Source organism: Paenibacillus sp. E222 (assembly GCF_013401555.1).
Lineage (GTDB): Bacteria > Bacillota > Bacilli > Paenibacillales > Paenibacillaceae > Paenibacillus.
Window position 1 is genome coordinate 4,728,541 of the sequence record NZ_CP058552.1, and the last position, 57,671, is coordinate 4,786,211.

Sequence of the window (57,671 nt, forward strand, 5' to 3'; positions counted from 1 at the left end):
AATTGATGGAAGCGGATTCATCCCGGTTGATGCACCGAAATTCATTTAATGTCACCGCAATGAGCGTCGATCCGGAGGCGATCGCTGCAGCGATTCGGGATGAGTTTCCCGGCTTTATCCTCGATTATGACGTTGATCCGAAGAGACAGGCGATTGCCGATAGCTGGCCGCATTCCATTGATGCGACGGCAGCGAAAACAGAATGGGGATTTCTTCCCCGCTACGACCTGAAGGCCATGACGAAGGATATGCTTTCACAGCTAAGCGAGAGACAAATGCTTCGCAAGGCTTAAAGTGATTATGAATTCGCTGTGCAAAGCCAGTTGAAATACAAAAGAAGCTGCATCAAGAGGTTTGGCGTTACCCGGACCTTTTGTTGCAGCTTCTTTTTCACCCTCCAGCCCGGACATTTCGGTATCTGTGGCTTATAAGATAAAGAACACGGCATAAAGTTTGCAACAGGACGGACCGAGGCATGCAAAATTAAAACACAGAAGTGAAAGAAAGGGAGCTGTTTATGTCGCGGGACAAGAACATGTTCTCATTGCGATAGGCGTTTTTCTAATCGTTATTTTGCCTGTTAGTTCATTTATAGATATAATGCAGATGTACAATGACACAAAGTTACCAAACAAGAGAACCCTTTGAGCCACATTAATAAAAGAATAAAATGATAGTTTCATTAATCAAGCAAGGAGTGTGCATATAATGGGTTCATTTTCGAAAGAAACAAAAGATAATTCTTACGTAGTAATTCCGTCAGAAAATGTAACTAAGATACAATTTGGAGATCCGTGTTATAACGGTTATCAACTAGCTGGGCAAGAATTCTGGGAATTAACGGGTGTCTCTTATACCACTGAAGTATCTTCGTTAGAAGTTCGTAAATACCAATACCATATGGCAGGACATCTGCATCATGCCTTATTACCGCTTAGCAAGCTGCTATAAGTTAATTTTGTATTTTGAAGAAGGAAGGGAATAACCTTGCAGGAGTACTACTTGACGCCTATAGAAATAGTAGCGATCGGTTGGGTTGTAGCACATTTTTTAAGGTAGTTCCTTTGTTACATGACAGTCTAATTGAAATGGGTATTAAAGAAGGTGTGACTCATACTACTGATGATATAGTTTCAGATGATACGATTTCACACGTTGCTCTAATAGCCGTTTACAAAAAAATGGGATTTACGTTGATAATAGAAAGTTACATATGGACTATATAGAAACAATGAAAAGATAATTTCATTGAAGGAGGTTCGGGATGAGAAACGAAGAATGTTGTCCTGAATGTGGAGGAACAAAATTTGGGGAGGGCAAGTCGCACGGCGAAGCTAGGGTATATCCTATGAAAAAGATGCTAACATTAGGATCAGATGTTACTCATGTAATTTGTATAACGTGTGGATTTATTTTAAAAAGTTTTGTTAAAGAGCCACATAAATTTGAGGATAATAAATAAAATTGTACTGCAAGAAAGGGGACCAACAGATCAAGTTCTAACTCTGCTCAGTTAAATAAAGACTAAAGGGCATAATTGCATGAAAGTAGGGAACTTTAAAAAAATTCAGTCTTTGTTGTCGAGGGTCAAGAACATGATCCCATTCAAGTCGCTATTTTAGCGGCTTTTTTATTTTATCGGTACAAGTTCGTGTCCCAAGCCAAGGACAAGAACTTGTACCGATTACCGTATTGAACAAGAACATGTTCCTACTCCCGATTAGATGTATATCCCAAAAAAGCACATGTAGTTAAAACTTGAATAGGCAGCATTGGAGGGACGGTTTTACATTTTTTAGAATACCTAAATCTAAAAAAATAGGAAGGAACCTTTTTTAATTGTTACCACCTCGGAAAGTTACCAAGCCGTTGTACCCACAGATAAGACACAGGTTCAGAATAAGGACATTCTTATAAAAACAATAGTTTAATCTTTAATGACAACAAACAACTGTTCTTAAAACGGTTGTTTTGTTGTTAACACCCAATAGTTACATTCTGGTTCCTATCTAATAAAAAGGTGCCTACTTTTCAAGTAGCATGAGAAATTTTAAGATAAAAAGAAAGGCGGTTCATGCATAGTGTGATCGTTCAATTAACTGATTAAGTGGGAGATTAAACGAAAGTAATTGAGGGGATGGTAACATCATGCCGATTGAAATCAAAGACATTGTGTCTAAGAAAATATTAAGTGAAGTAAAGGGTTATCTTGATATTGGTTTTACTCATTCGCTAAATCCCTATACAGGTTGTGCATTTGCTTGCGAATACTGTTACGTCAGAGAAATGCCAATTCAAAAGTTTAAGGATATTCCTTGGGGATTGTGGGTGGATGTCAAGAAAAATGCAGCAGAAAACTATGTAAGGGAAGTCTCTCTTCTAAGACGCAAAAATAAACCCATAAGTATATTCATGTCATCAGCCACAGATCCTTATCAACCTGTAGAGCAGAGGGCAAACATTACAAGAAGCCTATTGGAAGAAATGGATAAAAACCCACCAGATTCACTTCAAATTCAAACTAGAAGCCCTCTGGTTGCCAGAGACCTTGATATACTACTTAAATTAAAGGAAAAATGTCGGATTCTGGTTTCAATGACAATCGAGACAGATCGCGAAGATGTGAAACGAATTTTTTCACCCTATGCTCCTGGAATAGATTTAAGAGTTAAAGCCTTGAAAAAGATAAATGACGCAGGGATATATACACAAGTATCTATTTCCCCAGTGCTACCTTTTTCACCTAATTTCGCTAACATGATACAAGGTATAACTGATCGAATTTGGATTGATACGCTACTGATAGGTGATGGTCAAATGGGGATGAGATCTGAGCGTTTAAAAATGCCAAAATTATTTGCTGCGAACGGCTGGGACAAATGGTACGAGAAAAGCATTCATCTGAAAGTGGAAAAATATTTTAAGGCAAGATTTCCATCTGAAATCATTCATGTATCTAAAAACAGCGCATATCCATTTTGATTTTATATAGCCATTCATTTTGTGAGGATCTTGCCCGTTTTTTCTTCATGCAATAGAAATATTGCAGAAACTGGTGTTCGAAGATCAACTTTCTCTTACGAGTCAATGGAGGACGCATGAGTCCTCCATTGACTTAACTTGAAGATGAAAATACAGGGTTTATGATTCCATGGGAATAATAGAGGAGCTTATTTTATTTTGAAATGACGTTGGATTAACACTTCGACTTCATTCACTCTGATGAATATCGTCTGGAAGTTCATCATTGAGTTTCTGGTATCCAAGGCCCCATGTCTCCATAGAGAATATAATTGGCTTCAGTGAATTTCCTAAATCACTTAAACTGTATTCGACTCTCGGAGGAACTTCTGCAAACACCGTACGAATGACAATTCCATCCTCTTCCATTGAACGTAAATTTTCAGTGAGAACCTTTTGACTGATCTCCGGGATACTTTTACGAAGTTCTCCGAATCGTTGAGTCCCCTTCAAAAGATCCCTCATAACCAATAACTTCCACTTGTTACCTATCAAGCCAACTGTCGTTGCCACAGGACACAACGGCAACTCTTTTTTTGAAATCACTACATTATCGCCTCCAATAGTTACTATTAGGTTCCTATATAACAAAAAGGTGCCTACTTTCAAAACGAATACATTGCTTATATTATAATTCTGTCGATGAGAAAAGCAAATGAAAATGAATGAAAGGAGGAGGGAGTTTGCAAGAAAGTTTATGGATGCAACTGAGTGACTATTTTTCGAATCATATGTTAACGTTCTTGAATTCTTGGAAAGAGCATTTAAAGATCAGTTTATTGGCATTGATGGGTTCTACACTTATCGGGATTGCATTAGGTACCTTATCAACTAAATACAATCGTTCCGAAAAATGGATCATCTCGTTATTCCAAACATTACGAATCGTTCCCAGCCTAGCGATCTTACTTCTGTTGCTTCCTATCATGGGTACTGGAATTAGGCCCGCCCTTGTTGCTCTCATTATTTTAGGAATCCCTCCTATCTTAATGAATACAGTATCCGGGTTACAAAGTGTGTCCTTGTCTTTACTTGAATCTGCACAAGGTGTAGGGATGTCTGAACGACAAATCCGATGGAAAATCCAATTTCCAGTGGCTGGACCATTGATATTGACAGGGATTAAAACCGCTGCGATTGAAATTATCGCCAGCGCCACTTTGGCTGCCAAAATTGGAGCTGGTGGATTAGGAGAAATTATTTTTACCGGTTTAGGACTCAATCGAACGGATTTACTTTTAATTGGTGGTATTTCAGTAGCGATTCTGGCTATTGGTATAGGATTTATTTTAGATCTGTCTGAACGTGTATTGTTTAGATATAAATTCTTGCAAAGGTAGGGTCCACACAAATGAAAAAGAACATAAAGAAAAAATTGGTTTTAACCATTTCAATCACACTTGTTTTGTCCATAATTTTGAGTGCATGTGGTAATAAAACGAATAATCATGGATCTACTATACGAATTGGTTCAAAAGACTTTACTGAGAATTTAATTGTCGGGGAGCTATATGCTTTGGCTTTGGAGAACGCGGGATACCAAGTAGAGCGTGTTCCTAATATTGCGGGTTCCATCATTCATTCATCGATTGTTAATAACGATATCGATATGTATCCAGAGTACACAGGTACGGGGTTGTTGGCCGTATTACAGATGGATTTGATGACAGATCCGGATGAAGTGTATACAAAAGTCAAGGAAGAGTACAAAAAGCAATTTAATATCTCATGGCTCGATTATTCAAAAGCAAATGATGGAGCGGGTCTCGTTATTCGAACGGAAGTATCACAAAAATTAGGGATCAAGACCATTACTGACTTGCAAAAACATGCCGGTGAGATTCGATTTGCTTCCCAAGGAGAGGTTGACCGGCGCGCTGACGGTATTCCAGCATTGGAGAAAGTGTATGGCAAGCTCAATTGGAAATCATCCAAAGTATATGATAACAGTTTGAAATATGAAGTGCTTAGAAACAATGAGGCTGATGTTGCGCCTGCATATACCACTGAAGGTCAGTTGGTGAACAAAGACGAGTTCACCCTATTGGAAGATGACAAACAAGTATGGCCACCTTATAACTTGGCGCCTGTTATCCGTGATAATGTGCTCTCAACGGATCCCGGCATCGCTGAAGTGATCAATAAGGTTAGTTCGGTATTGGATACAGACACCGTAACCGCACTAAACGCAAAAGTGGACGTAGACAAAGAAGAATATGAAGATGTGGCAAAAGAATTTTATGATTCCATTAAATAAGGATGGCGTTAACATGACTCCAACAGCAATCGAATTCCATGATGTGAGCAAAACATATTCAGATTCCAATGCATATGCAGTTGATCATGTGAACTTGTCGATAAGTGAAGGGGAGTTTATTACAATCCTCGGCTCCTCTGGATCAGGAAAGACAACTTTATTGAAGATGGTGAATCGGCTTAACGATCCTTCCCACGGGATTATTAAAATATTTGGCGAGGATATCGCTCGAGTTGATCCTGTAAAACTTAGAAGAAAAATTGGCTATGTTATTCAGCAAGTAGGCTTGTTCCCCCACATCAATATTGAACAAAATATTGCTACTGTTCCTCGTCTTTTGAAATGGGACAAAAAGAAAATCGAAGATCGGGTACAAGAATTGTTAGCTTTGGTTGGGTTAGATTCAGAGAACTTCAAACGACGTTATCCTTCACAATTGTCCGGAGGACAGCAACAGAGAATCGGTCTTGCGCGAGCATTAGCAACCGATCCCAAAATTATGCTGCTGGATGAACCCTTTGGGGCCTTGGACGCTATTACGCGCTTAAATCTCCAGGATGAACTCTTAAAGATTCATGGGGGAATGAAAAAAACCTTTTTGTTCGTGACTCACGATATTAATGAAGCATTCAAGCTGGGAACCAGGGTTATGATTATGAATCGGGGTAAGGTTTGTCAATTCGATACCCCGAGAGAAATTGTAACTCATCCTGCAGATGATTTTGTGTACTCACTCATTCAATCTTCGAAGGAGCAAGAACGTTTCTGGGGGAACTTAACATGATCGACTATGCCATTAAGCATCCGGATAAGTTGGGAAATGCATTGTTGGAGCATGTGGAGATTCTCATTTTGACCATGCTGCTCTCTGTGATCATTGCAATCGTCTTAACCATCTTAGCTCTGGCCTCTGATAAGGTATCTAGATCACTCATTTACATGTTTTCAATCTTGTATTCCATTCCGAGCTTGGCTTTGTTTGCAATCATGATCCCTGTGACCGGATTGGGGAAAACGACAGCCATTACCGTGCTCATTGCCTATAACCAATATATCCTTCTACGTCAGTTTATTGCAGCTTTGAAACATGTTGAACCATCTGTTATTGAAGCTGCTACTGGGGTAGGTATGAGCCGATTTCAGATCTTATTTCAAGTCCAGGTACCCTTGGCAATCAAGCCTCTGTTTACTGGCCTTCGACTTGCTTCGGTAACAACCATTAGCATGGCAACCATCGCTGCCTTCATTAATGCAGGAGGGCTAGGTACGATATTAAATGATGGATTACGGACCATGAATATCGATAAGATTTTGTGGGGGGGCTTATTGTCAGCAGGACTTGCCATTGTGACGAACGCAATATTCATGCTGTTTGAGAAACGAATATATTTGAGATCGGAGAGATAAATAATGAAGGCAGTTGTATTGGAAAGGGTCTGTACCCCAAAAGAACTACAGATCACTGAAGTACCTATTCCTATAGTCAAACCTGGGTGGGTACTTGTAAAAATCAGGGCGTTTGGAATAAATCGCTCCGAAATGTTCACTAGACAGGGGCATTCACCGTCCGTTCAATTCCCGCGTATTATTGGGATCGAATGCGTAGGGGAGATTGAAGATCCTTCAGATAGCACATTTATAAAGGGAACGACCGTCGCTTCATTAATGGGAGGGTTAGGCCGTGCATTTGACGGAAGTTATGCTGAATATGCACTTATACCTTCGGACCAAGTGTATCCTATTCCTAGCGATATGAAATGGACTGAACTTGCAGCGATACCAGAAATGTATTATACCGCGTATGCATCCTTATTTGAATGTCTTCAATTGACTTCAGGAGAGATGCTACTTATTCGTGGTGGGACAAGTTCCGTAGGCTTAGCAGCACTTCAGCTAGCTAAGAGTGTAGGAGCAAAAGTTATATCAACGACTCGAGACAAAGAGAAATTTGCACTTCTCCAACAAGCTGGAGCAGACTATGCACTGCTCGATAATGAACATTTGAGAGAACAGGTGTGTGCTATTGCTCCAAATGGGGTAAACAAGGTTCTAGAGTTGGTTGGTACAACGACGGTAAAGGAGTCCTTGCAATTCATCTCAGAACGAGGGATTTGTTGCATGTCAGGAATATTAGGAGATGAATGGACTCTTGATGCCTTTGAACCTTTAGTGGATATACCCTCAGGTATATATTTCACAGCGTTCACCAGTGAAGTTATCAAAGAAAGTACACTGATCTCTTTATTTGAGCATATTCAAAAACAAGGTATAGTCCCACCTATTGCCCGAGTCTTTACACTCGAGGAGATTGGAAAGGCACATCTTTTAATGGAAAGTAACACCGCAAACGGTAAGATTGTTATATCCAATGACATTTGCACATGAAAATAGAAAGGGGTTTAAATATGACGATTACAGAAAACAAACAATTGATGTATCGTTTCACGAACTTCATTAATACGGCAAGCAAAGAACTTGCTGAAGAATTGATTGCTCAAGATGCTGTTTTTTATGTACCTATGCAAAAAGAACCAATGAATGGTCCAAGTGGTTATCTCTCCATAATTCATATGATGAGATCTGGTTTTTCCGATATACAATGGACTGTTAAGGAGCTGGTAGCAGAAGGGGATCTAATAGCAGCTCATTTTGTCATGAAGGGCACACAAGACGGAGAGTTTCTCGGGTTTCCACCAACGAGAAAGAAAATTGAAGTAAATGCAATGAATTTTTATCGGATCTCTAATGATCAAATTATTGAAGAGTATGGTCAACCCGATATGCTTGGTTTGCTCCAACAAATAGGGGCAATTCCAAAAGCATAATTACATCTCCTCTTGTAAATAAATGAAGTGATCTCAGAAAATGTCGCTATAAAAGCGGCATTTTTTTGAGATCATGTGACTTGATTAAGAAATAATTGTCGAGGGACAAGAACATAGTCCGATTACCGATTAGGTGTCATGAGATTTTATCATTCGCTAATGAAATTTTTAAACATTTACCTTTTTGGTACTTTAGGTGTACTCATTTCTCTGGGATTAGATAGGTTAATTGCAGCACAAGGATATGCCAAAACAGCCATTCATATTTGTTGCTGCTGTTGTGAACAGTATCCTAGAGAGAGGGGCCAAAAGCTTTCTGCTTCAGAAAATAGACGGACGTCCAAATTATTTAATGGCTTAAATAATCCGTGTTTTTAGCAGACGAAGGTAACTCTGTTCATGGAACAACTATTAAACTCTAGACTAGAATGGATTACAAAGAATAGTGGACCAACTAAAATTAGGTAGTGATCTAAGTGTCAACAGATTAGATAAGTAACGCAAAGCAAAGCAAAGGTATGAGTGCCTTTGCTTTAACTTAGAAAGAAGGGTGTCGTAAAAATTAACAAGGTATCATTCCCGATGCGTGCTTGTTGTCGGACCTCTCATCTATTAAGTTCTTTTATGTGGATCTATGATTGAAGCGCTGCACAAGCGAGAATCTCGTCGGTAGTGCGTAATCGGCCAATACGTGGAAAGATGACTTTGCTTACGTGCTCATGTTCTGCCTCGCTGAATCCGGTCATTGCGTCTATTGCAAAAATCACTTGATACCCATGAGCAAATGCTTCTCGCGCAGTTGTATCAACCCCAATTCCTGAAGCAATTCCGCAGAGTATGATCGTAGTAATGCCTCTCCGGCGTAACTGCTGATCCAGATCCGTCCCGTAAAATGCACCCCACTGACGCTTAGTAATTAGATGGTCGTTAGTAGTGACTCCAATTTCAGGCACAATTTCATCCCATCCAGGTACCAGATTGATCGCTGGGGGTTCTTGATCCAGCAGCGGATGGGGCATATCTTTGAAATCTTTCGAAGAAACACGTACGAGTCCAACGAAGGCACCAACCTCACGGAAAGTTTGAACCATGGCAGCGGCACGTTCGACAACTTGTTCTGCTGAATGAGGGGCGTACTGGTTTCCGATCCATTTCTGCAGATCGATTACGATTAATGCCGTTTTAGAAAATTGATATAAATGCTCTTTCATGTTAATCACACTCCAATTTCAATTTGATCATCCTTAATAGTAAGTTCATAAAATTGAACTTTTATTCATTGACTTGGTGTTCATAATTTTGTACTATTAGTTCAAAGTTGTCAAGAGGGGATGCTTGAGCATGAGCGTAACGAAGCAAGATATCATTTATTCGGCTTCTAAAATGTTTAACGAAAAAGGTTACCTGGGAACATCCATTCAGGAAATCGCCCAGGACTGTTCCATAGCAAAGGGCTCCGTTTACAAATATTTTCCTTCTAAAGAGGATTTGTTGTGTGAGGTTTTCGACCATTGCCAAATGGCTTATTTTGATCGGGCTGAACGTTTGAAAGATATCGGAAAGGGGAGCCCTCAGGAGAGACTAGTGGATCAGATTGTATTTCGTTTTCAGTATTTCATGGAATATCGTCATATTATGGTGGATTTCATTGATCTACCAATTACGCAGTACGAAACATTCCGCAAATTGAGAAATCACGTTCGCGAGCGAATGATGGAGTGGCACAGATCATGGCTTTTAGAAGTCTACGGCCCTAAAATTCAGCCGTTTCTCTGGGATTTGATCTTTATTTACCGGTCTTTTATTAAAGATTATCTGCAGCGCGTCATCTCCGAAGAGAATCTATTGTCCGTTGAGGATACAGCTTGGTTTATCGTTGATAAGATGGATGCGTTAGTCAACCACATGTCCAAGTCAGGTTCGAATGGACTGCTCGGGCAAAGCGCATATGATACCTTTATTCATTCAGGCTCAAACGACTGGAACGGTGAAAAAGAACGGATTACCGAAGAGTTGCTCGGCAGAGTGATTGCTATTATTGAGGCTTGGAAGGGTGGGGCAGAACGCCGTAAGGAATTGCAAGAAATTGTTCAATTGTTGAATAGCGAGATTGCTCAGACTGAGCCAAAGAGATCGGTTATTCAAGCGTTATGTGCTTACTTGGAACAAGAGAAAGAACTAAGAAGTTCAGTTATTCAGTTAAAGCAAATCGTCCTAGCATAGGTAAGGAATATTGGTGTTAGTTAGAGAAATGTGAATATTCCAATGATGATAACTATAGCTGTATATTTAAAAAAGGTTGAACAATTGTTGCTAAATCACTTCAAAGGGTAGTTCTAATGAAAGCTATCCTGCTCTTAAATAGAGCAGGGGCTCGATCTACTCGATAGGAACGTTCTTGAACACAACCGATTTGTAAAGATGAACGGCATTCGGAAGCTGTAGCTTGATACTCCTGCCCAAAAAGAGCGATGTTGCGTGAAGCCCGCGTGCGGTTAATGGTGGCATGGATGATTTTCCGTTCGTATGCGAAAGTTGAGTCATTCATAAAATCCTTCAGTAGATTTTCTCAAACTGCTGAATTGATCCAGATCATGACCGAACCAGACTTGGGAATTCGTACGGGCAGCCAATGTACGAATTTTCTCTACTGTGTTTCGATAGCCGATCAAATCATAAATTATCCCAGGCGGCTTGACAGGAGGACCAAAACTTTCCGAAGTATAGATGGCATCGGAAGATAGAATGATTCCGCCGGTTTCTGGCATGTCGATCTGGAGACCCAACATTCCCCATGTATGACCGCTTCCGAAATTCAAGATTTTGATACCATCCACCAGATCCAAATTGTCTTCTCCCGGTTTGATCGTTTTCCATTGCAGCTGGTTTTTGATCCATGCGTCAATATCAGCCCACACATAGGCTCCTTCTTTTTCATTGCGGGCGTAGGTCTGCAGTGCTCCGTTAAACTCATCCTCATGGACGATAATGGTCGCGTTCGTGAACAATTCGAGGCATCCTGCATGGTCCAGATGCAAATGGGAGGCAACAACATACTTGATGTCTTCGGGTCTAACCTTAAGCTGCTCCAATCGGTTATGCAGGTAACATTCCTCGCTTGCCACCCATGGAGACGACAGTTGGGTCGATTGTGTCCAGCGCCCTTGAGCGCCCATTGAGTTTGGGTTGCAGGCTGTATCAAACAAGATTTTCCCCTCAGGATGATCGATCAATACCGTATAAATTGGAAACTCCACAAATTGTGTCTGGGCATTCGGATTATTAATTGTTGCTGGATTATGCATGGAGATGATCCAATTTTTATCCATGCTCATTCGACCGTTATCCAATACATATAGCTTGGGATGCATCTTAATAATATTTGTCATGTTTATTTACCTACCTATCGAAGTAATCCAGTACAAGGTAACCCCTTTCGGGAGCACATCTCCTTGGAACACCCGGTTTTGCCCTTGAGCGGTGTCTTTGCTATGGCAGATCTAGCTCAAGCTGTTCAGTACTGGTATAGACATACAGTAATACAAAAAATAAAATGATATAAGTAGGCACTTTAAAGTGTCCTGGGAATTTCATAGAGCACTAGGAGGGAAACTATTTGGTACATTCATCCATAACTAAACAATCTGATATTTCGTTATCCAATTGCGGCTATAGCAAGGTTCTTGACATTATCTCTAACAAGTGGACTGCACTTGTTATATATGCCATGGAAAACGGTAAAATCAGATATGGAGAAATGCTACGGAGAGTTGAAGGGATATCTAAAAAAATGCTTACCCAGACGGTACGCAAGCTGGAACGTGATGGATTGGTCCAACGACACATTACGCCTACAGTACCTCCAAGTGTGGAATATTCTCTAACAACATTAGGGGAAACATTGCTCAAACCGATGAAAGAGTTAAGGCAGTGGGGAAGAGAAAATTTCACTCGAGTTGTAGAGGCGAGGGTTAAGTTTGACGTTGCTTATACTACTGGTTCAAGTGAAGCCGACAGATAAATTGATGGACTTTACAGTACTTGAAGTATCACGTTGTAGTAGCGTAGTTTTGGATATCCGCTAGACCTTGGAAGACTCATTGAAGAGGCTGAAAACGGACTATTTCAATTTGCCTAACGAGCACCGCATTATCCGGCCATGCCGAGATTCTTGAAGGGGAGCTGCCATTTGGGCCGAAGATTACCCCGTAGATGATTACTGTCGAGGGACAAGAACATGATCCCATTGAAGTCGCTATTTTAGCGGCTTTTTATTTTATCGGTAGAAGTTCTTGTCCCAAGCCAAGGACAAGAACTTCTACCGATTGCCGATTAGATGAATATCTACACATTGAGTGAATACGCATAAACTTAGGAATTCTTGGAACAAATTTTATGGGTGGATTCTTGCTCGTAAGCTCGCCGCCGCAGTCCACCTCGTAAAGGTGGCGGACTCGCGGGGGGCCCGATGCATAATAAAAATCAAATATATTAATCTACACTGTCCAAAAGGATGCAAAGCAACAGAAGTGCCAATGCAGATGAAGAATAAACAAACGTATAACATATAAAAATGTGGGATTGATTTGACGAAGTAAGTTGAGTGTGATAGCATTTGGTTTAATTTAAAACGAAAAGGCTATGATGAGAAATAGTAAGTATTAGGGATTTCACAGAGAGAAGATGGTTGGTGCGAATCTTCATTGAACTAATAGTGAAGCAGTCTCGGAGCTGTGAACCGAACAGAGGAATCTCAGTAGGCTTCAACGGAGTTCCACCGTTATTCAGGAAACAATATCGGAGATATCCCGTATTGATTGAGTGCAGAGAAATCTGAATTTAGGTGGTACCACGGACATAATCGTTCGCCCTAAGTTGACATGTAATATGTCAGCTTAGGGCTTTTTTGTTTTATTCTTTTTCGTTTAAACATATGTAAAAACATTTTCCAAGAATAAATAATAATTAAAATGGAGGCATTGAGCATGGTTAAAATGACACCAGATGAGTTAAGAAAATCATACATTGACTTTATGAAAGGAATAGGGGCAAGCCAAGTACCCTCTTCTAGCTTGTTACCAGAAAATGATCCCTCAACGCTTTTTACGGGAAGTGGAATGCAACCTATGGTTCCATATTTATTGGGGGAAAAGCATCCAATAGGCAATGACATTGCTAATATTCAGAAGTGTTTAAGGACAGGCGATATTGATGAAGTAGGAGATACGTCGCATCTGACATTTTTTGAAATGGTAGGTCGATGGGAGTTTAAAGCAAATGAAGATCACTATAAGAAAAAGCAAATCGATGCCGTTTGGAATTGGCATATTAAAGAATTAGGAATTGATCCTGACAGACTATATATCAGTGTTTTTATAGGAAGTGATGATTTGAATATACAGAAAGATACGGAAACCATTCAAATCTGGTCAGAAAAATTTAAATCAGTAGGTATAGAACCTATCGTTGAAGATAATCCGTATCAATATGGGGTATCTAGAGGTGGGAAAATATTCTTATATGATGAAAAAGAAAATTGGTGGAGCCGATCCGGAAGTCCATTGAATATGCCTGTTGGTGAACCCGGTGGGCCTGATAGTGAAATGTTCTACGATCTTGAGCCAGACGGTGATTCACTGGATCATCCTGCTTCTGAAAGCGAGAGGTTTTTAGAAATTGGGAACAACGTATTTATGTGTTACAAAAAAGAAGACACAGGATTTGTAAAAATGAAAAATCCCAATATTGATTATGGAGGCGGATTAGAAAGGGTTGCAACAGCCCTTAATGGTGACAAGGATATTTATAATACGGCTTTCTTCCTTAATCCCAAGAAAAAATTGATGGAGTTAAGTGGTAAACAATATACTGACGATTTAAAGTCGTTTAGAATCATACTTGATCATGTGAGAGCGGCTACTTTTCTAATTAATGATGGTGCGGAGCCAGCTAATAGTGATGCAGGGTATATAACAAGAAGGTTATTAAGAAGGGCGATTCGTGCAGGTAAAAAAATAGGTATACACGGAAGTTTTGTGGGTGAGTTGTCTGAAGTTTATATCGATGAAGCAACAGCTTATGAAGATTTGATCGGTAATAAAAAGAAAGTTATCGAAATAGTAAATAAGGAAGAAAATCTTTTCTATAGAACTTTACAGCAAGGAGAATTTGAAATACAAAAACATCTTAAGAATAAGGGTAAAGTTACAGGTGCAGATGCCTTTTATTTTTACGAAACATATGGGTTTCCCTTGGAGTTGACGGAAGAGTTTCTAACTGAAAGTGGATATAGGATGGAGGACAAGGCGTCTTATATAGAGGCGGCAAACAAACATGCTGAAAAGAGCAGAACTGCTTCTGTGGGTAAATTTAAAGGTGGACTCGCTGAACATTCAACAGAAACGACAGCCCTGCACACGGTATCTCATTTATTACTTGCTGGTTTAAGGGAAGTTTTAGGTGATCATGTTCATCAACAAGGAAGTAATATTACTTCAGAACGATTACGGTTTGACTTCAACCATGATGAAAAACTTACGCCAGAGCAAATAGCTGAGGTGGAAAAGTATGTGAATGATGCGATTTCATCAAAAGCAGTTACCTATATTTCAGAGCTGTCTAAAATTGAAGCGAAAGAAAGTAATGTTGAAGGGAATTTTTGGGATAAATATCCGGATATCGTTAAGGTGTATACAATCAAAGATAACGAAGGGAAAGTTTGGAGTCGAGAAGTATGTGGAGGACCTCATGTAGAAGATACAACAAACTTAGGAAAGTTCAGTATTAAAAAAGAACAATCTTCTGCTGCTGGAGTTAGAAGGATTAAAGGAGTAATTAATAAAAACGCGGAACAATAGCTGATGTTTTAGGATTACCATTTGTAACAACGTTATGAGTTGCCGGGAATCCAGGATGAATGATAAAGCCGGCACTCGAAGAGGGTTTGACATCGCTTGGCCTTTCCGTTGGCGGTACCGGAGAACAGTATTCAAAGAAAAAGAGCTGGAGCAAGCCCCTGACTGAACTGGATTTATCCATTCCTAGTTAAGGTACCCGTCCAGCTCTTTTTTTCGCATTTGAATCTTGAATAAGGATAAACAACTCAGGCATTTTGAGCAATCATTTCCCGTTAGTTTAATCGTCTTGAAAATTATCTGATTTAAACAGACCATGTAATAGCATTGATAAAAACAGACAGAATATATGGCAAGGGAGGTGGATTTAATCAACACATATACTATAATAATGGAAATAAAATAAGGGATGGTGTTTCTCAATTGAAAACTTTTTATTGTGATCTGGAAATAACCTTAGATGTCATTGGCGGAAAGTGGAGACCTCTTATACTGTATTACTTAATAAAAGGTCCTAAACGGACCGGTGAATTGAAAAGGCTCATTCCATCAATTTCTCAGAAAATGTTAGTACAGTCATTGCGGGAGTTGGAGAGTCATAATTTGATTATAAGAAAAATGTACAATCAGGTACCACCAAAAGTGGAATATGCAATATCAGAAATGGGTATGTCACTTGAACCCACTTTGCGAGCTCTTTGTAATTGGGGTCAGGATTATGCAGAGAAGACATGGAACAAGGATGAATATCGGAGATTAAATGTAGAATAGAGTAATTTAAAAAATCAATTTATGCTGCATTTTATCACAATTATCACTTTTTGGTTACTATATAACCAAAAAGTACGTACTATTTTAAAAGTGATACATAGTACATAATGAGACTTGTGACCATGAAGAAAATAAAAAAATTAATAGGAGGAGTGTTCTAACAATGTCAACAAACAGCAGTCAAATAATTCTCAATATACGTTTTAAAATTAAGCCTGGTAAGAAAGAAGCTTTCCGTGAAAGTCTATTTGCAATGATTAGCAACTTCAAGAGTGAACCTACCTTTGTCAATGCGATCGTCTCCGATGATCTTGATCATTCTGATGATCTTGTCATCTATGAGATCTGGCAGGGTACAAGAGAAAGTTGGATTCGACACGAACTTAATAAACCTTATCGTGCTGAGTATGAAGGTGCACTTACCAACCTAATTGATGATAGAATCGTAAGCTGGCTTGAACCAGTCGGTGAATGGGGAAGTACACTGACGAATGTAAGACGGTAAGTTTCTTAAAGGTAAGGATTATCACTTGCAATCCATTCTGTAACCTCCAAATTAGAATTTTTACAAATAATCTCTGAATATTACAACGTGAAACAACAGTCGCTCGATGTACTGCCAAACTTAATCAATGGAAGAGTTCTTGCTAGCTTCACGATAAAAGATGATGTGGACGATATGATAACCTTTTTTTTGATCATAATGTAACTTATATAGTTACATTATGATCAACTTACCTTGCCGTGGTCCCGAAACGCTCTCAGAGCTGGTAAGCTCGCTCGGTACTGGCGCAAAATCTGGAACACCTTTAGAAGCAGCTGAGCAGGACTTTGTAATTTTGAGCGTAATGTGGCCGCAAATGCCTATTGCTTTGTCCATGGTTCCTGACTGGACAGGCCGTGTTCTTATTGATGCTACCAACCGTTTTGAAAATATGGAACCTTTCGTTGGTGAATTATCAGGAAAGAATTCGAGTGAAATCGTAGCGCAATATGCTCCGGGTGCTCGGGTAATCAAAGCTTTTAACAGTGTTCCGATGGAATGGATTAAGAATTACACGGAAGAGAAGCCGAAGACTAGGACTTTTAGTCAATCATATGGTCATAAAACAAGTGAATGATCCGGAAGTCGTGATTGGTTTCTAGTTATAAGATAAAAGCATTAATAAAAGTACAAAGGGGTTATTCATATGGGTAAAATACTTATTACTGGAGCAACAGGTAATCTCGGCAGCAGGACACTAGAGCTTCTTCTTAAAAAAGTTCCGTCAAATCAGGTCGCTGTATTGGTACGTGATCCGGAATCTGAAAAAATGAAAAAGTTTGTTAAAGAAGGTATAGAAGCTCACCAGGGCGACTATTTTGATTATAACTCACTTCTGCGAGCTTTTAATGGTGTTGAAAAAGTTATGCTTATTTCCGCGCAAGCATTTACCGACCGCAATACGCAACATTTCAATGTCATCGCAGCTGCAAAACAGGCTGGTGTCAAACAAGTGATTTTCACGTCGATCATACGAAGAAAAAATTCAAATCTTATTGTGCCCGAAGTATCGATGTCAGACTTATTTGCTGAACAAACGCTTAAAGCATCCGGATTAGATTATACCATTTTGCGGAATCCACCGTATCTTGAAGTCATGACTTCGTATTTCGGAGATGCGCTTAAAGTTGGCGTGCGAGTACCCGCGGGTTCCGGTAAAGTAGCCGCTGCATCTCTGGACGATTTGGCGGCAGCCAACGTAGCCGTTCTCACTCAAAACGGGCACGAAAATAAGTCATATACTTTAAGTGGTAGCGAGGGAGGCTCTTTTGCGGACATTGCTGAGGCCCTCTCGGAGATTAATGAGATAAATATTCCTTATGAGGCAATTAGCGAAAAAGAATATATAGATACCATGGTAGCGAATGGCTTGCCTGTTCTTATGACTGATTTCGTATTAGGTTGGGTGCGAGCAATCAACACTGGAGAATTCTCGGAGACGTCTGGAGATCTTGAACGTCTGATTGGCCGAAAACCAATAACGTATAAAGAATTCTTTAAAATCAAATCGCCTTTCTAAAATTGAAGATTGAAAGCTGGCATGTTACTAACTTAATTCTATGAAAAGTTTAGAGTTATTTGCAAGGAAGACATACTATGGGCCGCAAAGGCAAAGTACCATCAGAATCGCTTCTGTGATCCTCAAGAGGTTCTCGATGTGAAGTTCACGACTTTTGACTACAAGCTCGCCATAGGCGATGTATTGGTCAGAGTTACAAGGAGCACATTTCCAGCTAATCGCCGCAAAGTACTCCGAACCTTCAATTAACTCCTCAACGCGATGGTCCAAACTGTTGAATATAAGATACTTCAATAATCTGTTGAAGTTTTTATGATGAGAAAAATTTTTTAGCCGCTAATCCATAAATATGTGGATTAGCGGTTCTTTGCTATTCTTCAAGAGTAAAGGATATCTGTCGCGGGATAAGAACATTGTTCCATTGCCGAAATGGATAAGAACATTGTGTCATTTCGGATTAGGTAGTTATCTAAATAGCAGCATGATGGAGTTCACTTGGCTAGAAAAAAACACATGGATTTAAGAATTCGCGTGAATAACGATTTTTTTGTATCAGGAATTAGGTTTCTTTCGATCAAAGGTAAAGACTATACAAGTCATCAGGTGATGTTGTGAAAACGGGGATTAGTGGTCAACGGTTAAATAAAAATGGTACATTCCCACGAGCAAATAGCCAAGTGAATAAATGGAATAAAGATGCAGGAAGTATAACATTCGAAGCAAAAGTGGTGAAAACTAACATGCGTAACAGACAGGAAGCCCTCGATTGGGAGAAAGCGAATGCTATGAGTCTATTGAAAAAAGGCAATTCAATGAGTAGACATCTACAACCACGTCCATGGGAAAAATAGAGGGAGATGAGTGTATTGTATCTAAAAGCAATTGATCTAGATTTCCCTTATATAATTGATGATGAAAATGTCGAATCAACTGCGACAAAAAAGGATTAAAAGTTAAATTGGAAATGGAAACGGAAACGGCGTTTATTAAGTTTGCAGACGCGTTGTATAACTGCTATGTTTGAACGTTTAATCGGAAAACAAAAAACGAAAGATTGTTGGAAAATTCTTGTGGATTGCGTTGAAAACATTTCGGATGAGAGGATTATTAATTCAGGAGTCTGTGTAGTTTAAATTAAATTTAATTTAGATGACTTCAGCGTAAAAAATGAGACAGAGAAAAAAACGACGCTCCAACTGCTTATGAAGTATCAAGAGTCCTAAAAAGAACTATAGTGCTAAGGTTATTTGTCAACACAATGTAGAAAGCATGGATATATACCTTTCTATTATGCACCGAGACGGAACACAAATACTGTTAGAAAAAGTGATTTCAGAAAATCCGAATGAATTCGCCTATGCTAGGCATCTAGGTGAGCTTAAATGGATATCTGATTCTGAAGTTGCTTTAATTGATGAAGATAATGATGGGATGGTTTCAATAAATCTAGAGAATAAAATAAATTATTAAAAAATCGACAACACGACGGGGGCCTGGGAGGCGGCATTGCTGATTGGAATCGCCTTACCGGCCATCGACGAAGTTTCAAAATTAAGGAAGGGGAAATCTTATTGATGAATGAGCACGGTTGAGTAATCTACACGTTTCTATTTTAGCGGCTTTTTTATTTTATCGATACAAGTTCTTGTCCCAAGCCAAGGACAAGAACTTGTATCGATTGCCGGAATGGACAAGAACATGCTCCGAGTACCGAATAGATGTATATCTAAATAATAAAATTGAAATTTTGGTAAGGACGGTAATAAACTTCGGGATGGCAGTCTTACACATGGTTCTAAGGCGGTAGAGAGTGGCCTATGAGGATCGAATTCAATGGTCAAAGCAAGAATTACACTTGAGTCGCATCATGCGGATATGGAAAGTCTCGAGAATGTTTGGGGAATAGTAATTCATTATGAACAGAAATGGAGCGTAGAGGAATGAAAGTATTATCTATGATTCAACCATGGGCGACTCTGCTTGTCCAAGGCGAGACTCTCTATGAAACCAGATCCTGGAAGACCCGGTATCGCGGTCCGTTGGCCATTCATGCAAGCCAGAAAGTCGATAAGTTAGCCTGCAAACATGAACCGATACGTTCTTTACTCGCCAAGAATGGCTATACGGAACAAAACCTCCCTACGGGGGTTATCCTTGCAACTTGCGAGCTTTCAAATTGTTACCAAGTCATTGACGCTAATCATACGTCAGCCATTCTGGATTGCGGGAAGGTTGTGTCAGGTAAGGACATCCTGTTAGGTGATTACAGTCCAGGTTATTTTGCGTGGGAAATAGTGGGTTTCCGTCTGCTGAAGACCTATATTCCAGTGAAGGGAAAACTGGGACTATGGGAATATCCGATAGACGAAGAGTTGATGATATAACCTATGTAAAAAATTAATTAATGGGGGTTCTGACATTATTACTCATTCGCCTTAACCCTAGGTAATCTGGATTATCGCCAGGAACAGGATGGCTCCGTTTCCTTGGTTAACCCATCTACAGGCGATACTGAATATATCATATACAAACCGTTAATGTATGATTCCTTTATACCTGAAGGCTATCAACAAGTAGAGGGGGTTAATGCTTACCCTGAAGAATCTCTTTCCTTCGATATTCACTATGAATTGAAAGAAAAAAAAGGGACAGTTATACATTGATGTAATCCCCAGTCTGGCGTAGCTTAATGACGCGTCACGTGTATACCCAGTCACCATAGACCCGACCATTATCAAATTTCAACCGACATACCCAATATACGTAGTGCTTTTCCGAAACAAACTGGAGCAACAGACACAACACTAGGAGTAGGTCTATATAAAGACGCTACTAGCTCAAATATCATTCGTTCACTCATTCAATTTGATACATCGACGATCCCACAAGGAGCAAAGGTTCTAACGGCTGACTTGAACCTCTGGTTAGCGTCCGTTTCGAATAATACCAATGTGGACATCACACTGAATAGTGTCAATAAAGCATGGACGGAATACTCGGCATCTTGGATGTATGCAGATGCTACAAACTTGTGGAGTAAACAGGGAGGAGACTTCAATTCTTCGCAAGTGGCTACAACTACAGTTGGTCCTTGTGTCAATGTCGAGGGACAAGAACATAGTCCGATTTCCGATTAGATGGATATATAAACAAAATGTTAAACATCATTAAGCGGCATAATTTAGGATAGTTTTTACATTCTTACGAACAAAAAACTTGATAAGAGATAAAAAAGGGGCTAGGTATTTCAGAATCGAAATTTTGGTACTGGAACTAGTCGATGCTGAGGAGAATAACTTGCACCGATTGCTGAATTGGAAAATTCCGATTAGAAAGGTGAAGTTATAAAAAAGAAACCGACCTTATTTCGATTTCAGTAGAATTTAAGGTCGGTTTGTTTTAGTGAAGGGACACTACCAATAACGAAGTAAGATAACTCAATATTTCATGGAGACATTAATTTCAACAAATTTCTTTACTAAACCTAACTGTTAATTATGCTTTTGATATTTTTAATTATTCCAAAGTGCATTGCTTCATGGTAAATCAGAAAACCTAGTAATTGTTCTACATTTGTAAAGATAAGTCCTGTAGAAGACTTGTAATGAGGATTGATTTCTTCTTTCAATTTGTTTGAAAGTATCGATTCAACCCTTTCAATTTGTTCAGTTAACAAGTTAATTAATTGAGACAACGTTGGAGGCTCTATATTCCAATCAGTCGGTTTAGTTCCTGGATCAAACAAATTACTAAAATTAGCAGGATATTTGGTTTCTTCCCCAGTAAGTTGGAAAGCGAACTTCTCATGTATGACATACATGTGGCCTAGATTCCATTTTATATTGTTTTTCAAACCTGTTGGAATTATTTCCGAGACAGAGTCATTTATATTCCTCACATAATCAACTGCCTGACGGCGAACAAAACCTAATTGATCTGTGACAAAATTGCTCATGACATTTACCTCCCATAAAGCTGCTAAAAATCCTTAAGAAAAAATCACTTGTATTTTGGTGAGAAGAAATTCCGTCAGTATACTAAAAAACACTTTTGTGTCAGTAACCAGAGTTGCTTTCAGAAACATAAGTTGAGACTCGTTGTGACAGATTTGCCAACGTACGTTCGAAATAGGATTCATCATGAAGTGCTCTACTCAAAATTAATCCCCCTTGGATACTAGCAATTGTTTCCTCTGAAATTTGGTCTGCAGTCTCTTTAGAGATACCTGTTTGAACTAGTGCCGCGCTTAAGGCTTCAATCCATCTTATAAAATATTGCCGAATTACAGCAGCGAATCGATCTCTTGTTTCGTCCAAAGCGAATGCACCAATAAGGCATATACGCTGACCAGATTGAAAATAAGTATCGACCTCTTGCCACATATGGTCAATGGCTGCCCGGGGTTCATTCTTTTCGAGCGGTTCAAAAATGTTCTTGATAAACCATTGATCAATATGAGCAAGAATTTCAGCAGCCATCTCATCTTTTCCACCCGGAAAGAAATAATATAAGCTTCCTTTAGATAGACCTGTACGGGCTGTAATTTTACTTAAAGATGCACCCTCATAACCTAATTCACGAAATACCTCAGTAACGAGAGGGATAACATCAGATTTTTCAAAAACAGTGCGCGTCATAGGTTTAACTCACTTAGGCTTGGGTGTTCAGCGGGGCGCGTGCCGAGAGGCCAATGAAATTTTCGTTCCTCTTCCTTAATCGGCATGTCATTAATCGAAGCAAATCTACGCTTCATCAAGCCGTCGTCAGCGAATTCCCAATTCTCGTTTCCATACGATCTGAACCAATTGCCACTATCATCATGCCATTCATATGCGAATCTAACTGCAATACGGTTATACGTAAATGACCAAAGCTCCTTGATAAGGCGATAGTCCAGTTCTTTGGCCCATTTTCGAGTTAATAAAGAGACAATTTCTTGGCGGCCTGTTATAAATTCGCTCCGATTTCTCCAATAACAATCCTCAGTATATACAAGTGAGACGCGCTGAGGGTCTCGGCTATTCCAGCTGTCTTCTGCCATACGGGTTTTTTGGATTGCTGTCTCACGAGTGAATGGGGGAGTTAAATTATTCATTAAATTTTCCTCACTTTCTATACCGTTTGTATTAATATAAACCGATCGGTTTATAAATGCAAGTTTACATCCGAAATTTAATACAAATTTCGAATCGGTTCAGATTCATAATGTACCAAGTAGCCATCAATCATATGCATAATGGCTCTTTTTGTGCATTACCAATGATCAAGAGGGTGTTCATTCTTCATATGCATATCCTATGAAATAATGAAAAAGCAGGACGTCTCCCCTATAGGAGGCGTTCTACTTTTTCTCTCATTTTGTTTTTTTAGCTAAAGTCATCCGTAGAATTTAAATTAACCTTGCAAAAATTCGATCAATGCTGCATTAAATTGTTCAGAATGGGTCGCATTGAATCCGTGTGGTCCACCTTCGACAACGACCAGTTGGCTGCCAGGGATGGATTCATGAGTACGTTGTCCGCTCACCTCCAAAGGCACAATGGCATCTGAATCGCCATGGATAACCAGTGTTGGAATGTTGAACTTCTCCAGATCCTGACGGAAATCAGTAAGGGCAAAGGCAGCAATACAATCCAATGTGCCTTTAGGTGAAGCCAGAGCTGCAATATCACGGTTATAGATACGGAATGGCTCGCTCACAAGGTTTGTACGGTCTCCAGCAGCGAAAAAGTTGCTTGTAAAACCATCCAGGAATGCTAGCCGATCCGCTTTTACCCCGTTTTGGAATTCTGCAATCGTATCATCATCCAATCCTCCTTGAGGATTATCTTCGGTTATATAGAGATAAGGGGGAACCGCTCCCGCAAATACGGCTTTAGAAACACGTTCTGTTCCGTAGGTTCCCACATAACGTGCAACTTCGCCGCCACCCATGGAGAATCCGACTAATGTGGCATCACGCAGATCAAGGTGCAGTATCAATTTATGCAAATCCGAAGCAAATGAATCATAGTCATAACCATCCCAAGGTTGAGAAGACTGACCGAATCCACGACGGTCATATGTGATAACACGGTAGCCCGCTTCAATTAGGGCAGGAACTTGTTTCTCCCAGGATCGCCCACTCAAAGGCCATCCATGAATCAGAATAATTGGTTTTCCCGCACCATGATCTTCATAATACAGTTCAATTGGTTGTTCATTCTCAAAACCTACATTTACTTTAGACATGAAAAATACCTCCATTAGTTATTATATTTTTGTTTATACAGAAGCTATAAGCTCAGAAACATGAAGGGGGCTTGTTCATGGATCGCCTCACTCTATGTACTGCTTGTATTAGTATAAACCGATTGGTTTACACTTGCAAGTTCATATCTTTTGTGGTCTTCGTTTCATTCCGTTCGGGCTGCATGAGGGAACTCCTTTTATTCTAAATTGGTATGATCAATATGTATAAAAAATGGATCTAATGGAGACCAATACATCATGTTATTATAAATCATGCTAAATCCAATTCCGATAGAAAGAATTCAACTGCATGAGAAACCCTAGAACCAAAAACTTGGGACTGTCTGCAGGATCGTATGGGCAATTTTAATGCAGGAGGATTGGCCATGGTATTTATCTCTATAGCGCTGGGCATCCTTTTCCATAATATGTCGAAAGAAGATTCATTGCTTGTATTCAAAAGATAATCAGAAATGTCTAAACAAAATTAAAATGCCTAGGAGATTTATATCTATGAAAATTTTCGTTGCTGGTGCAAGTGGAGTAATTGGGAAATTGTTGCTTCCGCAACTTGTGCAGGCTGGACACGAAGTCATTACTTGATTAGCAGCTTATTTCTAAATGGTAAAGAGATATTAATCTTTCTAAATGCAAAATAAATTGAATTCTCAAGTCCGTTATTCGGTAAAACTTGTATCAAGAGATAAACCCAGGAAGCGCCAAAAGGTGTCGAGGTGCCCAGATCGCGTCAGTGCTGGCAGCTGACCGACATGGGCCGAAAAGCTCTACTCAAATGAGTTCCGTCTGCAGATGCACGATGAGCATCTTGTCAAATTATATTTACTAACCAAGAGAAACCAGAGCCGCTTTTGCATTTGATTCGAAAAAGACAGGAAAGATTCATCTGATTTCTAAACGCAATTAAAGAGACACAGACGGGCAGCTGATGGGAGGTTCGAATGAAGACTTTTCCTTCGCGTGACCACTGTTTTTTCAGCGCTACAGTATCGGATTCGTGGAAATAGTTCGGGATTGGTGCGACCAAGCGGAGGCATCCCTGTCTCCCCAGAAAATAAGAAAACTTCTAACCACAAGGAGGAATCCGTATGCTAAACGGAACACAGGCTACTGCCAAAAAACCGGCAACAGTAACGTTTGTCCAGGTTTTGATGTACTTGGCGGCGGCCGTAAATATTGTGAATGGCATGTACTCGCTAGGCAGTGAGGGGACTGTTAAGAAATTGCTATGCTTGGCCATGATCGTCGTTGGCTCCGCCTCCATATGGGTCGGAGCCCGTCTTAACGATCGTCATCCGTCCCGGCGCAGTTATGCGATCTCACTGTCTATCGTGATAATCATGCTGAGACTTATCGAATTTGCCATCTTGCAAAATATCGGTTTTTTGATAGGTGTTATTTTGCCGGTGGTCATTATTTGGAGGTTAAGTAGTCTTGAAGCAAAAAAATGGTTTGGCTTAACATGACATTTGACAATCGCCAAGCTCAGAGCCAAGCCACATAGGAGGGTTACTAAAACCATGGAACTGATCAAGCGTTTACTGTTATTCATCCTTGCTATTATCGTTATCGTTCCGTAGCCACAGTTACTCGGCTACCCCTCTCTCTTCCTGTACGTTTCCCAAAAATGTAGTTTCTGACGTGTCAACAACTGGTATCGGGCAAACGAAAGTCGGTAAGTGGTCCATCACGGATCATGTGCAATATACGGAAGCGAATGATCATATTCGTCTAGCTTATCGGACATACGTTCCCACTAGACTGAAGGCCATGGTCATTTTTTATCACGGTTCTGGTGCAAATAGCGCAGCGGGCTATCAGCCGATAGGGGAGGAGATGAGTCAAAATTTCAGAATAGTGACATATTTACCGGACATTAGAGGCCATGGCTTATCTGAAGGACCCCGGGGGGATGCCCCAAGCGTTCAACAGGTGTATAACGATGTCACAAGCATCATTGACGCTGCGCATCGCCAATTTCCTTCCGTGCCAGTTTTTTTAGGTGGACATTCCGCGGGAGCGGGATTAGTGGTCAATTATATCAATTCGCCGCATCCGGAAGTTGTGAATGCCTATTTGTTCATCTCACCGGATTTTGGTCCAAATAGTCCAATTAAAGGAAGCTGATCAATGTGATCGGTTGTTTTTTTCAACTGTCGAGCTGTCGAGGGACAAGAACATGGTCCCTTTGAAGTCGCTATTTTAGCGGCTTTTTTTATTTTATCGGTAGAAGTTCTTGTCCCGAGCGAAGGACAAGAACTTCTACCGATTGCCGATTAGATGTAAGTTAAAGTAACAAAACACAAATGATTCTCGACTAGCTTCTTGTGCTGATTTACTCTACCTGAGCATTATGTTTTTTGTGCATCAAAGTTGACAGGAGTTTCACAATAAAATATAATTAATATAGTAACTAACTAAAATATATTAACAATATTTTATTAATAGAACATAGATTTCACAAAGGCGAGAAAAGAGGATGAACATGGAACAATACCGGATCGATGCAAACAATGGTTTAGAGTTTGGACTATATACATTGGGGGATCATTTAGCAAATCCTGAGACTGGGAATCGGATATCAGCCAAACAGCGTATTCAGGAAATTATTGAATTGGCGAAGCTTGCCGAGGAAGCAGGCATTGAATTTTTTAGTGTTGGAGAGAGTCATCAAGAATATTTTGCAACTCAGGCCCACACCGTTGTGCTGGCAGCAATAGCACAGGCTACAACAAAAATGAAAATAGGCAGCTCATCTACAATTATAAGCACTTCTGATCCAGTAAGGGTGTACGAAGACTTTGCAACGATTGATCTTATATCCAATGGTCGGGTTGAGATTATTGCAGGTCGTGCCTCTCGAGTAGGGTTATATCAGTTATTAGGATATGATCTCAACGATTATGAGGAGTTATTCGAAGAAAAGTTTGATTTGTTATTGAAGATAAACGAAAATGAAGTGCTGAATTGGAAAGGCGAATATCGTGCTCCTCTTAACCAAGCAAGAATTCTCCCACGACCTGAAGAAGGGTATCTACCTATATGGAGAGCCGTAGGGGGAACTCCTGCCAGTGCAATTAAAGCAGGCGTTGCAGGAGTTCCTATGTTTTTGGCTCATCTAGGAGGACCTGCAGTGTTATTTAAAAGATCAATCGATGCTTATCGAGAAGCTGCACGTCAAAATGGACATGATCCGTTGAAATTACCTGTAGCAACCGCCGGATTCTTTTACGTGGATGAAACGACACAAAAGGCTCAAAAAGCTTATTATCCTTATATCAATGAGGGAATGAAACTTACCAATGGACGTGGGTTTCCAAAACAGGCATTTGCACAAGGAGCTGACTCCCGTGATGTTATGAATATTGGCAGCCCACAAGAAATCATTGAGAAGATACTATACCAGCACGAACTCTTTGGGCATCAGAGATATATTGCACAAATGGATTTTGGTGGAGTTCCTTTTAAGAACTTAATGAAGAACATCGATATCATTGGCAAAGAAATTTTACCCGCTATAAAGAAGCATACTGCAAAAAAATAAGACATTGGAGGTCAAAAGTATGAAAGTTGTCGTATTGTCCGGTTCGAGGATCGGCTCCAAAACCAGAATTGCTATGAATTACACCGTAAGCTCTATCCACAAAAAGTACCCGGATTCAGATGTCACACTGTTAGATCTGGCACTCTTCAATGTCCAATTCAGTGATGGACGGAATTATATGGAGTATGAAGGAGACACGAAATTCGTCATCCAAATGATTATGGAGGCAGATGTAATTGTGATCGGAACCCCTATTTTTCAAGCCTCCATTCCAGCAACACTCAAGAATATTTTTGATCTGGCACCTGAAAAAGCATTCCAAGGGAAGGTTGTAAGCATGATCATTACGGCAGGCTCTCAGCGACACTTCCTGGTTGCAGAACAACAATTAAAACCTATTCTGACCTTCATGAAAGCCCAAATTGTACAAACCTATGTATTCATAGAAGAAAAAGATTTCCTTCGTAAAGAGCTCGTGAATGATGATGTCTTATTTCGTATAGACCGCTTAGTGGAAGACACCTTCATATTAGCAGAGACTTACACCAAAATCCGAGAAGCTGAAGAAGCGAAATATGGATTTTAAAGGAGCAAATGATGATGACTTATAAGGATATTACGGCTGAGTCGTTGTCTCCTGACAACAGATCCGTTGGTGAGTTAGTGATACAGGGAGATATGGAGAGAATTACACAACTGTATGGGCACCCATATACTATTAAGGGGACCGTGGTGCATGGTCAAGCACTGGGAAGAACGCTAGGCTATCCAACCATAAATCTTGGAGGGGAAGCTGACCTCTATGTATCTCCAAAACCCGGAATCTATTTCGGGACTTCAGTAATATTGGAAGGAGATCGGGAGAATGAGCAATATAACGCCATAATAAGCGCTGGTTACCGTCCTACTGTGGGTGGAGAATCTTATTTTATTGAAGCCTTTTTATTAGACTATTCAGGCGATTTGTACGGGCGGAACGTATCACTTCAATTTTTAAAATATGTGAGGGAAGAAATTACGTTTGCCAGTCTTGACGAGTTAATCATACAAATGAAATTAGATGAACAGCGCGCCAGAGATTACTTTAGCCATAGAAACCCACTGAATAAACAGTGATACAGGTTAGTTTAACTACTTACCGGGAAGAAAAAGAGACATTTAAAAGTGTCGCGGGACAAGAACATTGTTCCATACAAGTCGCTATTATAGCGGCTTTTTTTGTTTTAGGAACCGAATTCTTGTCCCAAACTGAGGACAAGAACATTGTGTCAAATCCGATAAGATGGTGACCTAGACAAATTTACACTTGTTACTTAGACTTTAGAAACCGTCCTCATTACCGATTTTATGAGTATCTAATATTTAAAAATGCTCTGGCCAACATACAGATGAAGTTCGAGAAGGTGAGGTTGTACAGCGTTTCATCCGTGAGGGAGATAAATAATTTGTTAAGTTCATCACGGTTGGGGGGAATAAAAAGTAGAAAAGAGAGGCAATGGCTGATCATTGCAAAAATTCATATTGTGGTGATCGACATTAGGATTGTCGGTACGAGAAAGTACTAGGAGTTTCAGGGATAGGTCGGCTTATTATGGATCTTGTGAGATGCTTAGCTGGCTTGCAGAAGAGGAACGTAATGGCATTAAGCAAGCACAGGCTGAGGGCATTGCTGAAGCCAAGAAAAAAGGTAAACACTTGGGGCGGTCACAAATGAATTTGAGTACACTTACACCAGGTCAGTCCTGAATGCCGAGTATCTCAACTGGAAGAATAATGAGCTGTCAGCTGTAAAATTTATGAGGAGCAGGCAGTCAAGTTATAGTCCTTATCTGAGTAGCTAGCAGAGGCGCTGGAATAAGACGTAGGGTAAACGAGCGTACCCAGTAAGAAAAGGATAAGAGCTAATGATATGATTCTATAAGTTGGAATCTGTCTAATCAAATTTATTACCTCCCAAAATTTAGTATGAACTGAGTATACCATTGTAAAAATTTAGTGCTAGTTAGGAGGTTAGCAAATATGTACCTTTTTATCCTTTTATCACGACTTTAATCTCTGGATTTCTGGGTTTTATGGTCTACAAATTTTCTAATATAAAGATCGGGATCGTTGTGACATTAATAATTTCTATTTTAATAGCGTATATGTTTATGGATTTATATGCTTTTTTGGGGGTTATAGGAGGATTATTGTTTTATTTCTTATTAATGCAACGTCAATTAGTTTTTCTCTGATCGAAGGTAAGGACTAGGTTATCGTTGAAAGTGTAAAGGAAGTGGTACCAATGGTTGATAAGAATCTTTATCTGTTTCATAAAACTAATGGGCAGGTTAGCGTGAAGGTATGATAAGATAAATTTGAATATATTTACAATAATAAGGGGGTATAAGACATTTTTAATTCTACGGGGCAATGATTGAGTGAATGACCCTAATCATTAAATGAGAGGTGAAAAAATGAAGAAAATGTATATTGGTGCAATTGTTTTATTGCTCTTAAGTGTCCCAGTCGCAACATTTGCAGCGAATAGTGTATCGGAGAAAATTAGTATTAAAATCAACAATACAGAAATAAAAACAAAAACTGATGTGGAGCCCACAATAATCAACAACCGATTGTATGTCCCGGTTAATATATTTAGGGACGCCGGCTTTTCAGTATCCTTTAAGAATTCAACGCTCACCATGGTCAATAGAAATCTCTACTATGCTAAAAACCTAGAGGAACTAAATGCTTTTCATTATACCTTCATCAATCATTTTCAGAAAATAGATCAGGAGATAACGAATATCCTTGGGAATCTGTTATTGCAAAATGAAATTGATACCACAAAATTAATGGAGTTAATCCGTTATGTTGAAATAGAATCTAAGGGCTTTAATACTGAAAATTTCACTCCTATCATGGATTATTCTTCTTCGTTTGCTTTTGCCAGTGCAAATGAAAGTATAAATGCTTACAAAGAAGCTGTTAACTCACTTATCACGTACACTGAAGATGAGAAAAAGGAAGATTTAGAACGTTTTTATGCTCAGCGTGAAATTGCTCTCAAATATTATGCTGACTTCTCATACGATTTTGATCTTGTTTTCAAACGAAGTTATTTTAATGTGATAAAATATTGAAATAACCTTCAATGTTAAAAGATTACAACTATAATAACCTACTGTTAAGGGGAATAGCCTTTACAGTAGGTTTGTTTGATTAAAGCTATTAGCGTAATGAGGCATGATTTAACAAAGCGATCGGTGGAGCAGTGGATTGTCTTATAAGGGGGATTGAAAGCATATTACGCTCTGCTTTATGACGCTGTTGAGCTACCGGGAAACGATAACTCAATGTTACCAAGAAAGCAGCTGATCCATATGATCGGCTGCTTTTGTTCAACTAAAGAATTATGGAAACGTTCAGAGGAAATGACGGGAAATAAATTCTAATGGTAATAACTAAAGGATGATATGATGAACGAAATGATCAGAATTGATTCGATCTCTTCCTTACATGAGCATTTGGGGTATGATGACAAACCCAAACATGTTTTCATCCGGATTTGATGTCGAGGTATAGGAACATGGTCCCGTTAAAGTCGCTATTTTAGCGGCTTTTTTGTTTTATCGGTACAAGTTCTTGTCCCGAGTCAAGGACAAGAACTTGTACCGATTGCCGAAATGGACAAGAACATGTTCCGATTACCGATTAGATGTTTATCTAATCGAGATTTCTAGCTTTTTTATTAAGCTAACGGTCAGGTTAGCTCAACAACTTTTGGAGACATGGATTTATTATTATACGTAGCTGGTTAGTATGGTGATTTGAGGGTCTTCTTTCAGTCAGTTGATTCCTTATGGAAGGATGGCTAAGTTAGAAATTAAGAAGGGTGCTCGCAAATGACTGAGCTGTTAGCACCGTTGTCCGAAAGCTAGGGATTGCTCACTTCTTGGACCAACTTGCTATCACGCTTGATAATCGCTATTGGGTGTATCGTGTCCGAAATGGCCATTGCGAGATCGTAATCGAAGATTTTCTGGAAAAAGCTGTTGAATGATTGGTGATATTCAAGAATTACTTCATCATCTTCCGTTCCTTGAGGATAATTCGATGAGTGCGGCGCACTGCTCCTTGTTTTATATAGATATCATATCAAACACCCTGTTTGATTAAACTCCAGATGCGTTCAAACCGCTCTTGGTAGTCTGGTGAATTCCAGGATTCTTTAAAAGAGGGAAGACTAAACACTGCAAAAGCAGATAGGATTGCCTCTGCCCGTTCAAAGTGAGGATCGTTATAATCCATAAACCTATCAATAATTTGATATGAATCCCAGAGCACATCACGTAATACCATTGGATTACTGTCCACATATTGTGTATTCAAAGCGAACATTTTGGGATTCTCGTTATAAGCGCGTTTTTTGGCATTCACAAATGCCCAAAGCCAATCGTGGAGCACTTCCTGAGGTGAGGCCGAGTTAGCCATGTTTATACTGATTTGTTCTGAAATCATGAGATTGAACCAGTCTTTAGCTACAGCTGCCCAGAGTTCTTGTTTATTTTTAAAATGCTTATAGAGTGCTGCATGAGTGATATTCAATTCATCCGCTATTTGTGAGAGCGTCACTTCGGATTTCTCCGTGCGCTCAATTAATGCCTCGGCGGTTTCAATAATAAGCTGCTGCGTGATTTTAGCCATTTGTATTGGCAGGTGAATATGAGGCTTTTTGAAGCGAGCAGTTACTGCCATACCCCAGTCTCACACCGTGCTGCCTACCCTTCTTTCGTTCATTAGTCTTTACCAACCGGTAATCATACCTTCAATTTATTTTAGCATATAAAATATATAGTAACAAATGTTGACTTTTGTAACCAATAATATTATGCTTGCTTCGCAAGTTACAAAACCAAACAAATGTTACTTGGTAAATTGCGTATAGGAGGATATTTTTATGAAAGCAGCACAAATTACTAAATATTCAAAACAGTTTAAAGTTGAAGTGCGCGATATCCCAGTCCCGGAAATAACGGATTACGAAGTTTTGGTTAAGGTGAAAGCTGCGGCGGTTAACCACTTGGAACTGCTTATCGCGACTGGAAGCGTGAAGTTAATCCAGGACTATGAGTTCCCACTGACACTCGGTAATGAGCTCACAGGTATTGTTGAGAAGATTGGCAAGAACGTCACGGGTTTCCAAGTTGGTGATGCTGTTTATTCACGCCTGCCGCTGCAAAAAATCGGGGCGTTTGCCGAATACGCGGCGATTCATGCGGATGCCATCGCATCCCTACCGGGTAATCTGGATTTTGTAACCGGTGCGGCTGCACCTCTAACAGGATTGACTGCCTATCAAAGTTTGCATGAAGAGCTAACACCAAAAGCTGGCGAAAGCTTGTTCATTCCGGGCGGCTCTGGTTCATTTGGCCAAATGGCTATTCCTATCGCCAAAAGCATGGGGCTTAAGGTCATCGTTAGCGGAAGTCCAACAGCACGCGAACGTACAATGGCCGCTGGAGCTGATCAATACATTAATTACACGACTGAGAACTATTGGGAACGACTTCGCGATCTTGATTATGTGATCGATACCTTGGGACCCAGTGAATTTGATCATGAACTCTCCATTATTAAACCAGGCGGTCATCTTCTGTCTCTAAGGACAGGCCCTAATAAACGTTTCGCCAAAACAATGGGCTTGCCGGGCTGGAAACAAAAGCTATTCCATATTGCCGGGGCCAAGTATGATCACAAAGCAAAGAAAAAGAAGATCGAATATCATTTTGTCTTTGTACGCAGCGATGGAGAGCAATTACGGAAAATTACTAAGATTATTGAAGAGAACCGGATTGTTCCCGCGGTGGACCCCACAGAGTTCCACATTGAAGATATCAATGAAGCTCTAAATCTTGTTGCAACAGGTCATCCTAAAGGGAAAGTTATTATCCGATTTTAAAGAAAGGGGGTGATGATCATGAAATTGAAAGGCAGAACCATTCTGGTGACCGGCGGTACGTCTGGAATCGGCTTTGCTTTTGCGAAGCGTTTGCTCGATATGGGGAATACGGTAATCATAACTGGGCGCTCGCAACAACGAATCGACCAGGTTGTAAAAAACAATCCGGGCCTTATCGGCATAGTGGCTGATGTTAGTGATCCCAATAGTGTAGAGTATCTTGCGAAAGAACTAACCATTCACTATCCCAAACTGGATATTATTATGAATAATGCAGGTATTATACACGAATTCGACTTGTTTGATGAAACAGTCACTTACGAGCACCTTACTGCAGAAATTGCCACAAATTTGAACGGGACAATCTACACGACCAAGGCATTGTTACCCCTGTTAGCTAAACAACAGGAGGCAATGATTGTTAACATGAGTTCTCTACTTGCCAATATCACTATTGCCAACGCACCTACGTATTCTGCTACAAAAGCTGGCATTCACATGTTTAGTGATGCGTTACGTGAGCAAATTCGGGCTAAGGGTAAAAACATCCATGTAGTGGAACTTTGTCCACCGGTTATTTCCGAAACCAATCTCACAGACACTTTTGACGAAGGCTTCTTGAATAAGATCATTTCTTTGCCATTAGAGAATCTTGTACATGTGGGTATTAAAGGGATGGAAAAAAATAAACTTCGAGTGAATGCAGGGTTTACGAAAGTTATGCGCTTTTCCATGAAGTTCGCTCCAGATTTCATCACACATACTTGGGGGCGAATGCTCCTTAAATCAAAGCAGTAAGCATTAATAAGTGATGACATCTTTAAAATTATTTACCGATCGTTCTCAATATGTTATATTGAATAACAGGGAGGGAACCGAATGGCAAGGAGTAAGGAATTCGAAGAGAATGTAGTATTAGATAAGGCGATGAAGCTTTTCTGGGAACAGGGTTACGAGAAGACATCGATAACGGACTTAGTGGAGCATATGGGGATTCACCGAAGAAGTTTATATGACACTTTTAGCGACAAGCACACGCTGTTTCTGAAAGCGATGGACCGATTTCACGATAAATTAAGTGCTGGGCTTGCAGGAGAGGTTAAACGCTCAAAGACTGCTGCGGAGGCATTACAGCTTATTTTCAGTTCCGTAATCTGGAGTGAAGATGACTCACCTTCCGGTTGTTTGATGGTAAATTCAGCTGTGGAATTGGCAATGCGGGATACCGAAGTAGATACAAAGACCAGAGATTTGTTTGCTTTATCAGAACAGTTGTTTAAAGATATTATTTGGTGGGGACAGCAGAATGGAGAGTTTAGCGTTGATTTTAGTGCTGAAGACCAAGCGGAACATCTGCATGCTGTTTATGTAGGGATAAGAGTAATGACAAGAACCTCCATACCCACGGAAAAATTGCAGCATATAGCCGATGCATCGATTCAACTGCTAATTAAATAATGATTAAAGATCCGACTAAGATAGTATGATTGTATCATTCCCTATGCCTTTTCTAGTATGATCGTTCTTAAATCGTTTATCTATCCTTCATCAAAATAAACTTTCATAAACGGTGCTTTATTCTCCTATTATTAGAATGATCATTCTTGAATGATTCAGCCTTTGGACGCCCGATTTTATAATGAATGATTACCATCAAAAAACAAAAAAAGGAGCTAATACAATGAACATTTCTGAACAAGTCGCATTTGTTACTGGAGCAAACAGGGGGCTTGGCCGCCAGCTTACGCTTGAACTTCTATCTAGAGGGGCTAAGGTTTACGCAGGGGCAAGAAATCCCGAGACGATCGATATTCCAGGGGTTACACCTGTAAAGCTTGATGTAACCAATCCTCAAGAGGTAGCAGCAGCTGCCAGTCTTGCTAAGGACGTTACCCTTTTAATCAACAATGCAGGATCATCTACAGGCGCTTCTCTGCTGGAAGGGGATGTGGAAAAAATCCAGCTGGAATTGGATACGCATTTCTTCGGTACGTTATCCATGGTTCGCGCTTTTGCCCCGGTTATCGAAAACAACGGTGGAGGTACGGTGCTGAATATTCTTTCCGCATTATCTTGGTTCAGTGGCGGAACTGCGGGTGCTTATACTGCTGCGAAGGCTGCAGCTTGGGCATTGACGAACGATCTGCGTTTGAATTTGTACCCTCGTCAGATTAGAGTTGCAGGCTTACATGTAGGATTTATGGAGACAGACATGACAGCCGGTGTAGATGCTCCCAAATCGAACCCTTCGGATGTTGCGAGAATGGCTATTGATGGCATCGAAAGCGACAGCTTTGAGATTCTTGCCGATGATAACAGTCGAATGATTCAAGCTGGACTTTCCGGTGGAGTTGCTACTCTATACCCGCATCTTTCTTAATTACAAGTACTGTTTTGAACTAAACATTGAAGAGGAGTGTACAGAATGAACAAATTGTGGAGTGAAACCAAAGTCGGTAACCTGAAATTGCCGCATCGTTTAGCTATGGCACCGATGACACGCAGCAGAGCAGAAGAAGACGGTACGCCGGGTGAATTAACCTCCCTTTATTATGCACAAAGAGCATCGATGGGGCTTCTAATTACGGAAGGTGCACAACCATCCGATGATGGTCAAGGATACCTGTGGTCACCAGGGATCTATACGGAACATCATATTGAAGGGTGGAAAAAAGTCACGGATGCCGTTCATGCAGCAGGCGGATTTATGTTCATCCAGTTAATGCATGCTGGCCGGATGTCACATCCCGACAATACCCCCCATCATCGTCAGCCCGTTGCGCCGTCAGCGATTGCTCCCGGTGTACAGATGTTTACTGCTAAAGGAATGCAGGACATCCCAGTTCCGCGCGAGTTAAGCAAAGAGGATATTCAGACGACTATTGCCGATTTCCGTAAGGCAGCAGCAGCAGCTATTGAAGCCGGTGCAGACGGCGTTGAAATTCACGGAGCAAATGGATATCTCATTAATCAATTTATTGGTGAAAATTCGAATACACGGACGGATGAGTATGGAGGATCGATCGAAAACCGGGCCCGTTTCGCGATTGAAGTGACGAAAGCCGTTGTAGAAGAAATTGGCGCAGAAAGAACAGGCTTCCGTATTTCACCGGGAACACCTCTTGGAGGAATTCAGGATGGGAAACAAGGACCTGAACTGTATCTCTACCTGGTCCAACAATTAGCGAAGCTGGATTTGGCTTACCTTCATGTGATGCATCTTGGAAATGAAAAGCTGCTCCAGAGCGTCCGCTCCATTTGGACCAATCCACTATTAGTCAACCGGGCAGGACGTGCTCTGGAGGATCTGAGTGTCGATCTTGACAACGGCATAGCTGATATCATACCAGTTGGTGCATGGTCATTAGCTAATCCGGATTTAGTAGAGCGCCTTAAAACAGGGGCTCCACTAAATGAGGCAGATCCTACAACCTTCTTCGCGGGGGGAAGCAAAGGTTACACGGACTATCCTACCTTGAAAGAATTAGAAGCACACAAGAGCTAAGGAGTAGTTACATCAAAAAAAGCAAAGAATGCAGTATTTTACAGAAATCTATGGCGTACAGACTTCACACAGGGGGATGGAGCAATGAGCCCAAGTCCCATATTTGGAAATTCAGGTATTGGTATGCTCTGAACGAGAACAGAGCGGAGGCAGAGGAGCATTCCCCAAGGGGATCATAAGCTGAGGGGATTTATTTTTTTCTTCATTAAGCTACTCGTAGATATTCGTTAGGAGATAAACCCTGATTGTTCTTCATTTCTCCAAACAAAGTGCGCGCTTACGACTAGAACGTAAATAAAACGAATACGAGGAAGTCTCATATTGGGAGATCTCTCGTATTCGTCTTTTTAGTCAGCATACTTGTTTATAATCGTATGAGCAGCCTCATCCGCTATTTGAAAAGCCTGCTCTCGTGAAATACTGAAATCAAGCAGCAACATTTTGGGCCATAGCACTTGCCCAGCAATTAGACTCATAAATTCATTGGCCGTTTTTGACGCATCCGGCAGATTTATATTACCCAATTGAACTTCATCTACTAAATATTGCGTCAATTTCTGATGCACGGCGCCTTCGCCCAGTTCATAATGAAAAAGACTGAGCTCGGGGAACTGCTTGGCTTCTGCAATGACGACACGGAATAAAGGAGCCATTCCATCACGAGTCAGCACGCATGCGTAGTCTCGTCCGAACTTTATTAATCCTTGCAGGGGAGAGCCGAGCACCGGTAGAAAGTCCCATTCGGGATCAAGCTCCCAAAAATGCTTGACGATGGTTTCAAAAATCAATTCCTTCGTCGGGAAATGATTGAAAAGTGTACCTGTAGAGAGACCAGCAAGTTTTGCAATCTGAGCTAAAGTAGTACGCGCATACCCTTTTTCAAAAAAAAGTTCTTGTGCAGCGGCAATCGCGCACGCCCTTTTTTCTTCCTTTATACGTTCATGGTAAGTTGATTTTGTTCCCATAATTCCACTCCAAAGTTGGATTTAAGTCTTATCAGAGGGATAGCACCCTTTTCTCTACTATACAACAGTTGATCGTGTTCTAAAAGAAAAAGCTGCCTAAGCACCCTCGGAGGGCTTAAGCAGCAATAGGGCTAACATATTAGAGAATCGTTTGAGCGCCATCCAGAACCAAGTCAACGCCAATGGTGAAGCGGGACTCATCCGAAGCCAGATAAACAACAGCTTTGGCAATCTCTTCGGCAGTACCCATGCGTCCAGCCGGAATCCCGTCACGAATGCGGTTAATAACCATCTCACGAATTTCGTCAGACACGCCAAGCTTGTTCTTATCGTAAAGCGGGGTATCAATCGGTCCAGGACTCACCGTATTGAAGCGAATTCCGTGAGACGATAATAAGTCGGAATTCCAGGCTTTGGTCAGGGTGGAAATGGCACCTTTAGTAGCCGCATAAGCGTTGGAATGTGCATATCCGGCATGAGAACTGCTCGATCCCATTAAAACGACAGAGGATGGGTTCGCCATCACTGGAGTCAATGCCTGCATTAAGAAAAATGGAGCTTTTACGTTGATGGCAAACAAGCGGTCAAAGGCTTCTTCATCGATTTGCTCGAATGGACGCCAGTCAGATACGCCTGCGTTTAAAAAGGCAATATCCAGTTTGCCAAAATGTTGTTCAACGCGTTCAGCCAGTTGAAGTTGAGCGTTGAGGTCTCGGGAATCTGCCTGAAGCACAAGGACTTGATTTCCGAGTTCCTTTTGTGTTTTTTCTACATTTGCCGGGGTTACTCCGGTGACAATCAATTCAGCGCCTTCAGCCAGAAATTGTTTGGCTGTCTCCAAGCCAATTCCGCTGGTGCCACCCGTAATAAGTGCTCGTTTACCATTAAGTCTAGTCATGTTAAAACCTCCATCGCAAGATACTTACAAGGACAAATATAAGCGAATAATAATGTTAAGTCAAGTAACTCAACTTTATTTATTTTTTCTTATGTGCTAAGATCACTTTGAGAACAGCATACTCTGAATACAGAGATAAAGAAGTTTTTTTATTCGTTTAGAGAAAGTGAGAGATGGACACGAACAAATGAGGGAATAGTCCTGATGGGACATCAGCTAAATAGGTTAGGTTCAACGTCTGAAGATCGTTATCAAGTAGGAGAATCCGGGAGGTCTGCCAGTGTCTAAATTAGATACAAATACTCGTACAGAAGAGTATTTGTATCTATAGGAAATCGGCTCCCGTTTGCGATTGAAGTCACGAAAACCAATCGCTGAATAATTTGGTTCAGAGAATAGAAGAAGGTTGATAAGATTTTGAACTCTTATGCAACTCTTTTTGACAATGTTGGGTTATATCATGACTATTAATGTCTCTATGGAAGGTGAGTATACATTGAAAACAATGGTAATTATCGGTGCAGGACCAGGTCTGGGATTCTCGCTGGCCAAGACTTTTGGAAAAAACGGTTTCCGTATCGCCTTAGTTTCAAGAACACAGGAGAAATTGGACAAATATGCAGAGCAGCTTGGTGAGATGGGAATTGAAGCTCAGGGTTTTGCTGCCGATATCACTAACAAAATGCAACTTATGAGAGCTTTTCAAGAAATTAAGAATACGTTCGGTACATATCGATGTCTTGGAGTTTAGCCCGCATAGTGGAAATGTTACTACAACATCTGTTCTGGAAACGACTGATGAGAGCGCACTTCAATTTTTTAACACTGTTGTCATCGGAGCTATTAATACAGCTAGACAAGTCTTTCCAGAAATGATTGAACGGGGTGAAGGAGCTCTTCTTTTCACAAGCGATCTTTCCGCAATGAGTCCAAGCTCTATGTTTGGAAATTCAGGTATTGCCATGTCAGGACTCCGAAACTATATTCTTAGTTTACACGAGCGTTTGCTTCCTCTTGGAGTATTTGTGGGTCATTTATCCATTAGTCCTTTAATCAAACAGGGTACAAGTTTTGATCCCGATCAAGTGGCTGAGGCTTGGTACAATCTGTATGATAAAAGAACAGAGGTAGAGGATACTTTTCCTAAGGGAATCATGCAATTTATCAACAAATAAATAAATGCTAGGACTTATATAAATCCTGACTATATTAGACGTTTTTTAGTAACCATAACACGCGTGTTGAATATCTAATTTATGTAAATCGAAATCAACGGGCAATTGTTCCGTAAGAAACAAACGAAAAAAACGAATAAATGAAAGCTCTACATGTTTGGGTACGTTCATTTTTGCCGACTCATAGAGACTTTTGAGGATAACATAAGCGATTAAAGCGCCATATAACTGACCATAAACGGCATTTTCGTTGTTCCAAATAAGGTGGGCACATTCAGATTTTGCTTAATCCAACGGAAAAAGAGTTCGACTTCCCAGCGAGCTTTATACATTTGAGCAATTTGCTCACCGCTAACCTCCATTAAATCGGTAGCCACTCGAATTTCTCGACCCTCGTAATCCTTAAAAAACCATCACCCGGTGACGTTCCTGACTACGATTTTGGGGCGTACCTAGCTGGCATGAAATGTCCCGGATCACACCAGAATCCTTCGATGGATGTCTACGCAGGGAGCGAGGCTGGTGCAAATAAACGTTATCTCGGAGCCTGACCACATAAGACTGGTTGCTGGTTTTGAAGCGATCCAGTCGCTCGATTTTTCCATAGGCTCGATCCATGATCATAATGAAGTCGGGGTGGACAAGCTGCTCTGAAAACTTTCCATTCCCGAAGGAGGAGAAAAAGTACCTTGTCAACGTACCGAGGAATTCAGGTCATTTATGACCTTGGGTTTCTTTTCTACATTCTGCTAATCGGGCGAATCCAGGTGAATCGCCATCTTGTTCATGTTCAGTACGGATGCCGTCATCAGCGCTGCTTCCAAACGTTAGACAGCCCTTGGACGATTGTCGATCCGGGTACTGGCGGCGGTACAACACCAACCAACCCAGGTACTGGTAATGAAGGTGGCACCGCGCCGACTACTCCAGCAACACCAGGAACTGGTGGGGCGGTTACAAACCCATCATCTGGGGGAGTACGACAAGTGGAACCAACGCCAATGGAGGAACAGAAGTTAATGGAACAGTAACAATTCCAGGACCCAAAGGTGACAATGAAGTTGAAGTTATTCCTGAAGAAGAAACAGAGCCTAAAACCTATTCTGATATAGATGGTAGTTATGCAAAGGAAGCAATTCTTTCTCTAGCTTCAAAAGGAATTGTTAAAGGTTACGCCGACGGGACTTTTGGGATCAAGAAGGAAGTAACCAGAGCTGAATTTGCAATCATTCTAAATCGTGCCTTGAGGTACACATCGTCATCACAGTATGCTGGAACGTTTAAAGATATCGATCCAGAAGCTTGGTATGTGTCAGAGCTTAACTCGGCCATTGAAAATAATTATACCTGGTCATATTCCCCCGTTCAGTAGGAAAAGTAATAGAAGAGAGCGCTTCAAAGAAATATATTGAAACGTTTCCAACTTGGTGTTATGATGGATTTCATCAGAGAGATAGGCGGGGGGGTTAGATGTCAAGTATTAAAGATGTAGCCAGCTTAGCTGGTGTAGCTGTGGGAACCGTGTCCCGTGTTATTAACAATTCGGGCGCCGTTAAACCCGCAACACGCAGAAAAGTCGAGAAGGCCATACAAGAGTTAAATTATATCCCTAATGAGATTGCCCGAAACTTCAAAATGCGGAAGTCCAAGATGGTAGCCCTGCTGCTCCCGAGTATCTGGCATCCTTTTTTTTCCGAACTGGCTTATTACATTGAAGATGAGCTGGATCGGGAAGGTTTCAAGCTCATGCTGTGCAATAGCGGTGGCAAACCTGAAAAGGAATTATATTATCTTGATATGCTGCAGCAAAACAAAGTGGCGGGTATTGTCGGCATTACGTACAACGATATCGAAAATTATGTCAGCAATGACATTCCGATTGTCAGTATCGATAGACACTTCAACAAGAAAATTACATGTGTTACGTCGGACAATTATGAAGGAGGGCGCCTGGCGTTAAGGGAACTTGTCAAAGCAGGAGCCAAAAAACCGGCTTTTATGGGGAGTGTCACTTCTGTTTTCAGTGAAACCATGAATCGGAGAGAAGGTTTCATTCAGGAAGCCAGAACCATGGGGGTTGACTACGTTGTATACGAGAAGCCAGACCCGGTTTTGGACGATGATGCCTATTATGATGAGTTTCTAAAAGAGCATGGGGATGTGGATGGTATTTTTGCCATTACGGATATGTTCGCCGCCAAATATATAGAAAGAGCCGGCAGGCTGGGCATTAGCGTTCCGGAGGATGTAAAGGTCATCGGATATGATGGCATTCAGGATCATCCTTATTTCCATCCAATATTGTCAACGATCAGACAACCTGTAGAGGAGATGGCACGTACGGCGATCAGGCTGCTCTACCAAAAGATCGATGGGGAAACATTGGACCGGGAAGTTTATCGTCTTCCAGTCATATTTAGACAAGGTGAAACGACTTGATGGTTCCTGAGAACAAAAAGCTTCACCCTTTTAAGTAGTTTAGAAAAACATCAGCAGCCACGGCCGCTTCACCGGGTGGATTAGCCGGGTGACGTTTTTCTCATGTTAAATTGGAAACGTTTCAATTAATGTGGAAGCGCTTCATATAAATTGGAAACGTTTCAATAACAAATAGTAATTTTATGATGAAAGGGAGTATGACGGTGATTTCACGAGATTCCGGAGGAGAACAAACCCTGATCAAAGAAAATCGCAAAACTTGGAGTCGAATTAAACGCAACTATGAACTGTACCTGTTCCTGCTGCCGATCATTCTGGTTTATCTCCTGTTCAAGTACTACCCGATGTACGGAGTACAAATTGCATTTAAGGATTTTTCACCAAGCCAGGGCATTTGGGGCAGTGAATGGGTGGGGTTCCGGCATTTTATTGATTTTTTCAATTCTTATAACTTCTGGACGATCATGAAAAATACGCTAACACTCAGTTTTCTATCGCTTGTGTTCAGCTTCCCGGCTCCTATTATTATCGCAATTATGCTGAATCAGATGCTGGGTAAGGGATACAAGAAATTTATCCAGACCGTCATTTATGCGCCACACTTTATTTCTACCGTTGTACTCGTCGGTATGCTCCATGTTTTCTTATCGCCAAACAGCGGAATCGTGAACCTCATCATTTCCTGGTTCGGTGGAGAACCGATTCTATTCATGGCTGACGAAGGCTGGTTTCGTCCTTTATACATTTTGTCCGGGGTATGGCAAGAGACCGGTTTCGCCACCATTATTTACCTGGCTGCGCTTGCCGGGGTTAATCCCGAATTGCATGAAGCCGCGATTATGGATGGAGCCAGCAAATGGAAGCGTGTATGGTATGTGGACATTCCGTCGATCTTGCCGACAATTGTCATCCTGCTCATTCTCGCACTCGGGAACGTCATGAGCATCGGTTTTGAGAAAGCATTTCTAATGCAAAGTGACCTGAATTATGCAACCTCCAATATTATTCCGACCTATGTATATGAATTGGGGATTCAGAAGGCGCAGTACAGCTTTTCTACAGCGGTCGGACTGTTCAACTCCGTCATCAATATCATCCTGATTGTCACCGTTAACCGAATTGCCAAAAAATTAACCGAAACCAGTTTGTGGTAGGGGGGATTGACTTTGAACCAATTTTTGAAGAGAAAAAGCAGAGGAGACGCATGGTTTGACGCTATCAACTATTTCTTCTTGACCGTCGTTATGCTGCTTGTATTATTTCCGCTGTATTTTGTGCTGATTGCTTCATTTAGTGATCCCAATCTAATTTATTCAGGGGAAGTATGGTTATTACCAAAGGGATTCACGCTCGACGGCTATGAACGAATATTCAATGACTCCTCCATATGGATCGGGTATGCGAACTCCATATTATACGCTGGCGTAGGAACCTTGATCGGAGTAGCGGTTACCGTATTTGCAGCTTATCCGTTAGCACGGAAGGATCTGGTTGGAAGGTCGGTCATCATGTGGTTTTTACTGATCACCATGTTTTTTAGCGGCGGGTTGATTCCGACATATTTGTTAATCAAGGATCTTCACATGCTGAATACGATCTGGGCGCTTGTGATCCCGGGTGCCGGTGGCATAATGAACGTCATTATCGTAAGGACCTTCTTTCAGTCCTCCATCCCGGATGAAATGAGGGAAGCAGCGTCGATCGACGGATGTTCAAACACCAGATTTTTCTGGAGTATTGTGTTGCCTTTATCCAAGTCCATTTTAGCTGTCATGGTGCTGTATCACGTCGTCGGCTTCTGGAATGGTTTCTTTGACGCTTTGATCTATTTGAACGACGAAAGCAAATATCCGCTACAACTGGTGCTTCGCAATATTCTCGTCCAGAACCAAGTAAACTCCGGCATGATGGTGGATGTCGAATCCTACGCAGCGAAGATGCGCGTAACGGAACTGATTAAATATGGAGTCATCATGGTATCCAGTCTGCCGCTGCTGATATTGTATCCTTTCCTGCAAAAGTACTTTGTCAAAGGCGTAATGATCGGCTCGATCAAGGGATGATGTTGTCATGGTACTTGAAAGGGGGGATGTGCAGCAGAATCGATATATCTGCATCCAGACCACTATAGAGTAAGACCAGGTAAGATATTCAACTTGTGGAATGATCTTGAGGGAGGTTATGCACGATGAAATCTGTATTCAAAAGAGCAGGAATTCTTATGATGGCTGGTGCTTTTGCGCTGAGTGGATGTTCAGGAGACTCCAAGAATCAGTCGGAAAATTCCGCTGCGAGTTTTAACAAAACGGGTCTTCCGATTGTGAATGAACCGGTATCGTTAAGGATGGTATCCCCGAAAGCTGCTTTGGCACCAGAGTATTCTCAAATGGAAATCTTCAAGAAGCTGGAAGAGCAAACCAACGTTAAGATCGAGTGGGAGAACATTCCGGATACCGACTTTACCGAGAAGAAAAATTTGTTGCTGGCCAGCGGAGATTTGCCTGACGCTTTTTACGGAGCAGGATTCTCGGATTACGAACTGGTCAAATACGGTGATGACGGGACCATTCTTCCATTGGAGGATTTAATCGATCAATATGCGCCTAACCTGAAAGCGCTTTTAGAACGCAGACCTGACATCAAATCCTCGATCACGGCACCGGATGGGCATATTTACGGACTGCCTTCTTGGGAAGAGAACAATCTTGGAACAAACCCCTTCTTTCACGTTATCAATAAAAATTGGCTCGACAAGCTGGGGCTGAAAATGCCGCAGACACTGGATGAATATACGGAAGCATTAGTTGCCTTTAAAACACAGGATCCAAACGGTAACGGCAAGGCCGACGAAATTCCGCTGAGCTTTATGCATATGCAGTGGTGTATGGACATTGCTGGGATATTCGGAGCATTCGGACTTCCGGATAACATGGAACATCGGGTCGTCCGGGACGGAAAAGTGATCTTTACTGCTACGCAGCCTGAATATAAGGAAGCGTTGAAATATTTTAATGAAAAATGGTATAAGCAGGGCTTGATTGATCCTGAATCGTTCACCCAGGACGCTGCTCAGTATCTGGCCAAAGGGAAAACAACAGTCGAAACGCTCGGCTCCTATATCTGGTGGGAAGTCGATGAGGTGGTCGGAACGGAGCGAAGCGAAGATTATGCTCTGCTGTCCCCGCTCAAAGGACCGGACGGGGATCAATCGATCGGTCGGGGCAACGGTGGCGGCCCAGGACGCGGTGCTTTCGTGATTACTAAAGAGAACCAGAATCCGGAAATCACAATGCGTTGGATCGACCAGCAGTATGAACCGTACATGGCTGCTCAAATCCACTGGGGTCCGCTGGATGTCGTATTCAAGAAGGACGAAAATGGGAAATTGGTGAACCTGCCGATTCCTGAGGGCACTTCCGCGGGCGAATTCCGTCAAAAAGTGGCTCCAGGCGCAGGCGGCCCTGGCGTCATAACCATCGAAGATTTGGGAAAAGTAGTTGATCTGGAGCCTAGAGCCCAGCAGCGCGTTAAAGACTTGGAGAAATATTACGATCCCTATATGGAAGAGGAAAACTACCCAAGTATCTTCTTTGAGCCAGAGGAGCTGGACAAAATCAATCGAATCGAGCCCGAATTGATTAAATATGTAAATACCCAGCGAGGAAAATTCATTGTTGATGGCGGCGTGGATGAGCAGTGGGACAGCTATGTGAAGAACCTGGATAAGATGGGATTGAACGAATTGATGGAGATCTATCAAAAGGGGCTGGATCGTTATAACGCAAGTTTAAACAAATAATTAATCAAATCGATGATCATGGAATTAACAAGACGGGAAGGGGCTCTTCAATCTATGTCGAAGACTGAGGAAATGAATAAGGTAATGGAGTCAAATAAACAGCTTATGGATGAGAGATATAGACCGGGATATCATTTTTCGCCTCCATCCCATTGGATGAACGATCCGAACGGATTAGTCTATTATGAGGGAGAATATCATCTGTTTTATCAACATCATCCCTATAGTAATAAATGGGGGCCGATGCACTGGGGCCATGCCTTAAGCCATGATTTGATTCATTGGCAACATGAACCTATCGCTCTGTTCCCTGACGAGCATGGAGCCATTTTTTCTGGTTGCTGTGTGGTTGACTTTAATAACAGCAGCGGACTGTTCGCGGGCTCTCATGGATTGATTGCGATCTTTACCCAAGCGGATACTTGTCCAAAGACAGGGCAGCCGCGCCAGCGGCAAAGCTTGGCTTACAGCAGCGATAAAGGCAGAACCTGGCATAAATATGAGGGGAATCCGATTCTTGCCGATATGGATCTGGTAGACTTCCGGGACCCGAAAGTGTTCTGGCATGCACAAAGTGAGCGGTGGGTTATGACCATTGTAGCGGGAGATCATGCTCGGTTTTATGGGTCGGAAAATTTGCGTGAATGGACATTAACAGGGGAATTCGGGCAAAAGGAAGGCTCGCATGACGGCGTTTGGGAATGCCCGGATCTCTTTGAATTGCCAATCGATGACAGTGGACGTTCCAAATGGGTACTTATCATTAGCATTGGGGATAACCCTGCCTTTCCGGAAGGATCACGCACGCAATATTTTATCGGAGAGTTCGACGGCAATACATTCATCAACGACAATTCGGCTGATCATATCATGTGGTTGGATCACGGTCGGGACAACTATGCAGGGGTCACCTGGTCGGATATGCATGAACAAGACGGACGACGTGTGATCATCGGTTGGATGAGCAACTGGAAATATGCAAACGAGACGCCAACCGGAGACTGGAGAGGCGCAATGACTCTGCCTCGCGCCCTGTCACTGACCAGTCGGGACGAGGGCATTGAGTTAACCCAAATGCCTGTCCGGGAAATAGAACAGCTGCGGAAAGAGTCGAAAAGCTGGTCTGATGTCACGGTTACGCAGGATGTCCCGTTTATGATAAAGACAAAGGATGATCTACTGGAGATTGAAGCGGACATCGATATTCGGACTGCGGGCGAGGTTCATATCAAAATGCAATCGTCCGGGCAGAGTGAAACAATCATCGGCTATGACCCTGTGCGTCAATGGCTATTCATCGATCGTTTCAAATCGGGCATAACAGACTTCCATCCTTCGTTTGCATGTCAGCATGGAGTTAGGCTGGCTCCGGAAAACGGGAAAATTAAGCTGCATATCTGGCTGGATCGCAATTCGCTTGAAGTGTATGCGAATGAAGGCCTGGTTGTGCTGACGGATCAAATTTTTCCGGTTGCCCAGGTAGATCATATTTCAATAAGTACGGAATCAGGGCAGTTTGTACTGAATTCGCTGTATGTCCATACACTTCAGTCTATTCATATTTCCAATAACAACACAGGAAATACATCGAGGAGGGATGAATCGTGAACCAAATACCCAACAATCAGGGTTTGATTATGTCTTGGGCCTTCGATGAAGGAACCGGAGCCAGCACGATGGAGAGCGTCTCCCAAGATCGGGATGATATTCAGTACGTATTTACACAAGCGGAGTTTACCGAACCGTGCGATCCGCAGTGGAGAAAGGGAGTTTTGGGAAACGGACTCCTCTTCGACGGCTACTCTACTTATATTGCCCATCCGCTCAATGAGGGAGATGCGAATGGCGGGCCGCAATATCTTTCTGCGCTAAGCATCGGAGTATGGGTAGCACCGCGCTCGTATGAATGGGGAGATGAGGGCAAGTTGTCCGCCATTGTGAATCGCTACAACACGGATCGCAAGCAGGGTTATCTGTTTGGCATGTTTCGTCATGGCACCTGGTCCTTCCAAGTCGGTCTTGAAGGGGGCAGATGGAAGGAAGTTTGGTCGTCGGATGGCCATGAACTGCCTAAGAATGAGTGGTCTTACGTGAGTGCCGTGTTCGATGGGGACCAAGGGGAAATGAAGCTGTATTTGAATGGCAATGAAATTGCTTCGGCCGTCTTGCCTCGTGGTTCCCGCTTGGCCGAGGCTGTGGGCGAGGATCTGCTCATCGGCAAAAATAATCACGGCAACCTGCTGGCGGGAGTATTCAGCCTGCACATGTTTAGCGGTATCATCGATGAGCTCAAGATTTATAATCGGCCTCTGAGCGCGGACGAGGTGGCCACTTCCTATCGGCATGTGCTGGACACCGCCCATGGAGGAAGCCATCCACAATTAACGTATGATGAGATCAAGCTGGATCGGACGCCACTGCTGCCGGATCGGCATAGACCGCAGTATCATGTCAGCCCGCCGGCTCATTGGATGAACGAGCCCCATGCGCCGATCTATTTTGACGGGCATTATCATTTATTCTATCAGCATAACCCCCTTGGGCCGTTTTTTCATCAGATCCATTGGGGACATTGGGTAAGTAAGGATCTGGTGCATTGGCTTGATCTTCCTGTGGCATTAGCCCCTGAAAATGATCAGCTCGCACCGGACGGGATATGGTCGGGAAGCGCGACATATGATGCAGACGGCCTGCCTGTCTTATTCTTTACGGCGGGCAATGACAGTGCTTCGCCCAATCAGAGCGTGGCGCTTGCCCGAAGCACCTATTCCCGGGATGGAGATCCGGATTTGGTTCACTGGGTCAAACACGGGGAGCCGTTGATCGTGCAGAAGAAGGGTATGGGCGTATTCGGAGATTTCCGGGATCCGTTCGTGTGGAAGGACGATGACGAATGGTTTGCCTTGGTCGGCTCTGGGATCGAAGGCGAAGGTGGAGCAGCGCTCGCATTTGCATCACAGGATATGCTGAATTGGACGTACAAAGGGCCATTATTTAAAGCGGATATTCAGAAATTCCCTTATCTCGGACCCATCTGGGAGCTTCCTGTGCTTCTTCCCCTTGGAAGCGACAAGCAGGGAGTGAACAAGCATCTTCTATTGGTGAGTCCAGTGGGACAGGGAGCTGATGTCGAGGTATTCTATTGGATAGGGAAGCTTGACAAACAAAATCTATCATTCATTCCCGATCAAGAGGAGCCGCAATTGATTGACGTCGGTGATTTCCATTTTACCGGTCCGAGCGGAATGGTTGATCCGAAGACCGGCCGAAAAATTGTGTTTACGATAGCGCAAGGTGACCGGACGTCCGAGCTGGAATATCAATCGGGCTGGGCTCATAATGGCGGCTTGCCGTTAAGCGTGTATTTGAGGGATGACGGACGGCTGGGAATGGAGCCGATTGAAGAGCTCCAATCCTTGCGTGGTGCCAAGCGGTTATCACTCCGGGACAAATCATTGGCTGAGGCAAATATGCTGCTGGGGGATGTACAAGGAGACATGCTTGAGATTCAACTGGAGATGGAGCCTGGCAGTGCCAAACGACTCGGCATCAAGGTCCGGTGTACGCCGGATAACGAAGAAGAAACCCTGCTGTATTATGATTGGAACCAATCGATGCTCTTGGTTGATCGAACGAAAACGACGCTTCATCCGGGAGAAAAGTGCCGAGGGATCCAAGGCGGTAAGCTGGAACTGCTAGGGGAGAATTTAAAGCTTCATATTTATTTGGACCGCTCCATGGTCGAAGCCTATGCAAACGGATTGAAAAGTCTGACGACCCGGGTGTATCCAAGCCGTAAAGATGCTTTGGGGCTTGAGATCTGGGGAGATGGGGAATTGTTGGTTAAATCGATGGATATATGGGAGATGAAATCCATTTGGTAAAAAGAGCGCTTTAGGCGCTCCTTACACCCTTTGGATAAAGGGAGCAAATCTCGAAAAATTTGTACTCTGCAGTTTGGAAGCGCTTCACATATACGTTTATCTTTTCTCTCCTTCCTTCATGACTATTCATCCTTGTTACAGGGAGAGCATGTCGAAATGCGGTATCGATGTTTTCTGAATATGAAATCATGGAGGAGGATCTTGAATGAGGAACGTAAGAACAAGGGAAACCAGGATCTCCAGAATGGTCATATGGGTATTGGTTCTCCAGCTTGTTGCTCCAGGAATAGCGGCTGCAGCCGATATTCCTGGAGTAGATGCTCGGGAGGCGTTAACCCCTAAGGCTGACGAGGGGTTATCAGTTACGGATACAGTCTATCAAATCCAGAATCCAAGCTTCGAAACCGGGGATATGTCAGGCTGGACGGTTGTAAGAGGCCAAGCGTTTGGTCAGGACAGCGTATCAGACGAAACCACTTGGTGGGCGGAACAAATTCCGTACAATCAGGAAGGTACTTATCATTTAAATGGCTGGAAGCATGACGAGGCTGCAACCGGCGTTCTCCGCTCCAGCACCTTCGAGCTGGGTGGCAGCGGCTGGATCAGCTTCAAGCTTGGCGGTGCCAAAAATCCAAACAAGGCATATGTAAATATCGTGGAAGCCGAGACGGGGCAAGTCATTGCCCGGTATGGCAATAGCGCCTTCGCTGACGTTGGCTTCCCAAATCCCGATCAGGGCTTGCGGCTTGCCAATATGGAGCAATATAAGGCGAATCTTTCCGAATATTTGGGCAAAAAGCTGTATGTGGAGATCGTTGACAATGCAACCTCGGATTGGGGCGTGATCTTTGCGGACGCCTTCTTTATGTACCATGAAGCCGAGCCGGCCGTAGGAATTGCCGCCACGGATATCAAGCCGGATTTCAAACGCTATCAAATCGAAAATCCCGGCTTTGAAACAGGGAATTTAACAGGCTGGACGGTTGTAGAAGGCGAGGCGTTTGGTCCGAACAGCGTGTCGGACGAAACAACCTATTGGGTTGAAGAAATCCCGTATAACCAGGAAGGCAGTTATCATTTAAACGGATTGAAGTATAACGAGGCTGCGACAGGTAAGCTTCGTTCCAGCACCTTCGAGCTGGGCGGAACAGGCTGGATTACCTTCAGATTGGGCGGAGGCAAGCATACGGATCAAGTGTATGTGAGCGTCATCAATGCGGACACAGGTGAACTGATTGCCAGGTACGGTAACACCGAATTTAACGAGTCGGGGTTCCCGAATCCGGCACAGGGCCTGAGGCTCGCGAATATGGAGCAATATAAAGCCGATCTCTCCAAGTATATCGGCAAGAAGCTGTATGTGGAGATCGTTGATAATGGGCACTCGGATTGGGGAGTAATCTTTGCGGACGCCTTCAACACCTTCAATGAACTCGTACCGGAAGAAGGAGTTATGGCAGATAACATTATGCCGACGGAAATCCAGAATCCCAGCTTTGAAACCGGAAATTTAGAGAACTGGACCGCCCAGGGCAACGCTTTTCAAGTAAACAATGAAGCTCAAGCGGGTAAAGAAGGCAACTATTTTGCCAAATCCTCCTTGGAAGGACAGGGCTCGATTATCTCTAGCACCTTCACGCTTCAGGGAACCGGGACTATTAACTTCACTGTTTTGGACATCGTCAATCCGCAGCATGCCTACGTCGCATTATATGATGCCAGTACTGACACGTTGCTTGAGAAGACCGGGGATGTCAGTACGAATAAGAAGATTTCCTGGAAAATGCAGCAATACTATAACAAGCGGCTTTATATCAAGGTTATCGATCAATCCAATCAAGCTCGTATTTCCGTTGATGCTTTTCAAGCTCATGGTACGGGTACCATTTTTCACATGAGTCTTGATGAAGACGCAGGAAAAAAGGCGCTTGAGAAAGTAAGCAATATTGAACACGATGTGAACTATGTATTTAACAACGCCAGATACATGGACTCCAAGGAACCGAGATGGACTCCGCGCGGAGTAAAAGGCGGCGCCCTGCTGTTCGATGGATACTCAAATAATATCGAGGTCAATGCAAAGAATGCAGTTCCTGTAAGTGACGCGTTAACGCTTGAAACTTGGGTCGCGCCGCGCAGCTACGAATGGGGAGATGGAAACAAGCTGTCTGCAATCGTGAACCAGTCCGATCAGGATAAGGCGGAAGGCTTCGCGCTTGGCATGTACCGGCACGGTACATGGTCCATGCAGGTCGGAATTGGCGGCCAGTGGATTCAGGTATGGGTAAAAGATCATCCACTCGAAAAGTACAAATGGAATTATGTGGCGGCTACGTTCGACAAAAAGGATGGAATGATCAAGTTGTACCTGAACGGTGAGGAAGTGGCTTCCCAAGCGACCCCTGTCAACGTTCCGATCACACCCTCTACCGAAAACCTGATCATTGGTAAACATAATAAACCGGTAGAGTTGGCGGGGTTGTTCTCTTACAATATGTTCTCTGGACTCATTGATGAAGTGAAGCTGCAAAACAAAGTCCTCACTGATCAGGAGATCCTTGCTGAGTATGAGAATGTGAAGTCGCTTCACGGCGGTTCGGTCCCGGAAATTCCGAATGGCGATATTGATGAGGATCCAAGTGTGTTTGATGGCGATCAGCATCGTCCTCAGTACCATGCGATGCCTCCACAAAACTGGATGAATGAAGCGCATGCGCCGATTTATTATAACGGCAAATACCATTTGTTTTATCAGCATAACCCGCAAGGTCCATACTGGCATCAAATCCATTGGGGACATTGGGTGAGTGACGATATGGTACATTGGGAAAATGTGAGGCCTGCTCTTGCCCCCGAAGCGGGCACCCTTGATCCAGACGGCGCATGGTCAGGCAGTGCAGCGTATGATCGAGACGGCAATCCTGTTCTGTTCTATACTGCCGGCAATGACTCCCTGTCGCCGAATCAAAGAACAGGGCTGGCGACTCCGACAGATTTGTCCGACCCCAATCTGGAACAATGGGTGAAATATCCTGATCCGGTGACGGAACAGAACGGGAACGGCATCCATAACGAGTTCCGCGATCCGTTCGTTTGGTATGACGAAGAGGTGGATAAGTGGTATCAGTTAGTGACATCCGGTCTTCAAGACTTCAGCAGCGGCACAGCTTTGGTGTATGTGTCCGACGACATGTACAACTGGGAGTATAAGGGGCCTTTATTCGTTAGCGACAGAAGCCTGTATCCGGAGCTCGGTACGGTATGGGAACTGCCGGTATTGCTGCCGTTAGGCAAGGATAGCGCAGGCAATCAAAAGTATATTTTCATGATCAATCCTCATGAGAAACCGGAGCAAGTGCCTCCAGCGAACGATGTGCAAAGAGATGTTGAGGTCTTTTATTGGATAGGCACCTGGGACCGGGATCACTTCAAATTTATTCCCGACCAGGAGGCACCCTCCAAAATGGATGTGGGCGATGGCTATTTAACCGCAGAGAGCGGTATGGTCACACCTGACGGAAGAACGGTCGTTTACTCCATGGTGCAAAATGTAAGAACGCCGCAAGCTGAATATCAAGCCGGATGGGCTCATAATCTGGCACTGCCAGTTTCCCTAAGCCTAGACGACCATGATCAATTGCGCATTGAGCCCATTCAAGAATTGCAGAGTCTCCGGGGAGATAAGGTAGTTGATTTCTCGGACAAAAATCTGGCTGCCGCCAATCAATTGATTCAAAATGTCAAAGGCGACATGCTGGAGATTGTGATGGAAGTTGATCCGGGCGAAGCCCAGAAATTTGGGCTCAAGGTGCGGCGCTCCGATAATGGCCAAGAAGAGACGCTGATTTATTATGACAAGACAAACGGGACCTTTAATGTAGATCGGACAAAAAGCAGCATTGATCCGGATGTACGCGTGGATGGTATTCAAGGCGGATACGTGGATTTGGACGGAGAGAACCTGAAGCTCCATATTTTCCTCGATCGCTCGGTTGTTGAAGCCTTTGCCAATTACAAGAAAAAGCTGACAACCCGCGTCTATGTAGGCAGATACGACGCCTTGGGCTTGCAGGTCTGGGGCGACAACGATATAACGGTCAAGTCAATGGAAGTATGGAATATGAATGCCTTGACGGGTGAACCGGCTGCTCCGGTCGATGTGCCTGACAACTGGGACAACTCCGTATACACCGATATTACGGACCTGCCTAACCATGATTTTGCCACAGGCGACTTAACAGGCTGGATAACGGAAGGAGAGGCCTTCCAGAATGTCCATGTGACCGATACCCAGTTTTTCTGGGACACGATTTATTTCAACCCGTCGCATAAAATTCCGGGAGGCTATCATTTGTGGGGCTTCAATGAGGAAGCCGGCGGCGACAGTTTAACGGGAACGCTTAAATCACAGAACTTCATCCTTGGCGGGAACGGTAAACTCAATTTTCTGGTCAGCGGCGGACGCGATATCGATAAACTGTATGTTGCGCTGGTACGGGTATCGGACGGCAAAGAGTTATTCAAAGAAACCGCCACCAATTATGAAGAGTATCAACGGAAGATTTGGGATGCGTCCGCGTATATCGGTGAGGAGCTTTACATCAAGGTGGTTGACCAATCCACAGGTGGTTTTGGACATATTAACGTCGATGATTTCAATGTACCTGTTAAGGTGAATAACCCCACTAATCCAAATAATCCGACCAATTCAATCGACCCAGCCGGTCCTACCAGCCCTCCGAATAACTCTGTGGTCACCGCAAACAAACCGAGCAAGTCAGAGCAGCTTGTCATTCGAAATGGAGAAGGAAGAACGGCAGGTGGGTTCCCGGTCAGAACATCGGCCAACGATGAAAAGAACGCTCTGAAGATCAGACAGTGATGCAGAGATCGAAATTCCCGCAGAGATATTGAAGGATTTGCAGGGAATGGATAAGTGTGCCGGAAGCAAGAATAAAGCGGATATATCCGCTTTATGAGAGGTCTATGACTTCAAATTATCGCAGTATGGAGAAGATCAACAGGTAAGAAAGGAGGGAGTATACAGTATGACTCAAGCCAAGCAAGAGCAGCCATCTTATTTATATAAGGACCTTGTGAGAAGACTGTATGACTTTGAATCGCTGGCGGTACCGCCGCAGGCGGGTGAGAAATCGGGGTGCTTCTCAAGCTTTGACCGAAGTTCTGTTTATAATGCCGAGACAGGCTTATACGAGAATTGGGGCGCCAATGATGACGGAGGGGGCTTCATTCGCAAGGAAGGGGACAGCATCGTCGCTATGGAACTTAGCGGTCCTGGCGTGATCTGGAGATTCTGGTCTGCGCTTCCGGAGGATGGACATATCCGGATTTATATTGATCATGCCGATACCCCTGTGATCAATCAGCCCTTCCGGGATTATTTTGAAAAATTCAACCAGGAAGGGCCCCCGGCCAATTTTCCGAATCTGTCGCCAACATTATCCCGCGGAAGAAACAGCTTTATTCCGATCTCCTTTCAAAAACATTGCAAGGTGCTGTTGGATAAAGGTTGGGGCGCTTATTACCACATCACTTATACTTCATTCCCTTCCGAAGTCAAACTGCCGTCTTTTGATGGTAGCATCGACAAGGAGTCAGCTATTGCACTGGCCGAAGCGGATCGGGTATTACAGCAAAGAGGAATCGATTCTTCCTTGAATACGGAAGGGTCTTCCCTCGAGAACGTTACGGTATCCGTACCAGCAGGGGGCAAGGCAGTGCTTTTTGATAAAAAGGGGGCCGGCGCCATCTCCATGATCCGGATCAGGACTGACCTTGGACGAAAGAGCGAGGAACAGCAGCGGATCTTGGTTAGGCAGTTGGCCATCTCAATGAAATGGGACAATGGAGTAGATCCCTCCGTATGGGCTCCACTGGGTGATTTTTTTGGAAGCGCTCCCGGCATCAAGCCGTACCGCTCACTGCCTCTGGGTATGAACGAACATGAAATGTACAGTTATTGGTACATGCCATTCTCGGAAGGCGCCAGGATCGAAATTGAAAATGATGGAACGCAGCCGTGTGAGATATCAGCTGATATCCGTTATTTTCCCTTAACAACATCTCATACTGACGATCTCCTGCGTTTTCATGCGAAATGGCATCGGGACGATTATCTGGATATGGACGTGGAGCGCTTCAAGGAAGGCGGGGATCGCTGGCCGGATTGGCCTCTGCTGCTGACGAAAGGCCGGGGAAGGTTCTGCGGCGTTCACCTTCACGTGTACAATACCTGGGAGAAACCCGATGAGGAAGCCGAAACCTGGTGGTATGGGCGTTGGGATCGAAAAACGATTGATTGGTGGTGGGGAGAAGGGGACGAGAAATTTTTCGTGGATGGCGAATCCTTTCCGTCCACATTCGGAACGGGCAGCGAGGACTATATCGGCTATGCCTGGGCGGCTGAGCCTCCCTTCCCGATGTTTGACAGTGCTTTCGCCAGTCAGCCGTTTATCGAATTGGATGCGAACGGACATACCTCGGTTAGCCGATTTCATATTTGTGATAACATTCCCTTCATGAACTCCTTCGAGGGATTTATTGAAAAATATAAAGAGAATCAATGGGGCCCAAATAACCAATGTTTGTATGCCTCCACGGTTTATTGGTATCAGGAGCGGTGCACAAGCGATGATTATAGGCCTGTTTCAGTCAATGACCGCTTAGTTACTTTAAACACCAGGAGGCATAAAAGATGAAGGAATTTTTCTATCGGCCGGATAACGCATGGGTAGGAGACGTTATTCCATATTATGAGGACGGGGAGTTTAAGCTGTTCTATCTGCACGGATGGAGAGATAACTACCGGGAGGACCTCGATCACGGCTGGTATCTTGTCGGAACGAAGGATTTTGTGAATTATCGGGAAGAAGGAGCTTGCCAGATCGAAGGCGGCACCGGTCACGTTCTGAAAGTGGACGGCATCTACCATATGTTCTATTGCATATTTCCTGAAGGCAAGCAGTTGGTATGTCATGCGATAAGCAGAGACTTCAAGACATGGGAGGCGATCCCTGAGGATTCCTTTACCGCTGACGACCGAATATATGAGCTATCCGATTGGCGTGATCCCTTCGTATTCTGGAATGAAGAGGAAGGCCAGTACTGGATGTTGCTTGCAGCGATGGCAAAAGGGCCAACTAATCGAAAGGGATGCACCGCGCTGCTGTCATCCAAGGATCTTAAAGCTTGGGAGTACCGCGAGCCCCTGTACTCGCCAAATCTTCACGTGGGGGCTCACGAATGTCCCGATTTGTTTCGGATCGGAGATTGGTGGTATTTGATCTACTCCTCTTATACCGGACGATTCGCGACCTTTTACCGGATGAGCCGTTCCCTGGAAGGCCCTTGGATTACTCCAAAGGAAGATACCTTCGACGGTCGTGCCTACTATGCTGCCAAATCCGTTTCAGACGGTGAGAAGCGCTATCTGTTTGGATGGAATCCGACGAAGAATG

General features: G+C 42.7%; 57 protein-coding genes, 1 pseudogene and 1 other annotated feature (2 of these 59 only partly in view). Of the genes and pseudogenes, 47 read left to right on the forward strand and 11 right to left on the reverse strand.

Going from position 1 to position 57,671, the window contains the following annotated elements; genetic code table 11:
• The 4 genes from HW560_RS21270 to HW560_RS21285 form a co-directional block, all read left to right on the forward strand.
• On the forward strand, window positions 1-293 hold the 3' portion of the coding sequence (locus HW560_RS21270) for an L-threonine 3-dehydrogenase (protein WP_090898725.1). Its footprint begins 667 nt before the window's first position; the window shows 293 of its 960 coding nt (coding positions 668-960); the start codon falls outside the window, past its left edge; its stop codon occupies window positions 291-293.
• 415 nt (window positions 294-708) lie between these two features.
• The gene (locus HW560_RS21275; RefSeq protein WP_090898722.1) at window positions 709-951 is read left to right on the forward strand and encodes a hypothetical protein; all 243 of its coding nucleotides are present in this window, start codon (window positions 709-711) and stop codon (window positions 949-951) included.
• Window positions 952-1,264: 313 nt separating this feature from the next.
• The gene (locus HW560_RS21280) at window positions 1,265-1,462 is read left to right on the forward strand and encodes a transcription initiation factor TFIIIB (RefSeq protein ID WP_090898719.1); all 198 of its coding nucleotides are present in this window, start codon (window positions 1,265-1,267) and stop codon (window positions 1,460-1,462) included.
• Between the two features lie 686 nt (window positions 1,463-2,148).
• The gene (locus HW560_RS21285) at window positions 2,149-2,982 is read left to right on the forward strand and encodes an SPL family radical SAM protein (protein ID WP_090898716.1); all 834 of its coding nucleotides are present in this window, start codon (window positions 2,149-2,151) and stop codon (window positions 2,980-2,982) included.
• A 228-nt stretch (window positions 2,983-3,210) separates the two neighbouring features.
• Here the strand turns inward: HW560_RS21285 and HW560_RS21290 are convergent, their stop codons facing one another.
• The gene (locus HW560_RS21290) at window positions 3,211-3,567 is read right to left on the reverse strand and encodes a winged helix-turn-helix transcriptional regulator (RefSeq protein WP_090898713.1); all 357 of its coding nucleotides are present in this window, start codon (window positions 3,565-3,567) and stop codon (window positions 3,211-3,213) included.
• Between the two features lie 137 nt (window positions 3,568-3,704).
• Here HW560_RS21290 and HW560_RS21295 point away from each other — a divergent pair, with 137 nt between their 5' ends.
• The 6 genes from HW560_RS21295 to HW560_RS21320 are packed head-to-tail and all read left to right on the forward strand — an operon-like array spanning window position 3,705 to window position 8,103.
• Window positions 3,705-4,361, forward strand: a complete 657-nt coding sequence (locus HW560_RS21295) for an ABC transporter permease (RefSeq protein ID WP_090898712.1) — start codon at window positions 3,705-3,707, stop codon at window positions 4,359-4,361.
• Window positions 4,362-4,372: 11 nt separating this feature from the next.
• Window positions 4,373-5,278 (forward strand): glycine betaine ABC transporter substrate-binding protein, encoded by a 906-nt coding sequence (locus HW560_RS21300; RefSeq protein ID WP_090898709.1) that lies wholly within the window; start codon window positions 4,373-4,375, stop codon window positions 5,276-5,278.
• A gap of 13 nt (window positions 5,279-5,291) precedes the next feature.
• Window positions 5,292-6,062, forward strand: coding sequence for an ABC transporter ATP-binding protein (locus HW560_RS21305; protein WP_090902369.1), 771 nt, complete (start codon window positions 5,292-5,294; stop codon window positions 6,060-6,062).
• The gene (locus HW560_RS21310; protein WP_090898706.1) at window positions 6,059-6,685 is read left to right on the forward strand and encodes an ABC transporter permease; all 627 of its coding nucleotides are present in this window, start codon (window positions 6,059-6,061) and stop codon (window positions 6,683-6,685) included. Before HW560_RS21305 ends, HW560_RS21310 begins: the two co-directional genes overlap by 4 nt.
• Window positions 6,686-6,688: 3 nt before the next feature.
• Window positions 6,689-7,663: a zinc-binding alcohol dehydrogenase family protein gene (locus tag HW560_RS21315; RefSeq protein ID WP_179264608.1), complete on the forward strand. Its 975-nt coding sequence runs from the start codon at window positions 6,689-6,691 to the stop codon at window positions 7,661-7,663.
• Window positions 7,664-7,683: 20 nt separating this feature from the next.
• Window positions 7,684-8,103, forward strand: coding sequence for an ester cyclase (locus HW560_RS21320; protein ID WP_090898700.1), 420 nt, complete (start codon window positions 7,684-7,686; stop codon window positions 8,101-8,103).
• A gap of 632 nt (window positions 8,104-8,735) precedes the next feature.
• On the opposite strand, the gene HW560_RS21325 is transcribed toward HW560_RS21320, so the two are convergent.
• Window positions 8,736-9,314 carry an isochorismatase family protein gene (locus HW560_RS21325; protein ID WP_179264610.1) on the reverse strand — a complete coding sequence of 193 codons (579 nt, stop codon included), beginning with the start codon at window positions 9,312-9,314 and terminating at the stop codon, window positions 8,736-8,738.
• Window positions 9,315-9,444: 130 nt separating this feature from the next.
• On the opposite strand from HW560_RS21325, the gene HW560_RS21330 reads away from it, so the two are divergent.
• Window positions 9,445-10,326 (forward strand): TetR/AcrR family transcriptional regulator, encoded by an 882-nt coding sequence (locus HW560_RS21330; RefSeq protein ID WP_090898695.1) that lies wholly within the window; start codon window positions 9,445-9,447, stop codon window positions 10,324-10,326.
• 317 nt (window positions 10,327-10,643) lie between these two features.
• Here HW560_RS21330 and HW560_RS21335 read toward each other — a convergent pair whose 3' ends face one another.
• Window positions 10,644-11,492 carry an AhlS family quorum-quenching N-acyl homoserine lactonase gene (locus tag HW560_RS21335; RefSeq protein WP_090898692.1) on the reverse strand — a complete coding sequence of 283 codons (849 nt, stop codon included), beginning with the start codon at window positions 11,490-11,492 and terminating at the stop codon, window positions 10,644-10,646.
• A 227-nt stretch (window positions 11,493-11,719) separates the two neighbouring features.
• On the opposite strand from HW560_RS21335, the gene HW560_RS21340 reads away from it, so the two are divergent.
• The 10 genes and pseudogenes from HW560_RS21340 to HW560_RS34470 all read left to right on the forward strand — a co-directional run bounded on the left by HW560_RS21340 (window position 11,720) and on the right by HW560_RS34470 (window position 20,928).
• On the forward strand, window positions 11,720-12,124 hold the full coding sequence (locus tag HW560_RS21340; RefSeq protein WP_257031397.1) for a winged helix-turn-helix transcriptional regulator: 405 nt from the start codon (window positions 11,720-11,722) through the stop codon (window positions 12,122-12,124).
• A 611-nt stretch (window positions 12,125-12,735) separates the two neighbouring features.
• Window positions 12,736-12,979 (forward strand) — a binding site (T-box leader).
• A 109-nt stretch (window positions 12,980-13,088) separates the two neighbouring features.
• The gene (locus tag HW560_RS21345; RefSeq protein ID WP_177185716.1) at window positions 13,089-14,960 is read left to right on the forward strand and encodes an alanine--tRNA ligase; all 1,872 of its coding nucleotides are present in this window, start codon (window positions 13,089-13,091) and stop codon (window positions 14,958-14,960) included.
• A gap of 59 nt (window positions 14,961-15,019) precedes the next feature.
• The gene (locus HW560_RS34025) at window positions 15,020-15,151 is read left to right on the forward strand and encodes a hypothetical protein (RefSeq protein ID WP_256222071.1); all 132 of its coding nucleotides are present in this window, start codon (window positions 15,020-15,022) and stop codon (window positions 15,149-15,151) included.
• Between the two features lie 229 nt (window positions 15,152-15,380).
• Complete coding sequence (locus HW560_RS21350) at window positions 15,381-15,728, forward strand: winged helix-turn-helix transcriptional regulator (protein WP_090898686.1); 348 nt, start codon at window positions 15,381-15,383, stop codon at window positions 15,726-15,728.
• A gap of 163 nt (window positions 15,729-15,891) precedes the next feature.
• Window positions 15,892-16,233: a putative quinol monooxygenase gene (locus HW560_RS21355; RefSeq protein ID WP_179264612.1), complete on the forward strand. Its 342-nt coding sequence runs from the start codon at window positions 15,892-15,894 to the stop codon at window positions 16,231-16,233.
• A 220-nt stretch (window positions 16,234-16,453) separates the two neighbouring features.
• Window positions 16,454-16,849: an NADPH-dependent F420 reductase gene (locus tag HW560_RS21360; protein ID WP_179264614.1), complete on the forward strand. Its 396-nt coding sequence runs from the start codon at window positions 16,454-16,456 to the stop codon at window positions 16,847-16,849.
• A gap of 69 nt (window positions 16,850-16,918) precedes the next feature.
• Window positions 16,919-17,791, forward strand: a complete 873-nt coding sequence (locus HW560_RS21365) for an SDR family oxidoreductase (RefSeq protein WP_090898675.1) — start codon at window positions 16,919-16,921, stop codon at window positions 17,789-17,791.
• Window positions 17,792-18,399: 608 nt separating this feature from the next.
• A pseudogene (locus tag HW560_RS21370) lies at window positions 18,400-18,642 on the forward strand (RHS repeat-associated core domain-containing protein); the annotation flags it as partial.
• 1,089 nt (window positions 18,643-19,731) lie between these two features.
• Complete coding sequence (locus HW560_RS21375) at window positions 19,732-20,175, forward strand: ASCH domain-containing protein (protein ID WP_090898665.1); 444 nt, start codon at window positions 19,732-19,734, stop codon at window positions 20,173-20,175.
• A gap of 375 nt (window positions 20,176-20,550) precedes the next feature.
• On the forward strand, window positions 20,551-20,928 hold the full coding sequence (locus tag HW560_RS34470; protein WP_373565008.1) for a DNRLRE domain-containing protein: 378 nt from the start codon (window positions 20,551-20,553) through the stop codon (window positions 20,926-20,928).
• A 347-nt stretch (window positions 20,929-21,275) separates the two neighbouring features.
• On the opposite strand, the gene HW560_RS21385 is transcribed toward HW560_RS34470, so the two are convergent.
• The 4 genes from HW560_RS21385 to HW560_RS21400 all read right to left on the reverse strand — a co-directional run bounded on the left by HW560_RS21385 (window position 21,276) and on the right by HW560_RS21400 (window position 24,022).
• The gene (locus HW560_RS21385; protein WP_179264616.1) at window positions 21,276-21,746 is read right to left on the reverse strand and encodes a DinB family protein; all 471 of its coding nucleotides are present in this window, start codon (window positions 21,744-21,746) and stop codon (window positions 21,276-21,278) included.
• 100 nt (window positions 21,747-21,846) lie between these two features.
• Window positions 21,847-22,428, reverse strand: a complete 582-nt coding sequence (locus tag HW560_RS21390; RefSeq protein ID WP_179264618.1) for a TetR/AcrR family transcriptional regulator — start codon at window positions 22,426-22,428, stop codon at window positions 21,847-21,849.
• Complete coding sequence (locus HW560_RS21395) at window positions 22,425-22,886, reverse strand: nuclear transport factor 2 family protein (protein WP_179264620.1); 462 nt, start codon at window positions 22,884-22,886, stop codon at window positions 22,425-22,427. Before HW560_RS21395 ends, HW560_RS21390 begins: the two co-directional genes overlap by 4 nt.
• A 299-nt stretch (window positions 22,887-23,185) precedes the next feature.
• A complete protein-coding gene (locus HW560_RS21400) occupies window positions 23,186-24,022 on the reverse strand; it encodes an alpha/beta fold hydrolase (protein WP_179264622.1) in 837 nt (278 codons plus the stop codon).
• A gap of 1,106 nt (window positions 24,023-25,128) precedes the next feature.
• Here HW560_RS21400 and HW560_RS21405 point away from each other — a divergent pair.
• The 7 genes from HW560_RS21405 to HW560_RS21435 all read left to right on the forward strand — a co-directional run bounded on the left by HW560_RS21405 (window position 25,129) and on the right by HW560_RS21435 (window position 30,709).
• Entirely contained in the window at window positions 25,129-25,506 is a 378-nt protein-coding gene (locus HW560_RS21405; protein WP_179264624.1) for a hypothetical protein, read from the forward strand.
• A gap of 175 nt (window positions 25,507-25,681) precedes the next feature.
• The gene (locus tag HW560_RS21410) at window positions 25,682-26,167 is read left to right on the forward strand and encodes an alpha/beta hydrolase (RefSeq protein WP_257031398.1); all 486 of its coding nucleotides are present in this window, start codon (window positions 25,682-25,684) and stop codon (window positions 26,165-26,167) included.
• Between the two features lie 358 nt (window positions 26,168-26,525).
• Window positions 26,526-27,584 (forward strand): LLM class flavin-dependent oxidoreductase, encoded by a 1,059-nt coding sequence (locus HW560_RS21415; RefSeq protein WP_179264626.1) that lies wholly within the window; start codon window positions 26,526-26,528, stop codon window positions 27,582-27,584.
• A 19-nt stretch (window positions 27,585-27,603) separates the two neighbouring features.
• Entirely contained in the window at window positions 27,604-28,170 is a 567-nt protein-coding gene (locus HW560_RS21420; protein ID WP_179264628.1) for an NADPH-dependent FMN reductase, read from the forward strand.
• Window positions 28,171-28,184: 14 nt separating this feature from the next.
• Window positions 28,185-28,700 (forward strand): riboflavin kinase, encoded by a 516-nt coding sequence (locus tag HW560_RS21425; RefSeq protein ID WP_179264631.1) that lies wholly within the window; start codon window positions 28,185-28,187, stop codon window positions 28,698-28,700.
• A gap of 489 nt (window positions 28,701-29,189) precedes the next feature.
• The gene (locus tag HW560_RS21430; protein WP_143067026.1) at window positions 29,190-29,330 is read left to right on the forward strand and encodes a recombinase family protein; all 141 of its coding nucleotides are present in this window, start codon (window positions 29,190-29,192) and stop codon (window positions 29,328-29,330) included.
• Between the two features lie 710 nt (window positions 29,331-30,040).
• Entirely contained in the window at window positions 30,041-30,709 is a 669-nt protein-coding gene (locus HW560_RS21435) for a hypothetical protein (protein WP_090898636.1), read from the forward strand.
• Window positions 30,710-31,724: 1,015 nt separating this feature from the next.
• Here the strand turns inward: HW560_RS21435 and HW560_RS21440 are convergent.
• Window positions 31,725-32,324: a TetR/AcrR family transcriptional regulator gene (locus HW560_RS21440; protein ID WP_218152273.1), complete on the reverse strand. Its 600-nt coding sequence runs from the start codon at window positions 32,322-32,324 to the stop codon at window positions 31,725-31,727.
• A 202-nt stretch (window positions 32,325-32,526) separates the two neighbouring features.
• Between HW560_RS21440 and HW560_RS21445 the strand changes: the two genes are divergently transcribed.
• The 5 genes from HW560_RS21445 to HW560_RS21465 all read left to right on the forward strand — a co-directional run bounded on the left by HW560_RS21445 (window position 32,527) and on the right by HW560_RS21465 (window position 37,033).
• Window positions 32,527-33,528, forward strand: coding sequence for an NADP-dependent oxidoreductase (locus HW560_RS21445; protein WP_179264633.1), 1,002 nt, complete (start codon window positions 32,527-32,529; stop codon window positions 33,526-33,528).
• A gap of 18 nt (window positions 33,529-33,546) precedes the next feature.
• Window positions 33,547-34,326 carry an SDR family oxidoreductase gene (locus HW560_RS21450; protein WP_179264635.1) on the forward strand — a complete coding sequence of 260 codons (780 nt, stop codon included), beginning with the start codon at window positions 33,547-33,549 and terminating at the stop codon, window positions 34,324-34,326.
• An 81-nt stretch (window positions 34,327-34,407) separates the two neighbouring features.
• Window positions 34,408-34,986: a TetR/AcrR family transcriptional regulator gene (locus tag HW560_RS21455; RefSeq protein ID WP_090898626.1), complete on the forward strand. Its 579-nt coding sequence runs from the start codon at window positions 34,408-34,410 to the stop codon at window positions 34,984-34,986.
• A 223-nt stretch (window positions 34,987-35,209) separates the two neighbouring features.
• Window positions 35,210-35,908, forward strand: a complete 699-nt coding sequence (locus HW560_RS21460) for an SDR family oxidoreductase (protein WP_179264637.1) — start codon at window positions 35,210-35,212, stop codon at window positions 35,906-35,908.
• Window positions 35,909-35,953: 45 nt separating this feature from the next.
• Complete coding sequence (locus HW560_RS21465; RefSeq protein ID WP_179264639.1) at window positions 35,954-37,033, forward strand: alkene reductase; 1,080 nt, start codon at window positions 35,954-35,956, stop codon at window positions 37,031-37,033.
• Window positions 37,034-37,380: 347 nt separating this feature from the next.
• Here the strand turns inward: HW560_RS21465 and HW560_RS21470 are convergent, their stop codons facing one another.
• A complete protein-coding gene (locus HW560_RS21470) occupies window positions 37,381-37,998 on the reverse strand; it encodes a TetR/AcrR family transcriptional regulator (protein WP_090898619.1) in 618 nt (205 codons plus the stop codon).
• Between the two features lie 139 nt (window positions 37,999-38,137).
• On the reverse strand, window positions 38,138-38,896 hold the full coding sequence (locus HW560_RS21475; RefSeq protein WP_179264641.1) for an SDR family oxidoreductase: 759 nt from the start codon (window positions 38,894-38,896) through the stop codon (window positions 38,138-38,140).
• A gap of 505 nt (window positions 38,897-39,401) precedes the next feature.
• Between HW560_RS21475 and HW560_RS34030 the strand changes: the two genes are divergently transcribed.
• The gene (locus tag HW560_RS34030; RefSeq protein ID WP_257032044.1) at window positions 39,402-39,647 is read left to right on the forward strand and encodes an SDR family NAD(P)-dependent oxidoreductase; all 246 of its coding nucleotides are present in this window, start codon (window positions 39,402-39,404) and stop codon (window positions 39,645-39,647) included.
• Entirely contained in the window at window positions 39,637-40,071 is a 435-nt protein-coding gene (locus tag HW560_RS34035; RefSeq protein WP_257031399.1) for an SDR family oxidoreductase, read from the forward strand. Before HW560_RS34030 ends, HW560_RS34035 begins: the two co-directional genes overlap by 11 nt.
• Window positions 40,072-40,283: 212 nt before the next feature.
• Here HW560_RS34035 and HW560_RS21485 read toward each other — a convergent pair whose 3' ends face one another.
• On the reverse strand, window positions 40,284-40,448 hold the full coding sequence (locus HW560_RS21485) for a transposase (protein ID WP_143067025.1): 165 nt from the start codon (window positions 40,446-40,448) through the stop codon (window positions 40,284-40,286).
• 145 nt (window positions 40,449-40,593) lie between these two features.
• Between HW560_RS21485 and HW560_RS34040 the strand changes: the two genes are divergently transcribed.
• From HW560_RS34040 to HW560_RS21545, 12 genes are all read left to right on the forward strand, one after another.
• A complete protein-coding gene (locus tag HW560_RS34040; RefSeq protein ID WP_256222070.1) occupies window positions 40,594-40,725 on the forward strand; it encodes a hypothetical protein in 132 nt (43 codons plus the stop codon).
• A gap of 35 nt (window positions 40,726-40,760) precedes the next feature.
• Window positions 40,761-41,102 (forward strand): hypothetical protein, encoded by a 342-nt coding sequence (locus HW560_RS21490; RefSeq protein ID WP_179264643.1) that lies wholly within the window; start codon window positions 40,761-40,763, stop codon window positions 41,100-41,102.
• 77 nt (window positions 41,103-41,179) lie between these two features.
• A complete protein-coding gene (locus HW560_RS34475; protein WP_373565009.1) occupies window positions 41,180-41,443 on the forward strand; it encodes an S-layer homology domain-containing protein in 264 nt (87 codons plus the stop codon).
• 98 nt (window positions 41,444-41,541) lie between these two features.
• A complete protein-coding gene (locus HW560_RS21500) occupies window positions 41,542-42,510 on the forward strand; it encodes a LacI family DNA-binding transcriptional regulator (RefSeq protein WP_090898607.1) in 969 nt (322 codons plus the stop codon).
• A gap of 197 nt (window positions 42,511-42,707) precedes the next feature.
• Window positions 42,708-43,664, forward strand: coding sequence for an ABC transporter permease (locus tag HW560_RS21505; RefSeq protein WP_192264214.1), 957 nt, complete (start codon window positions 42,708-42,710; stop codon window positions 43,662-43,664).
• Between the two features lie 12 nt (window positions 43,665-43,676).
• Window positions 43,677-44,573, forward strand: a complete 897-nt coding sequence (locus HW560_RS21510) for a carbohydrate ABC transporter permease (protein WP_090898601.1) — start codon at window positions 43,677-43,679, stop codon at window positions 44,571-44,573.
• Window positions 44,574-44,698: 125 nt separating this feature from the next.
• Entirely contained in the window at window positions 44,699-46,309 is a 1,611-nt protein-coding gene (locus HW560_RS21515) for an ABC transporter substrate-binding protein (protein WP_179264645.1), read from the forward strand.
• 105 nt (window positions 46,310-46,414) lie between these two features.
• Window positions 46,415-47,917: a glycoside hydrolase family 32 protein gene (locus HW560_RS21520; protein ID WP_373565010.1), complete on the forward strand. Its 1,503-nt coding sequence runs from the start codon at window positions 46,415-46,417 to the stop codon at window positions 47,915-47,917.
• A gap of 29 nt (window positions 47,918-47,946) precedes the next feature.
• On the forward strand, window positions 47,947-50,193 hold the full coding sequence (locus HW560_RS21525) for a GH32 C-terminal domain-containing protein (RefSeq protein WP_373565011.1): 2,247 nt from the start codon (window positions 47,947-47,949) through the stop codon (window positions 50,191-50,193).
• A gap of 205 nt (window positions 50,194-50,398) precedes the next feature.
• A complete protein-coding gene (locus tag HW560_RS34045) occupies window positions 50,399-55,075 on the forward strand; it encodes a GH32 C-terminal domain-containing protein (protein ID WP_257031400.1) in 4,677 nt (1,558 codons plus the stop codon).
• A 166-nt stretch (window positions 55,076-55,241) separates the two neighbouring features.
• Window positions 55,242-56,912 (forward strand): glycoside hydrolase family 172 protein, encoded by a 1,671-nt coding sequence (locus tag HW560_RS21540; protein WP_179264651.1) that lies wholly within the window; start codon window positions 55,242-55,244, stop codon window positions 56,910-56,912.
• Window positions 56,909-57,671 carry the 5' portion of a glycoside hydrolase family 32 protein gene (locus tag HW560_RS21545; protein WP_179264653.1) on the forward strand. It continues 662 nt past the right edge of the window, so the window shows 763 of its 1,425 coding nt (coding positions 1-763); the start codon lies at window positions 56,909-56,911; its stop codon lies beyond the right edge, outside the window. The genes HW560_RS21540 and HW560_RS21545 overlap by 4 nt, the downstream gene beginning before the upstream one ends.

Bases quoted from the DNA above. Each gene is read 5' to 3' on its own strand.
- HW560_RS21275 (WP_090898722.1), top strand. From the start codon at position 709: ATGGGTTCATTTTCGAAAGAAACAAAAGATAATTCTTACGTAGTAATT.
- HW560_RS21280 (WP_090898719.1), top strand. From the start codon at position 1,265: ATGAGAAACGAAGAATGTTGTCCTGAATGTGGAGGAACAAAATTTGGG.
- HW560_RS21285 (WP_090898716.1), top strand. From the start codon at position 2,149: ATGCCGATTGAAATCAAAGACATTGTGTCTAAGAAAATATTAAGTGAA.
- HW560_RS21300 (WP_090898709.1), top strand. From the start codon at position 4,373: ATGAAAAAGAACATAAAGAAAAAATTGGTTTTAACCATTTCAATCACA.
- HW560_RS21305 (WP_090902369.1), top strand. From the start codon at position 5,292: ATGACTCCAACAGCAATCGAATTCCATGATGTGAGCAAAACATATTCA.
- HW560_RS21310 (WP_090898706.1), top strand. From the start codon at position 6,059: ATGATCGACTATGCCATTAAGCATCCGGATAAGTTGGGAAATGCATTG.
- HW560_RS21315 (WP_179264608.1), top strand. From the start codon at position 6,689: ATGAAGGCAGTTGTATTGGAAAGGGTCTGTACCCCAAAAGAACTACAG.
- HW560_RS21320 (WP_090898700.1), top strand. From the start codon at position 7,684: ATGACGATTACAGAAAACAAACAATTGATGTATCGTTTCACGAACTTC.
- HW560_RS21325 (WP_179264610.1), bottom strand. From the start codon at position 9,314: ATGAAAGAGCATTTATATCAATTTTCTAAAACGGCATTAATCGTAATC.
- HW560_RS21330 (WP_090898695.1), top strand. From the start codon at position 9,445: ATGAGCGTAACGAAGCAAGATATCATTTATTCGGCTTCTAAAATGTTT.
- HW560_RS21335 (WP_090898692.1), bottom strand. From the start codon at position 11,492: ATGACAAATATTATTAAGATGCATCCCAAGCTATATGTATTGGATAAC.
- HW560_RS21345 (WP_177185716.1), top strand. From the start codon at position 13,089: ATGGTTAAAATGACACCAGATGAGTTAAGAAAATCATACATTGACTTT.
- HW560_RS34025 (WP_256222071.1), top strand. From the start codon at position 15,020: ATGATAAAGCCGGCACTCGAAGAGGGTTTGACATCGCTTGGCCTTTCC.
- HW560_RS21355 (WP_179264612.1), top strand. From the start codon at position 15,892: ATGTCAACAAACAGCAGTCAAATAATTCTCAATATACGTTTTAAAATT.
- HW560_RS21360 (WP_179264614.1), top strand. From the start codon at position 16,454: ATGATCAACTTACCTTGCCGTGGTCCCGAAACGCTCTCAGAGCTGGTA.
- HW560_RS21365 (WP_090898675.1), top strand. From the start codon at position 16,919: ATGGGTAAAATACTTATTACTGGAGCAACAGGTAATCTCGGCAGCAGG.
- HW560_RS21375 (WP_090898665.1), top strand. From the start codon at position 19,732: ATGAAAGTATTATCTATGATTCAACCATGGGCGACTCTGCTTGTCCAA.
- HW560_RS21385 (WP_179264616.1), bottom strand. From the start codon at position 21,746: ATGAGCAATTTTGTCACAGATCAATTAGGTTTTGTTCGCCGTCAGGCA.
- HW560_RS21390 (WP_179264618.1), bottom strand. From the start codon at position 22,428: ATGACGCGCACTGTTTTTGAAAAATCTGATGTTATCCCTCTCGTTACT.
- HW560_RS21395 (WP_179264620.1), bottom strand. From the start codon at position 22,886: ATGAATAATTTAACTCCCCCATTCACTCGTGAGACAGCAATCCAAAAA.
- HW560_RS21400 (WP_179264622.1), bottom strand. From the start codon at position 24,022: ATGTCTAAAGTAAATGTAGGTTTTGAGAATGAACAACCAATTGAACTG.
- HW560_RS21405 (WP_179264624.1), top strand. From the start codon at position 25,129: ATGCTAAACGGAACACAGGCTACTGCCAAAAAACCGGCAACAGTAACG.
- HW560_RS21415 (WP_179264626.1), top strand. From the start codon at position 26,526: ATGGAACAATACCGGATCGATGCAAACAATGGTTTAGAGTTTGGACTA.
- HW560_RS21420 (WP_179264628.1), top strand. From the start codon at position 27,604: ATGAAAGTTGTCGTATTGTCCGGTTCGAGGATCGGCTCCAAAACCAGA.
- HW560_RS21425 (WP_179264631.1), top strand. From the start codon at position 28,185: ATGACTTATAAGGATATTACGGCTGAGTCGTTGTCTCCTGACAACAGA.
- HW560_RS21430 (WP_143067026.1), top strand. From the start codon at position 29,190: ATGCTTAGCTGGCTTGCAGAAGAGGAACGTAATGGCATTAAGCAAGCA.
- HW560_RS21435 (WP_090898636.1), top strand. From the start codon at position 30,041: ATGAAGAAAATGTATATTGGTGCAATTGTTTTATTGCTCTTAAGTGTC.
- HW560_RS21440 (WP_218152273.1), bottom strand. From the start codon at position 32,324: ATGGCAGTAACTGCTCGCTTCAAAAAGCCTCATATTCACCTGCCAATA.
- HW560_RS21445 (WP_179264633.1), top strand. From the start codon at position 32,527: ATGAAAGCAGCACAAATTACTAAATATTCAAAACAGTTTAAAGTTGAA.
- HW560_RS21450 (WP_179264635.1), top strand. From the start codon at position 33,547: ATGAAATTGAAAGGCAGAACCATTCTGGTGACCGGCGGTACGTCTGGA.
- HW560_RS21455 (WP_090898626.1), top strand. From the start codon at position 34,408: ATGGCAAGGAGTAAGGAATTCGAAGAGAATGTAGTATTAGATAAGGCG.
- HW560_RS21460 (WP_179264637.1), top strand. From the start codon at position 35,210: ATGAACATTTCTGAACAAGTCGCATTTGTTACTGGAGCAAACAGGGGG.
- HW560_RS21465 (WP_179264639.1), top strand. From the start codon at position 35,954: ATGAACAAATTGTGGAGTGAAACCAAAGTCGGTAACCTGAAATTGCCG.
- HW560_RS21470 (WP_090898619.1), bottom strand. From the start codon at position 37,998: ATGGGAACAAAATCAACTTACCATGAACGTATAAAGGAAGAAAAAAGG.
- HW560_RS21475 (WP_179264641.1), bottom strand. From the start codon at position 38,896: ATGACTAGACTTAATGGTAAACGAGCACTTATTACGGGTGGCACCAGC.
- HW560_RS34030 (WP_257032044.1), top strand. From the start codon at position 39,402: ATGGTAATTATCGGTGCAGGACCAGGTCTGGGATTCTCGCTGGCCAAG.
- HW560_RS21500 (WP_090898607.1), top strand. From the start codon at position 41,542: ATGTCAAGTATTAAAGATGTAGCCAGCTTAGCTGGTGTAGCTGTGGGA.
- HW560_RS21505 (WP_192264214.1), top strand. From the start codon at position 42,708: ATGACGGTGATTTCACGAGATTCCGGAGGAGAACAAACCCTGATCAAA.
- HW560_RS21515 (WP_179264645.1), top strand. From the start codon at position 44,699: ATGAAATCTGTATTCAAAAGAGCAGGAATTCTTATGATGGCTGGTGCT.
- HW560_RS21520 (WP_373565010.1), top strand. From the start codon at position 46,415: ATGGATGAGAGATATAGACCGGGATATCATTTTTCGCCTCCATCCCAT.
- HW560_RS21525 (WP_373565011.1), top strand. From the start codon at position 47,947: ATGTCTTGGGCCTTCGATGAAGGAACCGGAGCCAGCACGATGGAGAGC.
- HW560_RS34045 (WP_257031400.1), top strand. From the start codon at position 50,399: ATGAGGAACGTAAGAACAAGGGAAACCAGGATCTCCAGAATGGTCATA.
- HW560_RS21540 (WP_179264651.1), top strand. From the start codon at position 55,242: ATGACTCAAGCCAAGCAAGAGCAGCCATCTTATTTATATAAGGACCTT.